Origin of the sequence: Nonomuraea sp. NPDC050328 (genome assembly GCF_044459405.1) — a bacterium.
GTDB lineage: Bacteria > Actinomycetota > Actinomycetes > Streptosporangiales > Streptosporangiaceae > Nonomuraea.
In genome coordinates this window covers 56165-112489 of record NZ_JBITIW010000001.1, presented here as the reverse complement: position 1 = coordinate 112489, position 56325 = coordinate 56165, and the positions used below count along the sequence as shown (strand labels likewise).

The 56325-nt window shown below is 70.4% G+C and carries 56 protein-coding genes (2 of these 56 only partly in view); 41 read left to right on the top strand and 15 right to left on the bottom strand.

The annotated features are described in order from the left end of the window. From ACIBG7_RS00520 to ACIBG7_RS00505, 4 genes are all read left to right on the top strand, one after another. A protein-coding gene (locus tag ACIBG7_RS00520; RefSeq protein ID WP_357918031.1) for a nitrate- and nitrite sensing domain-containing protein crosses the window boundary here: on the top strand, positions 1-749 show its final stretch. It extends 1867 nt beyond the left edge of the window; only the last 749 of its 2616 coding nucleotides appear in the window; the start codon falls outside the window, past its left edge; its stop codon occupies positions 747-749. Continuing rightward, on the top strand, positions 746-1168 hold the full coding sequence (locus ACIBG7_RS00515) for a roadblock/LC7 domain-containing protein (protein WP_357918034.1): 423 nt from the start codon (positions 746-748) through the stop codon (positions 1166-1168). The genes ACIBG7_RS00520 and ACIBG7_RS00515 overlap by 4 nt, the downstream gene beginning before the upstream one ends. 64 nt (positions 1169-1232) lie before the next feature. Beyond that, a complete protein-coding gene (locus ACIBG7_RS00510; RefSeq protein ID WP_397335333.1) occupies positions 1233-1541 on the top strand; it encodes a DUF742 domain-containing protein in 309 nt (102 codons plus the stop codon). 4 nt (positions 1542-1545) lie between these two features. Further along, positions 1546-2097 (top strand): ATP/GTP-binding protein, encoded by a 552-nt coding sequence (locus tag ACIBG7_RS00505; RefSeq protein ID WP_357918040.1) that lies wholly within the window; start codon positions 1546-1548, stop codon positions 2095-2097. Here the strand turns inward: ACIBG7_RS00505 and ACIBG7_RS00500 are convergent. Further along, positions 2091-3017 (bottom strand): SIS domain-containing protein, encoded by a 927-nt coding sequence (locus ACIBG7_RS00500; protein ID WP_357918043.1) that lies wholly within the window; start codon positions 3015-3017, stop codon positions 2091-2093. The two genes, ACIBG7_RS00505 and ACIBG7_RS00500, sit on opposite strands and share 7 nt — an antisense overlap. Beyond that, complete coding sequence (locus ACIBG7_RS00495) at positions 3014-4036, bottom strand: hypothetical protein (RefSeq protein ID WP_397334710.1); 1023 nt, start codon at positions 4034-4036, stop codon at positions 3014-3016. The genes ACIBG7_RS00500 and ACIBG7_RS00495 overlap by 4 nt, the downstream gene beginning before the upstream one ends. Positions 4037-4280: 244 nt before the next feature. On the opposite strand from ACIBG7_RS00495, the gene ACIBG7_RS00490 reads away from it, so the two are divergent. Genes ACIBG7_RS00490 through ACIBG7_RS00475 form a run of 4 tightly spaced genes read left to right on the top strand, consistent with a single transcriptional unit; the run spans position 4281 to position 7923 of the window. Beyond that, the gene (locus tag ACIBG7_RS00490; RefSeq protein WP_357918047.1) at positions 4281-5399 is read left to right on the top strand and encodes a spermidine/putrescine ABC transporter substrate-binding protein; all 1119 of its coding nucleotides are present in this window, start codon (positions 4281-4283) and stop codon (positions 5397-5399) included. Beyond that, positions 5396-6220 carry an ABC transporter permease gene (locus tag ACIBG7_RS00485; RefSeq protein WP_357918050.1) on the top strand — a complete coding sequence of 275 codons (825 nt, stop codon included), beginning with the start codon at positions 5396-5398 and terminating at the stop codon, positions 6218-6220. The genes ACIBG7_RS00490 and ACIBG7_RS00485 overlap by 4 nt, the downstream gene beginning before the upstream one ends. Next, on the top strand, positions 6213-6986 hold the full coding sequence (locus ACIBG7_RS00480; RefSeq protein WP_357918053.1) for an ABC transporter permease: 774 nt from the start codon (positions 6213-6215) through the stop codon (positions 6984-6986). The genes ACIBG7_RS00485 and ACIBG7_RS00480 overlap by 8 nt, the downstream gene beginning before the upstream one ends. Further along, on the top strand, positions 6973-7923 hold the full coding sequence (locus ACIBG7_RS00475) for an ABC transporter ATP-binding protein (RefSeq protein WP_357918055.1): 951 nt from the start codon (positions 6973-6975) through the stop codon (positions 7921-7923). The genes ACIBG7_RS00480 and ACIBG7_RS00475 overlap by 14 nt, the downstream gene beginning before the upstream one ends. On the opposite strand, the gene ACIBG7_RS00470 is transcribed toward ACIBG7_RS00475, so the two are convergent. After that, positions 7913-8518, bottom strand: coding sequence for a TetR family transcriptional regulator (locus ACIBG7_RS00470; RefSeq protein WP_357918058.1), 606 nt, complete (start codon positions 8516-8518; stop codon positions 7913-7915). The genes ACIBG7_RS00475 and ACIBG7_RS00470 overlap by 11 nt on opposite strands. A 98-nt stretch (positions 8519-8616) precedes the next feature. On the opposite strand from ACIBG7_RS00470, the gene ACIBG7_RS00465 reads away from it, so the two are divergent. The 6 genes from ACIBG7_RS00465 (at position 8617) to ACIBG7_RS00440 (ending at position 16134) form a co-directional block, all read left to right on the top strand. Further along, positions 8617-9867, top strand: a complete 1251-nt coding sequence (locus tag ACIBG7_RS00465; protein ID WP_397334708.1) for a nucleotide disphospho-sugar-binding domain-containing protein — start codon at positions 8617-8619, stop codon at positions 9865-9867. A gap of 4 nt (positions 9868-9871) precedes the next feature. Next, positions 9872-11269 carry an aminobutyraldehyde dehydrogenase gene (locus tag ACIBG7_RS00460; RefSeq protein WP_357918063.1) on the top strand — a complete coding sequence of 466 codons (1398 nt, stop codon included), beginning with the start codon at positions 9872-9874 and terminating at the stop codon, positions 11267-11269. Positions 11270-11511: 242 nt separating this feature from the next. Then, a complete protein-coding gene (locus ACIBG7_RS00455; RefSeq protein WP_397334707.1) occupies positions 11512-14733 on the top strand; it encodes a nitrate- and nitrite sensing domain-containing protein in 3222 nt (1073 codons plus the stop codon). Positions 14734-14735: 2 nt separating this feature from the next. Further along, entirely contained in the window at positions 14736-15158 is a 423-nt protein-coding gene (locus ACIBG7_RS00450; RefSeq protein ID WP_397334705.1) for a roadblock/LC7 domain-containing protein, read from the top strand. A gap of 24 nt (positions 15159-15182) precedes the next feature. Then, positions 15183-15578 carry a DUF742 domain-containing protein gene (locus ACIBG7_RS00445; protein WP_357918068.1) on the top strand — a complete coding sequence of 132 codons (396 nt, stop codon included), beginning with the start codon at positions 15183-15185 and terminating at the stop codon, positions 15576-15578. After that, the gene (locus ACIBG7_RS00440) at positions 15559-16134 is read left to right on the top strand and encodes an ATP/GTP-binding protein (RefSeq protein ID WP_357918070.1); all 576 of its coding nucleotides are present in this window, start codon (positions 15559-15561) and stop codon (positions 16132-16134) included. The genes ACIBG7_RS00445 and ACIBG7_RS00440 overlap by 20 nt, the downstream gene beginning before the upstream one ends. An 80-nt stretch (positions 16135-16214) precedes the next feature. Here ACIBG7_RS00440 and ACIBG7_RS00435 read toward each other — a convergent pair whose 3' ends face one another. Genes ACIBG7_RS00435 through ACIBG7_RS00420 form a run of 4 tightly spaced genes read right to left on the bottom strand, consistent with a single transcriptional unit; the run spans position 16215 to position 19406 of the window. Continuing rightward, positions 16215-16970 (bottom strand): ABC transporter permease subunit, encoded by a 756-nt coding sequence (locus ACIBG7_RS00435; RefSeq protein ID WP_357918072.1) that lies wholly within the window; start codon positions 16968-16970, stop codon positions 16215-16217. Then, positions 16952-17686 carry an ABC transporter permease gene (locus tag ACIBG7_RS00430; protein ID WP_397334703.1) on the bottom strand — a complete coding sequence of 245 codons (735 nt, stop codon included), beginning with the start codon at positions 17684-17686 and terminating at the stop codon, positions 16952-16954. Before ACIBG7_RS00430 ends, ACIBG7_RS00435 begins: the two co-directional genes overlap by 19 nt. Further along, positions 17683-18636 (bottom strand): ABC transporter substrate-binding protein, encoded by a 954-nt coding sequence (locus tag ACIBG7_RS00425; protein WP_357918077.1) that lies wholly within the window; start codon positions 18634-18636, stop codon positions 17683-17685. The genes ACIBG7_RS00430 and ACIBG7_RS00425 overlap by 4 nt, the downstream gene beginning before the upstream one ends. Continuing rightward, positions 18633-19406, bottom strand: coding sequence for an ABC transporter ATP-binding protein (locus tag ACIBG7_RS00420; protein WP_357918080.1), 774 nt, complete (start codon positions 19404-19406; stop codon positions 18633-18635). The genes ACIBG7_RS00425 and ACIBG7_RS00420 overlap by 4 nt, the downstream gene beginning before the upstream one ends. Before the next feature lie 305 nt (positions 19407-19711). On the opposite strand from ACIBG7_RS00420, the gene ACIBG7_RS00415 reads away from it, so the two are divergent. Next, positions 19712-20953, top strand: coding sequence for a flavin-dependent oxidoreductase (locus ACIBG7_RS00415; protein ID WP_397334701.1), 1242 nt, complete (start codon positions 19712-19714; stop codon positions 20951-20953). A 51-nt stretch (positions 20954-21004) separates the two neighbouring features. Here ACIBG7_RS00415 and ACIBG7_RS00410 read toward each other — a convergent pair whose 3' ends face one another. The 3 genes from ACIBG7_RS00410 to ACIBG7_RS00400 all read right to left on the bottom strand — a co-directional run bounded on the left by ACIBG7_RS00410 (position 21005) and on the right by ACIBG7_RS00400 (position 23808). Next, positions 21005-21991 (bottom strand): ABC transporter substrate-binding protein, encoded by a 987-nt coding sequence (locus ACIBG7_RS00410; RefSeq protein WP_357918086.1) that lies wholly within the window; start codon positions 21989-21991, stop codon positions 21005-21007. Between the two features lie 237 nt (positions 21992-22228). After that, the gene (locus tag ACIBG7_RS00405) at positions 22229-23020 is read right to left on the bottom strand and encodes an ABC transporter permease (protein WP_397334700.1); all 792 of its coding nucleotides are present in this window, start codon (positions 23018-23020) and stop codon (positions 22229-22231) included. Beyond that, positions 23017-23808 (bottom strand): ABC transporter permease, encoded by a 792-nt coding sequence (locus ACIBG7_RS00400; RefSeq protein ID WP_357918092.1) that lies wholly within the window; start codon positions 23806-23808, stop codon positions 23017-23019. Before ACIBG7_RS00400 ends, ACIBG7_RS00405 begins: the two co-directional genes overlap by 4 nt. A 466-nt stretch (positions 23809-24274) precedes the next feature. Between ACIBG7_RS00400 and ACIBG7_RS00395 the strand changes: the two genes are divergently transcribed. From ACIBG7_RS00395 to ffh, 5 genes are all read left to right on the top strand, one after another. Further along, positions 24275-27154, top strand: coding sequence for a nitrate- and nitrite sensing domain-containing protein (locus ACIBG7_RS00395; protein ID WP_397334699.1), 2880 nt, complete (start codon positions 24275-24277; stop codon positions 27152-27154). Continuing rightward, complete coding sequence (locus tag ACIBG7_RS00390) at positions 27151-27573, top strand: roadblock/LC7 domain-containing protein (RefSeq protein ID WP_357918098.1); 423 nt, start codon at positions 27151-27153, stop codon at positions 27571-27573. The genes ACIBG7_RS00395 and ACIBG7_RS00390 overlap by 4 nt, the downstream gene beginning before the upstream one ends. Before the next feature lie 51 nt (positions 27574-27624). Then, a complete protein-coding gene (locus ACIBG7_RS00385) occupies positions 27625-28026 on the top strand; it encodes a DUF742 domain-containing protein (RefSeq protein ID WP_397334698.1) in 402 nt (133 codons plus the stop codon). Next, positions 28007-28591, top strand: coding sequence for an ATP/GTP-binding protein (locus ACIBG7_RS00380; protein WP_357918101.1), 585 nt, complete (start codon positions 28007-28009; stop codon positions 28589-28591). Before ACIBG7_RS00385 ends, ACIBG7_RS00380 begins: the two co-directional genes overlap by 20 nt. 82 nt (positions 28592-28673) lie before the next feature. Next, a complete protein-coding gene (gene ffh / locus ACIBG7_RS00375; protein ID WP_397334697.1) occupies positions 28674-30221 on the top strand; it encodes a signal recognition particle protein in 1548 nt (515 codons plus the stop codon). A 168-nt stretch (positions 30222-30389) separates the two neighbouring features. On the opposite strand, the gene ACIBG7_RS00370 is transcribed toward ffh, so the two are convergent. After that, on the bottom strand, positions 30390-31523 hold the full coding sequence (locus ACIBG7_RS00370) for a hypothetical protein (RefSeq protein ID WP_397334696.1): 1134 nt from the start codon (positions 31521-31523) through the stop codon (positions 30390-30392). A gap of 257 nt (positions 31524-31780) precedes the next feature. On the opposite strand from ACIBG7_RS00370, the gene rpsP reads away from it, so the two are divergent. The 13 genes from rpsP (at position 31781) to ACIBG7_RS00305 (ending at position 41652) form a co-directional block, all read left to right on the top strand. Further along, positions 31781-32224 (top strand): 30S ribosomal protein S16, encoded by a 444-nt coding sequence (gene rpsP, locus ACIBG7_RS00365; RefSeq protein ID WP_397334695.1) that lies wholly within the window; start codon positions 31781-31783, stop codon positions 32222-32224. A 1-nt stretch (position 32225) separates the two neighbouring features. Further along, positions 32226-32471: an RNA-binding protein gene (locus ACIBG7_RS00360; RefSeq protein ID WP_357918113.1), complete on the top strand. Its 246-nt coding sequence runs from the start codon at positions 32226-32228 to the stop codon at positions 32469-32471. A 76-nt stretch (positions 32472-32547) separates the two neighbouring features. Beyond that, complete coding sequence (gene rimM, locus ACIBG7_RS00355) at positions 32548-33039, top strand: ribosome maturation factor RimM (RefSeq protein ID WP_397334694.1); 492 nt, start codon at positions 32548-32550, stop codon at positions 33037-33039. A 25-nt stretch (positions 33040-33064) separates the two neighbouring features. Next, positions 33065-33826, top strand: a complete 762-nt coding sequence (gene trmD / locus ACIBG7_RS00350) for a tRNA (guanosine(37)-N1)-methyltransferase TrmD (protein ID WP_357918119.1) — start codon at positions 33065-33067, stop codon at positions 33824-33826. Between the two features lie 106 nt (positions 33827-33932). Next, entirely contained in the window at positions 33933-34295 is a 363-nt protein-coding gene (rplS, locus tag ACIBG7_RS00345; RefSeq protein ID WP_357918122.1) for a 50S ribosomal protein L19, read from the top strand. Between the two features lie 127 nt (positions 34296-34422). After that, on the top strand, positions 34423-35259 hold the full coding sequence (gene lepB, locus ACIBG7_RS00340) for a signal peptidase I (protein ID WP_357918125.1): 837 nt from the start codon (positions 34423-34425) through the stop codon (positions 35257-35259). Further along, a complete protein-coding gene (gene lepB / locus ACIBG7_RS00335; protein WP_357918128.1) occupies positions 35256-35855 on the top strand; it encodes a signal peptidase I in 600 nt (199 codons plus the stop codon). Before lepB (ACIBG7_RS00340) ends, lepB (ACIBG7_RS00335) begins: the two co-directional genes overlap by 4 nt. A 51-nt stretch (positions 35856-35906) precedes the next feature. Continuing rightward, positions 35907-36572 carry a ribonuclease HII gene (locus tag ACIBG7_RS00330; RefSeq protein WP_357918131.1) on the top strand — a complete coding sequence of 222 codons (666 nt, stop codon included), beginning with the start codon at positions 35907-35909 and terminating at the stop codon, positions 36570-36572. Positions 36573-36594: 22 nt separating this feature from the next. Continuing rightward, a complete protein-coding gene (locus ACIBG7_RS00325; protein WP_357918134.1) occupies positions 36595-36918 on the top strand; it encodes a DUF2469 domain-containing protein in 324 nt (107 codons plus the stop codon). A gap of 102 nt (positions 36919-37020) precedes the next feature. After that, a complete protein-coding gene (locus ACIBG7_RS00320) occupies positions 37021-37374 on the top strand; it encodes a YraN family protein (protein ID WP_357918136.1) in 354 nt (117 codons plus the stop codon). Continuing rightward, positions 37375-38910, top strand: coding sequence for a YifB family Mg chelatase-like AAA ATPase (locus ACIBG7_RS00315; protein WP_397334693.1), 1536 nt, complete (start codon positions 37375-37377; stop codon positions 38908-38910). Positions 38911-38931: 21 nt separating this feature from the next. Next, on the top strand, positions 38932-40110 hold the full coding sequence (gene dprA / locus ACIBG7_RS00310) for a DNA-processing protein DprA (RefSeq protein ID WP_397334692.1): 1179 nt from the start codon (positions 38932-38934) through the stop codon (positions 40108-40110). 672 nt (positions 40111-40782) lie between these two features. Next, positions 40783-41652, top strand: a complete 870-nt coding sequence (locus ACIBG7_RS00305) for a tyrosine recombinase XerC (RefSeq protein WP_397334691.1) — start codon at positions 40783-40785, stop codon at positions 41650-41652. A gap of 611 nt (positions 41653-42263) precedes the next feature. Here ACIBG7_RS00305 and ACIBG7_RS00300 read toward each other — a convergent pair. Both ACIBG7_RS00300 and ACIBG7_RS00295 read right to left on the bottom strand, forming a co-directional pair. After that, on the bottom strand, positions 42264-43001 hold the full coding sequence (locus ACIBG7_RS00300) for a hemerythrin domain-containing protein (RefSeq protein ID WP_397334689.1): 738 nt from the start codon (positions 42999-43001) through the stop codon (positions 42264-42266). A 96-nt stretch (positions 43002-43097) separates the two neighbouring features. Then, on the bottom strand, positions 43098-43916 hold the full coding sequence (locus ACIBG7_RS00295) for a M23 family metallopeptidase (protein ID WP_397334688.1): 819 nt from the start codon (positions 43914-43916) through the stop codon (positions 43098-43100). Between the two features lie 1007 nt (positions 43917-44923). Here ACIBG7_RS00295 and ACIBG7_RS00290 point away from each other — a divergent pair. Continuing rightward, on the top strand, positions 44924-46471 hold the full coding sequence (locus ACIBG7_RS00290) for a CoA transferase (protein ID WP_397334687.1): 1548 nt from the start codon (positions 44924-44926) through the stop codon (positions 46469-46471). Between the two features lie 564 nt (positions 46472-47035). On the opposite strand, the gene ACIBG7_RS00285 is transcribed toward ACIBG7_RS00290, so the two are convergent. Next, the gene (locus ACIBG7_RS00285; RefSeq protein WP_397334686.1) at positions 47036-48322 is read right to left on the bottom strand and encodes an MFS transporter; all 1287 of its coding nucleotides are present in this window, start codon (positions 48320-48322) and stop codon (positions 47036-47038) included. A 414-nt stretch (positions 48323-48736) separates the two neighbouring features. On the opposite strand from ACIBG7_RS00285, the gene ACIBG7_RS00280 reads away from it, so the two are divergent. The 6 genes from ACIBG7_RS00280 to ACIBG7_RS00255 all read left to right on the top strand — a co-directional run bounded on the left by ACIBG7_RS00280 (position 48737) and on the right by ACIBG7_RS00255 (position 54570). Then, positions 48737-49366 carry an ArsR/SmtB family transcription factor gene (locus ACIBG7_RS00280; protein ID WP_397334685.1) on the top strand — a complete coding sequence of 210 codons (630 nt, stop codon included), beginning with the start codon at positions 48737-48739 and terminating at the stop codon, positions 49364-49366. A 336-nt stretch (positions 49367-49702) separates the two neighbouring features. Beyond that, positions 49703-50638, top strand: coding sequence for a 30S ribosomal protein S2 (rpsB, locus tag ACIBG7_RS00275; RefSeq protein WP_357918159.1), 936 nt, complete (start codon positions 49703-49705; stop codon positions 50636-50638). Between the two features lie 560 nt (positions 50639-51198). Continuing rightward, entirely contained in the window at positions 51199-52032 is an 834-nt protein-coding gene (tsf, locus tag ACIBG7_RS00270) for a translation elongation factor Ts (RefSeq protein ID WP_357918162.1), read from the top strand. Positions 52033-52137: 105 nt separating this feature from the next. Further along, on the top strand, positions 52138-52836 hold the full coding sequence (gene pyrH / locus ACIBG7_RS00265; protein ID WP_357918165.1) for a UMP kinase: 699 nt from the start codon (positions 52138-52140) through the stop codon (positions 52834-52836). Positions 52837-52893: 57 nt separating this feature from the next. Beyond that, entirely contained in the window at positions 52894-53451 is a 558-nt protein-coding gene (gene frr / locus ACIBG7_RS00260) for a ribosome recycling factor (protein WP_357918167.1), read from the top strand. A 279-nt stretch (positions 53452-53730) separates the two neighbouring features. Beyond that, positions 53731-54570: a phosphatidate cytidylyltransferase gene (locus ACIBG7_RS00255; RefSeq protein ID WP_357918170.1), complete on the top strand. Its 840-nt coding sequence runs from the start codon at positions 53731-53733 to the stop codon at positions 54568-54570. 27 nt (positions 54571-54597) lie between these two features. On the opposite strand, the gene ACIBG7_RS00250 is transcribed toward ACIBG7_RS00255, so the two are convergent. Continuing rightward, entirely contained in the window at positions 54598-55626 is a 1029-nt protein-coding gene (locus ACIBG7_RS00250; protein ID WP_357918173.1) for a suppressor of fused domain protein, read from the bottom strand. 200 nt (positions 55627-55826) lie between these two features. Here ACIBG7_RS00250 and rlmN point away from each other — a divergent pair, with 200 nt between their 5' ends. After that, on the top strand, positions 55827-56325 hold the beginning of the coding sequence (gene rlmN / locus ACIBG7_RS00245) for a 23S rRNA (adenine(2503)-C(2))-methyltransferase RlmN (RefSeq protein WP_357918176.1). The gene runs 626 nt beyond the window's last position; the window shows 499 of its 1125 coding nt (coding positions 1-499); the start codon lies at positions 55827-55829; its stop codon lies beyond the right edge, outside the window.

The window sequence follows — 56325 nt, the reverse complement described above, 5'->3', positions numbered from 1 at the left end:
TCCGCGTCCAGCTCCGGCCGCAGGACGTCGGCGGGCTGACCGCGATGGTCCTGCTGCCCGACCGCATGCTCACCGCGGTCGCCGAGCCCGCGCCGCCGCCCCGGCCCGCGCCCGGGTTCGACGGGCCGCCGCCGGCCGAGATCTACCCGAACGGGCACCCGTCCTTCGACTACCCCTCCGCCGACCTGCGCCTGGCCGAGCCGTACCTGCCCGAGACGCGGCGGCCCGACTACGCCGTCTCGGTGGAGACCCTCGACCGGGTCGAGGCGGCCACCGGCTGGTTCACCCGCACGCCCGCGCCGACCGACGGGGTGGGCACCGACACCGGGCCGCTGGAGCGCATCGAGGCGGAGCCGCCGCCCCAGCCCCAGCCGCGCACCGAGTCCGCCTTCCCGCTCGCCCCCGGCTACCCCCTCGGTCCCGAGCCCGACCCGTACCCCGTGCCGGAACCCGGGAGCTGGTTCGTCCGGCCCGCCGAGCCGGGGGACGACCCGCACGCCACCACCGTGCTCCCCGCCCTGCCGCCCCCGGCGAGTCCGGCCGGGCCGCCGGGGCCGAGCCTGCCCGCCGGGACCACGCAGGCCGGGCTGCCTCGCCGTACCCCCAAGGCGAACCTGATGCCCGGCACACCCGCACCGCCGCCGGCGCCGCTGCCGCCGGTCTCACCCGACCACCTGCGCGACCGGCTCTCCACCTTCCAGCAAGGGGTCAGGAAGGGCCGCGCGGAGATCGAGGAGGACCCCCGATGAGAGGCATGAGCCAGGCGGCCCGCGACGTGAACTGGCTGGTCACGGGCTTCGTGGAGGAAGTGCCAGGGGTGGCGCACGCGGTGGTCGTCTCCGCCGACGGCCTGCCGATGGCCTTCTCGCGCGGCTTCCCCAAGGACCGCGCCGACCAGCTCGCCGCCATCGGCGCCGGGCTGATCAGCCTGACGCAGGGCGCGGCCCGCGTCTTCGAGGGCGGCGTGGTCAACCAGACGCTGGTGGAGATGGAACGCGGCCTGCTGCTGGTCATGTCGATCAGCGACGGGTCGTGCCTGGCGGTGCTGGCCGCCCCGGACTGTGACATGGGCCTGGTGGCCTACCAGATGACGGTGCTGGTCGAACGGGCCGGCCAGGTGCTCACCCCGGCGGTCCGGGCTGAGCTCTCGGCCTCGCGCCCATGGTGATGGGAGATCTTCGGTGACATCGTGGGACGACGGGGCGCAGCAGGAGCGCAGCTCGCTGGTGCGCATGTACACGGTCACCGGGGGCCGGACCGCGCCCCGCGGCGGGCTGGCCATCGAGGCGCTGGTCTCCTCGGCGACCTCGGCGGTGCTCGGCACCAGCTACTCGCGCGAGTACCGGGCGATCAGCGAGCTGTGCCGCCAGGTCCGCTCGGTGGCCGAGGTCTCGGCGCTGCTGGCCGTCCCCCTGGGCGTCGCCCGGGTGCTGATCTCCGACATGGAGGCCGAAGGGCTCGTGCGGGTCTACCAGCCGCAGATGGGCACGCCGGAAATGAACCTCCTGGAAAGGGTGCTCAGTGGGCTACGCAGGCTATGAGGCGATGACCTCAAGCAAGATCGTCGTAGCCGGCGGGTTCGGGGTCGGCAAGACCACCTTCGTCGGCGCGGTCTCCGAGATCATGCCGCTGACCACCGAGGCCGTGCTGACCGACGCCTCGGCCGGCGTGGACGACCTGGCGATGACGCCGCTGAAGTCCACGACCACGGTGGCCATGGACTTCGGGCGGGTCTCGCTGGACCGGGACCTGATCCTGTACCTGTTCGGGACGCCCGGTCAGCACCGGTTCTGGTTCATGTGGGACGACCTGGTGCGCGGGGCGATCGGCGCGGTGGTGCTGGTCGACACCCGGCGGCTGGCCGACAGCTTCCCGGCCATCGACTACTTCGAGGAAGCGCGGCTGCCGTTCATCGTCGGCATCAACGGCTGGGACGGCCAGTTCGCCTACGGCGAGCCCGAGGTCAGGGAGGCCCTGGCCCTCGCGCCGTCCATCCCGATCGTGCGCACCGACGCGCGCCGCCGCGACGCGGTGAAGGGCACGCTCATCATGCTGGTCGAGCACTCCATCCGCGTCCGCTCCGCCGCGCCCTACTGATTCCACCAGGTGGCCGCGACCAGCTCGGCGACGAGCGTCTCGGTCAGCAGGGCCACCAGCGGGTCGTCGTCGTGCCGGTACCGGATGTCGCGGCCGACCGTCAGCACCGTGGAGCCGCGCTGCCGTACCCACTCCATGGCCTGCTCGTCGTAGGCCGAACCGGGGAAGAGGATCGCGCGGTAGTCGAGCGTCTTGGTCAGGTAGACGTCCACGTGCGCCCAGTCGCCGGTCTCGCACGCGTCGGCGGGCCGGCGCGGCCCTTCGCGGACCATCAGGGCCGACTGCTGCGCGCTCGACAGCCGTTCGGCCGGGGCGATCGTGTAGACCCCGTGCGGCCCGTCGAGCAGTTCGAGCGCCTTGGGCAGCCACTCCGCCCGCCGGTCGAGCAGGTCGGCGCTCGCCTCGGCGGCCCTGCGGACCAGCTCGGGCAGCCTCAGGTCGGCGCCGGTGAGCCGCTCCTCCAGGGCGAGCAGCAGGATCAGCGTGTGCTGGAAGGTACGGCAGGCGACCCCACCCCGCTCCTCGCCGGCCAGCATCGGCACCAGCAGATCGGCGTGCTTGGCCAGCTCGGAGCCGGGGTTGTTGGTGAGGACCGCGCGGTGGCTGTCGCCGTACCGGGCGACCGCGTCGAGGGTCTCGCGCGAGCCGCCGGTGGCCGAGATCGGCACCACGAGCAGGTCGGGGCTCTGCGGGTAGGACGCCTCGGCCGAGGCGTACTCGGCGTAGGCGTCCACGCCACGCGCCCGCAGTCGGCGGGCGGCGACCCCGGCGGCGTAACGCGAGCTGCCCATGCCGAGGAACAGCACGCGGGAGAAGCCGCCCAGCGCCGCGAAGGGGTTCTCACCGGACAGCGTGGCGGCCAGCTCGGCCAGGGCGGCCGGCTTGGCTTCCAGGTCGGCGAGGAACAGGTCGGGCTTCACGGGGTCTCCTCCACAGGGGCGGGGTCGTCGGGGTCGTCGGGGTACCACGTGCGCAGCACGCCCATCGGGGCGTAGCGCCAGCGGGGCAGGTGCCGGGCGGCGTAGATCAGCTCCCGGCACTCCTGCTCCACCTCGAACGGTCTGATCAGCCGCTCGTCGAGCAGGTCGCCGGCCCGCTCGCGGTAGGCGGCCAGGAACTTCTCCCTGGCCTCGCGCGCCCAGGTGGCGGCGGCCTCGGGCGGGGTGCCCCGGCGCAGCACCGCGACCTGGGCGACGTGCTCCAGGCTGGTGGTGAGCTGGGCGACGTCGCGGGCGGCGGGCTGGCGGGCGGCGCCGGGCTCGCTGACGGTCGGGTTGCCGTCGAAGTCGATCACCGCGTAGCCGCCGTCCCACTGCAGGATCTGGCCGACGTGGAAGTCGCCGTGGATACGGATCCGCCGATCCTCGACCGCATGCTCCAGTTCGGCCAGCTCGCGGCGCATCGTCTCGGCGCGGCCGGCCAGCCAGTCGCCGTCGTCGCCGTCGGTCAGCTCCAGCGCCTCGCGCAGCGCCTCCGCGGCCCGCCGCGCGTCGTCCGGCGGGCGCGGGCGGGCGCCGGGCGGGGTCTCGGGGGCGGGCTCCACGGGCAGGGTCGCCAGGGCCAGGTGCAGGCCGGCGGCCAGATGGCCGAGCACGGGCGCGAAGGCGGTCTCGCCGGACTCGGCGAAGTCGACGCACCACTCCCACCCGTCCCGAGCCCCCGGCAGGAAGCCGGTCACCAGCGCGACGAGGTGATCACCCACCGTGACGGCGGCGTACGGCGGAGCCGTCTCGTTGAAGCCCGCCTCAACAAGGTGCCCCAGAACCTCCGGTGCGGGGTGCGGCAGCGGGGCCGGCGGGATGATCCACTTGACGACGACCCGCTCTCCCGCCACGACTGAGAAATTGGTCTGGTCGACCTCGATCGCCCGCTCGACGGCCTCGCCGTACGAAAGCGCAGGCAGGGGTCGGTAGCGGCGGACGGCGACGGGCGCGGGCACGGGATCGCCGGAGGCGAGCGCGGCGAGTAGCGCGGTGGTGAGGCCTCGATCTCTTGTGGTAATCGGATTCTCACTTACCGCCAGCAACCGCCGCCAAACTGAAGCGAAGTTCAAGAACAGACCAAACTTCCAGGCTGGGCATCGATCGTTAGTGTTGCTCAAGTTTAAAACTTCTGCAAAAGTCCTACCTTGGTCTGCCATGTCAGGACCTATGCGTATCGGCTTGCATCAAGGAGTATCGGTCGTGTTCCGTACCCGATTCACCCGTCGTCTCCCGGCCGCGCTGGCGGTCACCGGGCTCGCCCTGGCAGTGGCGGCCTGTGGTGGTGAGTCGTCGACCACCACCGACGCTGCCCCCCAGGCGACGGCGGCGCAGCTCAACCCCCAGGCGGACCTGTCCAAGCAGACGATCAACGTGACGGTCTGGGACGGCTACACCCCCAAGGAACTCGCCCAGCGAGCCACCGAGAAGCTGAAGATCTCCAAGATCGACATCGGCCTGCACGAGACCAACGAGAAGGCCATGGCCAAGCTCACCGTCCCCGGTGACAGCGGCATCGACGTGGCCTTCGTCTCCGGCCAGTACGCCGAGGCGCTCAACGCGCAGGGCCTGCTGGAGCCGATCCATGCCGAGCTGATCCCGAACCTGGCCAACCTCTACCCCGAGGCCACCCAGCTCTCCTACGACAAGGGCAACAAGTACTCCGTGCCCTACACCTGGGGCACCACGGGCATCTGCTACCGCAAGGACCTGCTCAAGACCACGCCGTCGAGCTGGAACGACCTGCTCAACCCGCCGGCCGAGGCGGTCAAGAAGGTCACCATGATGACCACCGAGCGCTGGCTGGCCCTGCCCGCGCTGAAGTCGCTCGGCCTGTCGGTCAACACCGACAAGGACGAGGACATCGCCAAGGCCAAGGAGCTGCTGCTCAAGGCCAAGCCGAACCTGCTCGGCTACGACGACACCACCTTCGGCGAGAAGCTGAAGTCCGGCGAGGCCGTCATGGCCGAGGCGTGGGACGGCTGGTGCCCGACCACCGAGAAGAACATCGGCTGGGTGGTGCCGAAGGAGGGCTCCGACCTCTGGGTGGACACCATGGTGATCATGAAGTCCTCCAAGAACAAGGAGGCCGCCCACGCCCTGATCAACTACATCCTCGACCCGGAGATCCACAGCTGGGCCGCGGAGAACATCGGCTACAAGGTGCCCAACAAGGCCGCCATGGACCGCGTGAAGATCGCCGAGGGCTCGCTGCTCGGCATCACCCCGGCCGACCTGCTCATGGGTGAGTCGCTGATCGACCTGGGCGAGGCCGCCACCAAGTACACCCGCCTGTCGACCGAGGTCGCGGCGCAGCAATGAGAAGCAGGCCCCGGTTCTGGGCGGCCTCGGCTTTTCTGGGGCCGGGGCTGCTCTACCTGCTCGCCTTCCTCCTGATCCCGCTCGCGCTGATCTTCGGATTCACCGTCTTCAAGCGCGGGCGGTTCGGCGGGATCGTCTACGAGTACACGGCGGAGAACTTCGCCCGCCTGTTCGACCCGCTCTACCTGGGCGTGGTCGTCGACTCGCTCAAGCTCGCGGGGATCACCACGCTGCTGGCGCTGCTGCTCGGCTACCCGACCGCGTACGCCATCGCCCGGCTGCCGCACAAGTGGCGGACGATCGCGCTGGTGGCCGTGGTGCTGCCCTTCCTGACCAGCTTCATCATCCGCATGTACGCGCTGATCATCCTGATGAGCGGGCCCGGCCTGATCAACTCGGCGCTGGGCACGGAGCTGGAGCTGCTCTACCACGAGGGAGCGATCGTCACCGGCCTGCTGTACTGCTACCTGCCGCTGATGGTGCTGCCGCTGTACACCGCCATCGAGCGGCTCGACCCGCAGCTTCGCGAGGCCTCCGGCAACCTGGGCGCGAACGCCTTCACCACCTTCCGGCGCGTCACCTTCCCGCTGACGCTGCCCGGCGTGCTGACCGGCTGCATGTTCGTCTTCGTGCCGAGCTTCGGCAACTTCGCCGTCCCGGAGATCCTCGGCGGCAGCAAGTCGCTCATGGTCGGCAACCTGGTGCAGACCGCCTTCCTCAAGGAGCGCGACTACCCCTTCGGCTCCACCCTGGCCCTGGCGCTGATCGCCGTGCTGCTGGTGCTGCTGCTGATCCAGGCCAAGGTGGCGCGTCGTGGGTAAGCTCCGCCTGGTCCCGCTCTGGATCACCTACGTCTTCCTGTACCTGCCGATCCTCGTGGTCGTGTGGATGTCGTTCAACGCCGGGCGCTCGCCGTACGTCTTCGAGGGCTTCAGCCTGCGCTGGTACGGCGAGCTGGCCGCCAACGACCGGCTGACCGAGGGCCTGGTCAACACGCTGATCGTGGCGGCCGGCACGACGGTGCTGTCGACCGTGCTCGGCACGCTGCTGGCGGTGGGCCTGGCGCGGTACACCCGCTCCAAGCTGCTCGACGCCGTCGCGCTGATGCCGGCGGTCCTGCCCGACCTGGTGATCGCCATCGGGCTGCTGATGGTCTACTCGCTGGTCCAGTTCACCCTGGGCCTGTGGTCGGTGATCATCGCGCACAGCGTCTTCGCGATGGCCTTCGTCACCGCGGTGGTCAGGACCCGGCTCTCGCACGCCGACGCCTCCCTGGAGGAGGCCTCCCGCGACCTGGGCGCGGGGGCGTTCCGCACCTTCGTCCGCATCACCCTGCCGCAGCTCGCGCCGGGCATCGTGGCCGGGGCGCTGCTGGCCTTCACGTTGTCGATCGACGAGTTCGCGATCGCCTTCTTCACCGCGGGCAACACCCAGCAAACGTTGCCCATCGTCATCTACTCCATGCTCAAGGTCGGGGTGAAGCCCGAGGTCAACGCCCTGGCCACGGCGCTCCTGCTGGTCAGCTTCACTGCGGTGATCGCCGGTCAGCGCCTGACGAAACTAGGGGAGAGCCGTGCTCACGATTGACCGCGTCAGCCGCCGCTTCGGTGAGGTCACCGCGCTGGACGAGGTCTCGCTGGAGATCGGCCAGGGTGAGTTCTTCGCGCTGCTCGGACCGAGCGGCTGCGGCAAGACCACGCTGCTGCGCATCCTGGCCGGGTTCGAGACGCCCGACTCCGGCGCCGTCACCCTCGACGGCGAGGACCTGCTGAAGCTGGCGCCCAACCGGCGGCCGATCAACCTGATGTTCCAGTCGTACGCGCTGTTCCCGCACATGAGCGTGGCCAAGAACATCGCCTACGGCCTGGAGCAGGAGAAGCTCGGCCGCCAGGAGATCCGCCGCCGCGTCGGCGAGGTGCTGGAGACCGTCGGCCTCGGCGAGCTGGGCGAGCGCAAGCCGCAGCAGCTCTCCGGCGGCCAGCGCCAGCGCGTCGCCCTCGCCCGCGCCATCGTCAAGCGGCCCCGGCTGCTGCTGCTGGACGAGCCGCTGTCCGCCCTGGACAAGAAGGTCAGGGCCGACATGCAGCTGGAGCTGAAGCGGCTGCAGAACGAGGTCGGCATCACCTTCGTGGTCGTCACGCACGACCAGGAGGAGGCCATGTCGCTGGCCGACCGCATCGCCGTCTTCTCCAAGGGCAGCGTCTGCCAGGTGGACGCGCCGGTGGCCCTGTACGAGCGGCCCAAGACCCGGTTCGTGGCCGACTTCGTCGGGGCCAACAACATCTTCGAGGACGGGCCGGAGCTGCTGGCCGTACGGCCGGAGAAGATCAGGCTGGACGGCGGGAAGCTGGAGGGCAGCGTCGCCGACGTGAGCTTCTACGGCGGCACCTCGCACATCTCGGTGACGGTGGCCGGGCGCGCCAAGCCGGTGCTCGTGGCGGTCCAGGGGGCCAGCACGGTACGGCAGGGCGAGGCCGTGGCCCTCGGCTGGGACCCCGGCGACGCGGTGCCGATCAGTGAGTGAGTTCGCAGCCCGTCGCGGTACGGGCATACGTCATGATCAGCTCGGCCGCCCGGTCGGTGTCGATCGCCGGGTGCCGGGCGGTGATCCGGTAGCCGTAGGCGTCCTCCAGAGCCACCAGGTTGCGCGCGATGGACAGCGAGTCGGCGGCCAGCCGGAAGACGCCCAGCGCCGCCCCGGTGTCCAGGATCGACTGGTACATCGCCACCTGGCGGTCGTACAGGGCGGTCAGGAGCACGCCGTAGACGCGGTTGCGCCCGGCGGCGCCGCCGGCCTCGTTGAGCAGCCGCACGTCCGGGTCCTCCGGCCCGGTGGGCAGCCCGGCGCGGATGGTGGTGACCAGCTTCTCGACCGGGTCGCCGATGCTGCCCACCCGCTCCATCCGCTGCTCGTAGAAGCGTTCGACGCCGGCCTGCTGGGCGTCGATCAGCAGCTCGGACAGCTCGGGGTAGTGGTAGAGCACGGCCCCGGAGCTGAGCCCGGCCTCCTCGGCGACGTGCGCGAGCTGCACCCGGTCGAGCCCGTGGCGGACGATGGCCCGGCGGGCGGCCTCGATCAGGTCGATGCGCCGGTCGGTGCGGCTCTTGCGCTGAGTCACGGGTGCAATAGTGCCCTGAAGTTGACCTTGCTCGCTAGTAATAGACATTCGACCCATATGTCCCCCCGGAGCTAGAAATGTCACTCACCATCCTGTTCATGCCGGAAAGTGCCTACGGGCCGACCAACAACTGCATCGGCATCGGCGACATCCTGCGGCAGCGCGGCCACCGCGTGGTCTTCGCCGCGGAGGCCTCCTGGAAGGGCAAGCTGGAGGCGCTCGGCTTCGAGGAGGACCTGGTCGACCTCGCGCCCCCGGCCGAGGACGCCGAGGAGCAGGACCCGGGCCAGTTCTGGAAGGACTTCATCCGCGACACCGCGCCCGAGTACCGCAAGAGCACGCTGGAGCAGCTCTCCACGGTCACCAAGCCGATCTGGGACTCGCTGATCGACGGCGCCAAGTACTGCGAGCCGCAGCTTCGCGAGATCATCGCCCGTGTGCAGCCGGACGTCATCGTCGAGGACAACGTCATCACCTTCCCGGCGCTGCTCACCGCGGGCAAGCCGTTCGTCCGCATCGTCTCCTGCAACCCGCTGGAGATGCGCGGCGAGAACGTCGCCCCGGTCTTCTCCGGCCTGCCGGCCGCCGACCGCGGCGAGTGGGACGGCTTCCGCGCCGAGTACGAGCGGACCCACCGCGAGATCTGGACCGCCTTCAACGAGTGGTGCGTCGAGCAGGGCACCGAGCCGCTGCCCGACCTGGACTTCATCCACCAGGGCGCGCTCAACCTCTACGTCTACCCCGAGGCCCTCGACTACGTCGCCGACCGGCCGCTGGACGAGTCCTGGCACCGGCTCGACTCCTCGGTGCGCGAGACCGACGAGGCCTTCGAGCTGCCCTTCGAGCGCCGCGAGGACGCCGCGCTCGTCTACTTCTCGCTCGGCTCGCTCGGCTCCTCCGACGTGGAGCTGATGCAGCGGGTGATCGACATCCTCGGCACCACGCGGCACCAGTACATCGTCTCGATGGGCCCGCTGCACGCCGAGATCAAGCTCGCCGCCAACATGTGGGGCGCCGAGTTCGTGCCGCAGACGAAGATCATCCCGCTGGCCGACCTGGTCATCACCCACGGTGGCAACAACACCACCACCGAGGCGATGCACTTCGGCAAGCCGATGATCCTGCTGCCGCTCTTCTGGGACCAGTACGACAACGCCCAGCGCGTGGACGAGCTGGGCTTCGGCGTGCGGCTGTCCACCTACGCCTTCGCCGACGACGAGCTCACCGGAGCCGTCGAGCGCCTGATCGGCGACACGGAGCTCCGTGGTCGCCTGGCGGCGATCGGCGAGGAGATCCGCCGCCGTGACGGCCTGCGCAAGGCCGCCGACCTCATCGAACAGCTCGGATAGGAACATGCGTCAACTGATCAACCCGGCGACCGGCCAGCCCTTCGACGAGGTGCCCGACACCTCGGTGGAGGCGGTGGCCAAGGCCGTCCAGCGGGCCAGGACGGCCTTCGCCACCTGGTCCGAGCTCACCCCGGGTGAGCGCTCCCGCGTCCTGCTGCGCCTGGCCGACCTCGTGGAGGCCGACGCCGAGGAGCTGACCCGCCTGGAGGTCGAGGAGACTGGCAAGCCGGCCGCCGTCTTCCGTGACGGCGAGCTGCCCTTCGCGGTGGACAACCTCCGCTTCTTCGCCGGTGCGGCCCGCTCGCTGGACGGCTCGGGCGCGGGGGTCTTCTCCCAGGGCTACACCTCGGTCATGCTGCGCAGGCCGGTCGGGGTCGTCGGGTCGATCAGCCCGTGGAACTTCCCCTTCATCATGGCGGTCTGGAAGGTCGCGCCCGCGCTCGCCGCGGGCAACGCCGTGGTGATCAAGCCCGCTCCCATGACGCCGCGCAGCACCCTGCGCCTGGCCGAGCTGGTCGCCCGCGCCGGCGCGCCCGAGCACCTGCTCCAGGTCGTCCTGGGCGGCGCGGAGGTCGGCCAGGCCCTGGTCACCGACCCCGGCGTGGACATGGTCAGCGTCACCGGCTCGACCGAGACCGGCCGCGCCGTGATGAGCGGCGCGGCCCAGACGCTCAAGCGGGTCCACCTGGAGCTGGGCGGCAAGGCCCCGGCGCTCGTCTTCGAGGACGCCGACCTGGCCGAGATGGCCCGCGGCGTGGCCATGGGCGCCACCTACAACACCGGCCAGGACTGCACCGCCGCCACGCGGGTGTACGTCGACCGCCGCGTGTACGGCGACGCCGTCGCGGCCATCGAGGCGACTGTTGCCAAAATCACTGTCGGCGATCCGTGGGACCCCTCCACGGACATCGGACCGCTGATTTCCGCCCAGCACCGCGAGCGCGTGCACGGTTTCGTGACGCGTTCGGGCGGGACCGTGGCCCACGGCGGCCGGCCCCTCGACGGGCCCGGGTTCTACTACCCTCCGACCCTGGTCACGGGCGTGGAGCAGGGTAGCGAGATCGTCCAGGGCGAGATCTTCGGCCCGGTGCTGGCCGTCCTGCCCTTCGACGGCGAGGAGGAGGCGATCCGGCTGGCCAACGACACGCGGTACGGCCTGGCCTCCTCGGTGTGGTCGCGCGACGTGGCCCGGGCCATGCGCGTCTCGCACCGCCTCGACGTGGGCGTGACCTGGATCAACGACCACCTGCCCATCGCCAGCGAGGCCCCGCACGGCGGCGTCAAGGGCAGCGGCTTCGGCAAGGACATGAGCCAGGAAGCGGTCCAGGAGTACTCGGTGACCAGGCACCTGATGATCAAGCATGCGGCACCGGCGGAGCGGGACTCCTTCCGGCCAGCCTAAAACGCGCGGTTTGGGCGCATTTGTCAAGAAATGGTCGGTTCGCCGATCTGGTAGGGGTTGTGTTCCAATTACCCCCATCCAAGATTTCTTATGCGCCCAACGCGTCTCGGATTTTCCAGAGCACGTCGGACGGCGAGAGGTTGCGAAACACAGTGAGGAAGGAAATCCCCAGGCACGCCACGTCGGGGGAGCAGACCGGCGGACGGTTCCAGCTCGGGAACCTGCGCGTACGGTCCAGGCTCGTGGCGCTGATCCTCATTCCCACCGTCGTCGGCGTGCTCCTCGCCGCCATCCAGCTCACCGACGCCATCTCGACCAGCTCGGAGTACCGGCGCCTGACGCAGGTCGCCGAGCTGGTGCGACGGCTGGGCGGGCTCTCCCACGAGCTCGGCAAGGAACGCACGCTCACCGCGTGGTTCGTCGCCGACAAGCGGCCCACCGGCCACCTGACCCGGCTGAAGGAACAGCGCGTCAAGGTCGACACGCTCCGCGGCCAGGTGCTCAAGGCCACCGAGGTGATCGACGGCGGCCACCAGCCGCGTGTGCGGCACGCGGTGGAGGAGATGCGCCGCTGGCTGAACGGCCTGCCCGCGCTCCGTGACTCCATCGTGGGCGAGAGCGCGCCGCCCCGCGCGGCCATCCGGACCTACACCAGCCTGATCGAGGTCCTGCGCGCCCTGCAGGGCGAGATGGTGACCGTGGGCGACGACCGCCTCGTCGCGGACGGCAGCGCCTTCGCCGCGCTGCACCGCGCCAAGGAGGAGGTCGCGCGCCAGCAGGTCATCCTCACCGTCGCGCTGGCCGAGAACCGCCTCGACTACGACGACCTGTCGGACTTCCTCGGCTCCTGGGACCGCCAGCAGGCCGAGCTCGACCGGTTCACCGCCGAGGCCGCGCCCGCCGAGGCCCTGCTCTACCGCAAGACCGTGCGCGGGCAGACGGTCGACCGCGCCGACGCCATGCGGCAGCGCGCCCTGGCCCAGCTCCGCGAGTACCGCACCATCCGCGACCTGGACATCAGCACCCGGCGCGACCTGAACGTCTGGTACGCCTCCACCGGCGTCACCGTCGACCTGACCCGCAAGGTCGAGGACGCGCTGGCCGCCAAGCTGGTCAGCCGCAGCCAGGAGCTCCAGGACGCCGAGCAGCGCAACGCGATCATCTCCGGCGCGGTCATCCTCGTCCTGCTCATCCTGGTCCTCGTGATCACCACCTGGGTGGCCGGCTCGCTCGTCCGCCCGCTGCGCCGGCTGCGAGCCGAGGCGCTGGAGATCGCCGGATTCCGCCTGCCCGAAACCGTCCGCGCTCTGCGCGAGTCGGGGGAGAGCACGCTGCCCCAGGTCGCCTCGGTTGGTGTCACCACCCGCGACGAGATCGGTGAAGTCGCCCGGGCCTTCGACGAGGTCCACCGCGAGGCGATCCGGCTGGCCGGTGACGAGGCCAAGCTGCGTGCGAACGTCAACTCGATGTTCGTCAACCTGGCCCGCCGCAGCCAGACCCTCGTCGAGCGCCAGCTCGACCTCATCGAGGAGCTGGAGCACGGCGAGGAGGACGAGAGCCGGCTGTCCAGCCTGTTCCGCCTCGACCACATGGCCACCCGCATGCGGCGCAACTCCGAGAACCTCCTGGTCCTCGCCGGCCAGGAGACCGCCCGCAAGTGGAGCGAGCCCGTCCCGCTCGTGGACGTGGCCCGCGCCTCGCTGTCGGAGGTCGAGAACTACGAGCGCGTCGCCATCCAGATCCCCTCGGACCTGGAGATCGTCGGCCCGGCCGTCACCGACACCGTCCACCTGCTCGCCGAGCTGATCGAGAACGCCATCTCCTTCTCCCCGCGCGAGACCAAGGTCGTCGTGACCAGCGCCCCCGTCGCCGGCGGCGGCGTGCTGCTGTCGGTGACCGACCTCGGCATCGGCATGTCGGCCGAGGAGATGGGCGAGGCCAACTGGCGGCTGACCAACCCGCCGATCGTGGACGTCGCGGTCGCGCGCCGCATGGGCCTGTTCGTGGTCGGCCGGCTGGCCCTGCGCCACGGCATCCAGGTCCAGCTCCGCCCGCGCGAGGGCGGCCCCGGCCTCACCGCCATGGTGCTGCTGCCCGCCGTCCTCATCGTCCCGGCCTCCGCGCCGACCCAGCAGATCCCGGCCTACGCCGGGGCCGGCCAGGGTTCCACCGGGGGCGCCACGCCCGCCGGGCCCAACCCGTACGGCCAGCCCCAGGCCCTCGTGCCGTACGGCGAGCAGCCCCCCGCGGGCTTCGACAGCGCGCGCTACGAGCAGCAGGCCCCGGCGACCGGCTTCGACGGCCCCATGTTCGGCGACCGCGGCGCCTTCGGCGACGACCGCTCGGCCGGCTCCGGCAGCGCCGGGCTCGGCGTCATGGACACGCCGTGGCCGACGCACCTGCCCCCGCCCGGGGGCGGCGACTCCTGGCCGTCGGCGGCCGAGGAGCCGCAGGAGGTCTACGAGCAGCCCGACTTCCAGCGCGAGCGGCCCAGCCGGCTGGCCGACGAGCCCGCCGCGTCGTGGCCGTCGTTCGCCGAGACCGCGCGCGAGCCGTACGCCGAGCCCTATGCCGATCAGGCGGGGCGCGAGCCGTACGCGGAGTCGTTCGCTGAGTCGTTCGCGGAGGCCGACGGCACCGGCCCGCTCCCGGTGATCCGGGAGTCGGTGCTGGACGACCGGGGCGAGGAGGCGCACCTGCCGATCTTCTCGGCGGTCAGCACCTCCGACTGGTTCACCAAGCCCGAGATCCTGACCCGCCCGGCCGAGCAGCGCGCCGAGCAGCGGCAGGACGGTCCCGGACTGCCGCAGCGCGGCGCCGACTCCTTCGGCTCCACCGGCGACTTCGGTTCCCTCGGCGCTTCCGCCGGTGACTTCGGCGCCCCGGCCGGTGACGGCGGTCTTCCGCAGCGCCGTCCGGGCGCCACCGAGCCGCCGGTCGACAGCTCCCTGCCGCAGCGCTCGCCCTTCGGGGAGTCCGCGTACGGCGAGCCCGCCTCCGGCGCCTTCGCCGGCGGTGGCTCGGCGGCCGGTGGCTCCATGTTCGGCGACGCGGGCCAGGGTGGCGGCCTGCCCCGCCGCCAGCCCGCGGGCGGCGGCTTCGGCGACGCCGACCCGTTCGGCTACGGCGACCAGAGCCAGGGCCAGAGCGGCCAGGGCCACTTCGGCCAGAGCCAGAGCCAGAGCCAGAGCCAGAGCGGTCAGGGCGGCCTGCCGCAGCGGCAGCCGTCCTCGGGCAACTCGCTGCTGCGCGGCGGCCCGTCCGAGCCCAGCACCGGCGGAACCACCAGCACCGGCCTGCCGCGCCGGGTGCCCAAGGCGAACCTGGTGTCGGGCTCGGTGCAGAGCTCGGGGTCGTTGTTCGGCGAGCCGGCGGAACCGGTCTCCCCGGACCGGCTCCGCAGCCGGCTGTCGAGCTTCCAGCAAGGCGTACGGCAGGGCCGTGAAGAAATCGGAGAGGAATGAGCATGAGAGAACTGAGTCAGGGCGCGCGCGGCGTCAGCTGGTTGATCACTGACTTCGTGAACAACGTGCCCGGGGTGGCGCACACCGTGGTGGTCTCCGCCGACGGGTTGCCGCTGGCTTTCTCCGAGGGCTTCCCCAAGGACCGGGCCGACCAGCTCGCCGCGGTGGCCTCCGGTGTGGTCAGCCTCACCGCGGGCGCGGCCCGGGTGTTCGAGGGCGGCGCGGTCAGCCAGACCGTCATCGAGATGCAGCGCGGACTGCTGATGATCATGTCCATCAGCGACGGGTCGAGCCTGGCCGTGCTGGCCTCGGCCGACTGCGACATGGGCTTGGTGGCCTACCAGATGACCCTGCTCGTCGAGCGGGCGGGCCAGGTGCTCACCCCCGCCGTGCGGGCCGAGCTGCAGGCGGCCCGCCCCCGCTAAGGGCGGTTGCGACGGGAGAGGTTTGTGTCAGAGCAGGGTTGGACGGGTGATACCTCGCCGAACAAGCCACGCAAGGCCAACTCTCTGGTCCGGCCGTATGCCGTGACCGGAGGGCGGACCGCGCCGCGGATCAAGTTCGCTATGGAGGCGTTGGTATCGGTCCCCGCGGAATTGACAGCCGCGCACCAAGACATTTCACTTATCAGTCCGGAGTATCAAACGATCATCAACCTGGCTCGCCAGGTACGCTCGATCGCCGAGATCTCCGCTCTTTTACGACAGCCGCTCGGGGTCGTCCGAGTGCTGATCGCCGACATGGCGGCGGAGGGGCTCATCCGCGTCCACCAGCCTGCGCTGGAGTCGGGTAAGCCGGACCTCAACCTGCTCGAAAGGGTGCTCAGTGGACTTCGCAGGCTCTAGAGGCCTCTCCTCGACGAAGATCGTCGTGGCAGGCGGCTTCGGTGTCGGCAAGACGACATTCGTGGGTGCGGTTTCGGAGATCCTGCCGCTGACCACGGAAGCCGTCATGACCGACGCCTCGGCGGGGGTGGACGACCTGTCGCTCACGCCGACCAAGACCACCACCACCGTGGCGATGGACTTCGGCCGGGTCTCCCTCGACCAGGACCTGATCCTCTACCTGTTCGGCACGCCCGGGCAGCACCGGTTCTGGTTCATGTGGGACGACCTGGTGCGCGGCGCCATCGGCGCGGTGGTGCTCGTCGACACCCGGCGGCTGGCCGACAGCTTCCCGGCGATCGACTACTTCGAAGAGGCGCAGCTGCCCTTCGTGATCGGCATCAACGGCTGGGACGGGAGCTTCCCGCACCAGGCCGAGGAGGTGCGCGAGGCGCTGTCGCTGCCGCCGTACGTGCCGATCGTCTCGCTCGACGCGCGGGCCCGCGAGTCGGTCAAGCAGACGCTGATCACGCTGGTGGAGCACGCGCTCACCCGGCACATGGCCACCCCGGCCTAGTCCTTCCGGACCGGGCGGCGACCCTCAGGCTCGCCGCCCGGACCGACAGCGCCCCCTGGCCGGCGCCGCTCCCGGCAACGTCAACGCTCCGCGTGCGCGCCCCGGTGCCAGGCCAGCAGCCGGGCCTCGACGAGCAGGAAGCCGCTGTTCAGCACGATGCCGAGCAGCCCGAGCAACACGATCGCCGCCCACAGGGCCGGGATGTCGATGCCTTCCGCCTCCCGCATCCGGTGGCCGATCCCCTCCGTGCTGGCGTAGAGCTCGGAGATGACCATCATGATCAGCGCCAGCGAGACGCTCAGCCGCAGCCCGGCGAAGATCTTGGGCGCCGCCGCCGGCAGGATGATCCGCCAGAGCTGCTGAGCCCGGCCCATCCGGAAGACGCGGGCGGTCTCCAGGTACTGCCGGTCCACGAACCGGGCTCCGTCCGCCGTGTTGATCAGCACCGGCCACAGCACGCCGTACACGATGGCCGCGATCTGCACCGGCGACCCGATCGGGAAGAAGAGCAGGAAGAGCGGCAGCAGCGCGGCGGGCGGCACCGAGCGCCCGAAGTGCACCAGCGGCCCGGTCAGGTCGGCCAGCGTCCGCGACCGGCCGATCGCCAGGCCGAGCGCCACCCCGGCCGCGGCGGCCACCGCCCAGCCGGCGCCCAGCCGGGCGAGGCTGGGCAGCACGTCGGCGGCGCCTTCCGGGCTCACCCACAGCGTCACGGTCTTGGCCGCGATCACCGAGGGCGGCGGGAAGTAGACCGCCTCGGCCAGCCGCGAGCCCGCCTCCCACGCGGCCAGCGCCACGACCACCAGCGCCAGCCGGATCAGCGTGTGAAGTGCCACCGGAACAGCCTCCGCTCGGCCAGGGTGAACAGCAGGTTGGCCGCCAGCCCGAGCGCACCGGCCCAGAGCGTCCCGGCGAAGACCAGGTCGGGCCGGTTGGCGGTGCCCGCCTCCAGCAGGAAGACGCCGATCCCGCCGCCGCCGGCCAGCAGTTCGACGCTGACCGCGACGATGAGCGTGACCGAGGCGGCGATGCGGACCGCGGTGGCGATGAAGGGCGCGGTGCTCGGCAACGACACCCGCGCCAGCACCGCCAGCGGCCCGAAGCCGAAGGCGCGCAACGTCTCCTTGGCCAGCGGGTCCACGTCGCCCAGGCCGTACATGGTGTTGATGAGCAGCGGCCACGAGCAGGTGTAGACGATCAGCGCCGTCTTGGCGTCGTGGCTGTCGGTCCAGACGAACATGGCCAGCGGGATCAGCGCCAGCGACGGGATCGGCCGCAGGAACTCCACCAGCGGCCGCACCGACCGCTCGATCAGCGGCACGCTCCCCAGCAGCAACCCCAGAGGTACGGCCAGCATGATCGCGATGGCCAGGCCGGCTCCGCACGCCAGCAGGGTGGCGCCGGCGTGCGCCAGGAAGGCCGGATCGACCGCCAGCCCGGCCGCCGCCGCCAGGACGGCCGAGGCCCGCGGCAGGAAGGACGGTCCGAAGAGCTCGGCGGCGAGCAGGACCGCCGCCACGCCCGCCGCACCCAGCGCGACCTTCCTGATCATCCGATCTTGGCGGGGACGAGCTCCGCCACGTCCACCTTCCTGCCGATGTAGCCGTAGCCCTGCAGCAGGTCGGCCAGCTTCTGGAAGGCGGCCTTGTCGACCTCCATCGAGAAGGTCCCGAGCTTCATCTTGGCCGCCACGTCCGCCGGGATCTTGGTGTAGGTCGGGATGACCTCGTTGATCGCCGCCCGGTCGTCGCTCGCCAGCTTCTGGGCCTTGGCGAGCGCGCGGTGGAAGGCGGCGGCGGTCTTGGGGTTGTCGCTCAGCCACTTCTCCGACACACCCCAGGCGTCGATCGGGATGCCCGCGGTCGGCCCGCTGGTGGTGTCGATGAGCTCGACCGCGCCCTGCGCCTTGGCCGCCGACAGGAACGGCTCGACCAGCCACGCGGCGTCGACGCTCTTGCTCGCCAGCGCGGGGAGCTGCTGGTCGAAGGGGACGGCGGTGAACTTCACGTCGGCCGGGGTGAGCCCGGCCTGCTGCAGATGGGCGTTGGTGACCGTCTGGCCGAGCGCCTGGAGCACGTTGACCGCGACGGTCTTGCCCTTCAGGTCGGCGACCGCCTTGACCGGGGAGTCCGCGGGCACGACCACGCTGGCGATGCCCGGCGCGCCCGCCTGGACGTGCTGGAAGAGCTTGAGCTTGGCCGTGCCCTTCTCGTGGATGGCCAGCAGGGAGACGTAGCTGGTCAGGAAGGCGTCCATGCTGCCGTTGAGGATCTTCGGCAGGACCGCCTGCGGAGCCTGGATGATCTCCGTCTTGACGGTCAGGCCCTCCTCCTTGAAGAAGCCCTTCTTCTCGGCGATGAAGAGCGAGGCCGAGGAGGGGACCGGCACCACGCCGACGGTCAGGGTGGTCTTCTCCAGCCCGCCGGTCGAACCCGAGTCGCCCCCGCCGCCACAGGCGGCGAGGGCGAGGGCTAAGGCGGCTACGGCGGCCAGACGTCTCATGCGGGGGTCCTTTCGACGCCGCGCACCAGCCGGCCCACCTCCGCGCGCAGGTGGACGAAGTCGGGGTGCTCGCGGGTGCTGATCTGGTCACGAGGTCCGGGCAGGTCGACCTTGAGGTCGCCGACCACGTGCGCGGGAGCCTTGGACAGGATGACGACGCGGTCGCCGACGTAGACGCTCTCGTCGATGTCGTGGGTGATCAGCACGATCGTCATCCGGTGGTGCCCGCGCACCTGCAGGACCAGGTCCTCCAGATCCTCGCGGGTCTGGGCGTCCACCGAGCCGAAGGGCTCGTCCATGAGCATCAGCGACGGACGGTAGGCCAGGGCGCGGGCGATGGCCACGCGCTGCTGCATGCCGCCGGACAACTGGAACGGGTACTTCTTGCCCGCCCCGGACAGGCCCACCGACTCCAGCGCCTCCTGGGCGGCCTCCTTGCGCTTGGCCTTGTCCAGGCCGCGCCGGCGCAGCGGGAGCGCGACGTTGTCGGCGACCGACATCCAGGGGAAGAGCGAGCGGCTGTAGTCCTGGAAGACCACGGCCAGGTTGTCGGGGGTCTGGCGGACGAGCTCCCCGCTCACGCGGATCTCACCGCCGGTCGGGGTGATGAGGCCGGCGATGGAGCGCAGGAGGGTGGACTTCCCGCAGCCCGACGGGCCGACGATGGACAGCAGTTCGCCCTCGGCGACGTGGAGCGACAGGCCGTCGATCGCGTGGTGCGCGGTGGGGCCGCTGCCGTAGGTGTGCGTGAGGTTCGATATCTCGAGCAAAACCGGGATCCTTGCGGGGGGAGGAGCGGCGGAACATCGGGACTCTATCCGAGTGCGTCTTGGCCGGTCACTCATCGAGTCAAGATAATTGACCATTAAGCGGCGTTTATGTCTATTTCTCCGGTTTTATGGCTTTAAGAGAAGCGGGTGTGCCTGAAGCCCGGCTTCCCCGCGGAGCCTTCTGAGATGATCGGCGCGGCTCCCCGCGCGGTGCGCATGAAGGCTGACATTTGCGGCCTCGGCGCTATTTGCCGGGGTTCGGACGACTATGATCATTTGGTGGTTACGGCGGGGAAGGAGCACTCGTGCGGGCTTTGATCATCGGTGGCGGGATCGGCGGGCTCACCACCGCGCTCAGCCTCCACGCGGCGGGCATCGACTGCCGGATCGTGGAGTCGGCCGCCCAGCTCAAGCCCCTGGGCGTCGGCATCAACCTGCAGCCGCACGCGGTGCGGGAGCTGACCGAGCTCGGCCTGGGCGACGCGCTGGAGCGCACCGGCGTGCGGACCAGCTTCATGACCTTCACCGACCGCTTCGGCGGGGTGATCATCGCGTTGCCGCGCGGCCTGTCGGCCGGCTACCGCTGGCCGCAGTACTCCATCCACCGCGGCGAGCTCCAGATGCTCCTGCTGGAGGCGGTGCGCGAGCGGCTCGGCGCCGACGCGGTCGTCACCGGCACCACGTTCGAGGACTTCGTCCAGGACGAGGACGGCGTCACCGCGCGGCTGTCCACCGGCGAGGAGCGCGCCGACGTGCTCGTCGGCGCCGACGGCATCCACTCCGCGGTGCGCGCCCGGCTCCACCCGCACGGCGACCACCTGCAGTGGTGCGGCGTGCAGATGTGGCGCGGCGTGGCCGAGGGCGAGCCGTTCATGGACGACGCGACCGTGCTGGTCGCCGGCTCCAACGCGGTCGCCAAGTTCGTGGCCTACCCGGTCTCGGCGCGGGCCCGCGAGCGCGGCCGGGCGCTGATCAACTGGGTGGCCGAGGTCAAGGTGGCCGAGCCTGGCGTGGTGGAGCTGGCCGACTGGACCGGCCAGGGCCGCCTGGAGGAGGTGCTCACGCACTTCGCCGACTGGAAGCACGCCCTGCTCGACATCCCGGGCGTCATCGCCGCGACCGAGCGCATCCTGGCCTACCCGATGGTCGACCGCGACCCGCTGGACGGCTGGGGGAGCGGGCGGGTCACGCTGCTGGGCGACGCCGCGCACCCGGTCTACCCGATCGGGTCCAACGGCGGCTCGCAGGCGGTGCTCGACGCGCGGGTGCTGGCTCGCTGCCTGGCCACCGCCGGCCGCCCGGAGGACGGGCTGGCCGCCTACGAGCTGGAGCGCCGCGAGGCGACCAACGCGCTGGTCCGCGCGCACCGCGAACTGCCGATGGAGAGCACCTTGCGGCTGGTCGCCGAGCGCGCGCCGCAGGGGTTCGGCGACATCGCCGACGTGCTGACCGCCGCGGAACTGGCCGAGACGGCGGAGGCCCAGCGGAGGCTCACCGACATGGATGTCGAGGAGCTCAACCGCCGGGCCTCGTGGAGCGTGGCCTGACCCTCACCGGGGGCCGGGCCCGCTCGGGAGCGGGCTCGATTCCGGTGCGGGTCAGGAAGCAGCCGGGGAGTGCACCAGGGGCGCCACGTCGAACTTCGCCTTGAGGTAGCCGAACTTCAGCATCAGGTCCGCCACCCGCTGGAGCCGGGTCGGGTTCACCGAGGTGGAGTAGCCGCCGAGCTGCATCAGGTCGGCCGTGGCCTGGTCGATCTTGGTGTACTTCGGCAGCGCCGCGTCCACCTCGTCGGAGTTGCTGATCGCCAGCTCGATGGCCTTGGTGAGGCCGCGCTGGAAGGCCGCGACGGTCTTCGGGTTCTTGCTCGCGAACTCCTCGGTCACCAGGTAGCCGGCGATCGGGAAGTCGGCGGTCGGGCCCTGCATCAGGTCGGTGATGGTCTTGGCGCCGTTCTTGCTGGCGGCCAGCTCGTGGAAGGGCTCGGGGAGGAAGGCCGCGTCGATCTGGCCCTGCTCCAGCATGCCGGGCATCTCGGGGAAGGGGTGCTCCACGAACTGCACGTCCTCCGGCTTGAGGCCGGCGACCTCGAGCTGGGCGCTCACGGTCAGCGTCGCCACGTTGTTCAGCGTGTTGACGGCGATCTTCTTGCCCTTGAGGTCGGCCATCGAGGTGACCGGGGAGTCCTTCTTGGCCATCAGCAGGAAGTTGTTCGGCTTGGCCACGTAGGCCTCGGCGATCACCTTCAGCTTGGCGACGTTCTCGGCGGAGGCCTTCAGCGCGGAGACGTAGTTGGAGTGCAGCACGTCGAGCTTGCCGGAGGCCAGCTCGCCCATGGCCGCCGCGCCACCCTGGATGGTCTGGACCTTGACGTTCAGGCCCTCGGCCTTGAAGAAGCCCTTGTCGATGGCGATCTGGACCGGCGCGACCTCGGGCAGCGGCAGCATGCCGACGGTGAGGTCGGTCTTCTCCAGACCGCCCGTCCCCGAGCTGGTGGTGCTGCCGCCGCCACCGCAGGCGGTGGCGGCGAGGGCGAGTGAGACGACTAGTGCGGAAATGCTTATGCGACGCCGGAGACCGGACATGGACTCTCCCGGGGGGAAGCGCGTGCCGAAATACACGCCCAAGCTGTGATCTTGCGGTCGATGAGCTTAGCGCAAGGCGATGGATTGACCTATATTGCCGGATTCCTCCTGTTACCCCTTGGCCTTGCTTGTAAGGAAATGTCCGGATTCTTGGGCCCCCAGAAAAGCGCCCATGAATCCGGACATTCGGTAATAAAAACTGTGTATTTGGAATATGTCGTCTGATTGTGGGATGGATCAGACGGTCTGCCGCGCGAACCGGTGCCAGGCCAGCAAACGCCTCTCCACCAGCAAGAACAGCCCGTTCAGCAGCAGTCCGAGGACGCCGAGGAGGATGACCAGCCCCCACACGCTCGCGAGGTCGAAGTTGCGCTGAGCCGTCAGCAACTGGAAGCCGATCCCGTCGGTGGCGCCCACCAGCTCCGAGATGACCATGAGGATCAGCGCCAGCGACAGGCTCACCCGCAGCCCGGCGAAGATCTTCGGCGCCGCGGCCGGGAGGATCACCTTGGTCAGCCGCTGCCGCCCGCTCAGCCCGAAGGCCCGGGCCGACTCCAGGTAGAGCGCGTCCACGTTGCGCGCCCCGTCGATGGTGTTGAACAGCACCGGCCAGACGATGCCGAAGGCGATCACCGCGATCTGCATCCGCGGCCCGCTGCCGAACAGGGCGAGGAAGACCATCAGCAGCGCGGGCGGCGGCAGCGCCCGGCCGAACTGGATGACCGGGTCGAGGAAGCGCAACGCCACGGCGGTACGGCCGAGCAGCAGCCCGAGCCCGATGCCGATGACGCCGGCCAGCACCCAGCCGACCAGCAGCCGCCCGATGCTGGGCGGGAAGTGGCCCAGCGCCGCCTCCGACAGCCAGAGCTGCCCGGCCGGGCCGGAGAACCACATCTCCACGGCCTTCGCCGCGATGGCCGACGGCGGCGGGTAGAAGGTGCTCTCGCCCGCCCGGGCGAGCAGCTCCCAGCCGCCCAGGATGGCCGCGAACACCGCGATCCGCGTCAGCGTGAGGGTGAACCGGTTCATCGGGCGCCTCCGGTCTTGGCCGTGTGCCAGCGGAACATCCGCCGTTCCGCGCCCACGAACGCGGCGTTGGTCAGCAGGCCCAGCACGCCCGCCCACAGCACCGCGGCGACGGTGAGCAGCACGCCCTCGGGGCTGCTGCCGGCCTCCAGGATGAAGGTGCCGATCCCGGATTCCTGGCTGCTGATCAGCTCCGCGCTGATCGCGACGATGAGGCCGAAGCCGGCGGCGATGCGGATCCCGGTGGCGATGAACGGCGCGGCGCTGGGCAGCGAGACCCGGGCGAGCACGGCCGACCGGCCGAAGCCGAAGGTGCGCAGCGTCTCCTTGGCCAGCGGGTCCACGTCCTTCACCCCGTAGATCGTGTTGATCAGGATCGGCCAGGTGGACGCGTAGGCGATGACCCCGATCTTCATCTGCAGGTTGTCCGGGAACAGGAAGACGGCCAGCGGGATGATCGCGATCGACGGGATCGGCCGCAGGAACTCGATCACCGGCCGCGCCACCGCCTCCAGTGCCGGCACGCTGCCCAGGACCAGCCCGGCCGGTACGGCCAGCAGTACGGTCAGCGCCAGCCCGGCGGCCCAGGCGCCGAAGGTGCCCGCGATGTCGCCCAGGAACGCCGGGTCGGCGATGAGCGTGATCGCCTCGGCGATGATCGTCGAGGCCAGCGGGAACAGATCCGTGGAGATCAGACCGGTGCGCCCGGCCAGTTCGGCGAGGAGCGTGACGCCCACGACGCCGAGCACGCCGCACACCACTTTGTTTTCGGTCCAGCTCGGTGCCCTCATGGGAACTGTCCTATCCGCATGGGTCTCCTCGTGTTTAGCGCCCAAGGCCGAGGGCAATAATGTGTGTCCTCAAATTCGCGCAGCCGAGGGCTGAAGCGGTGACTCGCGCCAGAGTAGCGGAGCAGAACGGACTAATCACCCGGAACTATGGCCACTCCTGCGGTCAAAAACCATCATCTGTCCGCTTATGTCCGAATCGCTCCTTGACCCTGTGTCATATGTCCGAAATGGGTAGGGTCTGGCGGGGTATGGGGTGAATGCTCTGTCTGGGCCATTGGCCGAAGTAATCCGGATGTGCTCAAATAATCATTCGCCACGTGGATACTCATGAGTCACAGCGAGAACTGCGCTGCGAGATCACGTGCTTCAGTCCATCCGAGAGAGGTTGCGGACGTCATTGAGGACTGCATCTTCACGCGGCAGTCGGGATGTCGGGCCCGACGCCGCCGTCGACCCTGAGGCCCCAGTGGCGAACTCGGCCCCTTCGCCGGCCCCCGCCCGCGCCGCCGCCCGGTCCAAGGGCGGCATCTTCGCGCTGCGCAACTGGCGCGTCCGCTCCAAGCTCGTCGTCCTGGTCGTCCTGCCGACGGCCGCCGCCCTCATCCTCGGCGGCGTCAGCGTCGCCTCCTCGGTGAGCAGCGCGATCCAGTACCAGCGCGTCAGCGACACCGCGGAACTGGCCGGGAAGCTGGCCACCTTCGCCGACCAGCTCCAGCTCGAACGCGACCTCACCGCCTGGTGGGTGGCCGAGGGGCGCCAGCAGGGCGCGGTCGAGAAGATGCAGACGCAGCAAGGCGTGGTGGACAAGACCAAGAGCGAGCTCGGACCGATCGTCCAGCGGGCCTCCGACTCCGACTACGTGGACGCCGCCGACATCCGCCAGGTGCGCAACCGCATGGACGAGCTCGCCGTCGCCCGCAAGGCGGCCGCCGAGTCGCTCTTCGACACCGGCACCGTCATCAACCTGTACGAGCAGATCATCCGCGACCTGCTCGCCATCCACGAGCAGGTCTCCCAGGGTGCGGTCGACACCGAGCTGTCGCACAGCGTGGCCACCTTCGGCGCCCTGTCCCGGGCCAAGGCGCAGATGTCGCGCGAGCGCGCCCTCCTGCTGGCGGGCCTGGCGGCCGGCCGCTTCACCGAGGCGCAGCGCTCCGACTTCGTCACCGCCCGCTCCCAGCGCGACTCCGAGCTGAACACCTTCCGCAGCGAGGCGCCCCTGGCGCTCCGCAACACCTACGACGACACGGTCAGCGGCCAGAAGATCGACCAGGCGGAGTTCATGCGCGCCCGCGCGCTGTTCCTGACCGGGCGCAACCGCCTCCTGGCCGACCGCCTGCTCGGCGGGCAGCAGGCCGAGGAGCAGTGGTTCGAGGCCGCCTCCACCACCGTCGACCGGATGCGCAAGGTCGAGATCCAGATCGCCGACTCGATCATGTTGCGCAGCCGTACGCTGAAGGAGTCGGAGCAGCGCAGCGCCATCGTGGTCGCCGCGCTCATCCTGGCCCTGCTGGTCGCGGTCCTGATCGTCACCGCGGTGATGGCCCGCTCGCTGGTCCGCCCGCTGCGCACGCTGCGCGGCGAGGCCCTGGAGATCGCCGGTCAGCGGCTTCCGGAGACCGTCCGCCGGCTGCGCGAGTCCGGTGACCTGGCCGCCGCCCAGGTCGACCCGATCGGCGTCGTCTCCGAGGACGAGGTCGGTGAAGTCGCCCGGGCCTTCGACGAGGTCCACCGCGAGGCGGTACGGCTGGCCGGCGAGGAAGCCCGCCTGCGCGCCAACGTCAACGCGATGTTCGTCAACCTCTCGCGCCGCTCCCAGACCCTGGTCGAGCGGCAGATCACCCTGATCGACAGCCTGGAGCAGGGCGAGCAGGACGAGCAGCGGCTCGGCAACCTGTTCAAGCTCGACCACCTGGCCACCCGCATGCGGCGCAACTCCGAGAACCTCCTGGTCCTCGCCGGCCAGGACCCGCCGCGCCGCTGGAGCCAGCCGGTCAAGCTGGTCGACGTGGCCCGCGCCTCGCTGTCGGAGGTCGAGAACTACGAGCGGGTCGCGCTGCAGGTGCCGGACGGCGCCTCCGTCGCCGGCCAGGCCGTCAACGACATCATCCACCTGCTGGCCGAGCTGGTGGAGAACGCGCTGTCGTTCTCCCCGCGCGAGACCCGGGTGGTCGTCTCCGCCAGCCGCATCGACGGTGGCGCGATCATGCTGTCGATCACCGACAACGGCATCGGCATGACGCAGGAGGAACTGGCCCACGCCAACGAGCGCCTGGAGAACAGCCCGACGGTCGACGTCTCCGTCTCCCGCCGCATGGGCCTGTTCGTGGTCGCGAGGCTGGCCCACCGGCACGGCGTCCGCGTCCAGCTCCGTCCGCACGGCGCCGGCGGCCTGACCGCCATGGTGCTGCTGCCCGAGTCCCTGCTCGGCGCGCAGCCCGGCCTGACCGGTGCGGCCCCCGGCATGCCCGGCTCCGTCCCCGGCCCGGCGCACAGCTCCGACCCGTTCGCCTCGGCCTCCCCGGCCCTGGCCGCGCCGTCGATGCACGCCCCGATCATCCCCGAGCAGATGCCCGGCTCCTGGCCCGCGACGCCGCAGTACGGCGAGCCGCCGGCACGGGAACCGCAGTTCGGCGGCCCGGGCTTCGGCGGCGAGCAGCGCTGGCCCTCCGACCCCGGCCCCTCGTGGCCGGCCGACTCGCCCGCCTCGGCCTTCCCCTCCGCGGGATCCGGCTTCGGCACCGGCGGCTTCACCAGCGACAGCGCCTTCTCCACCGGCGGCACCTTCGACACCGCCGACCCGTGGCTGGCCTCGCGTGGCTGGAACGCCCCGCCCGCGCCGCCGGAGGAGCCGCCGAGCTGGACCTTCCCGCCCGAGCGGACCCCGGAGCGCAAGTCCTTCGACTTCCCGGAGACCGAGTCGGCGGCCACCGGCCCGATCCCGGTGGTCAAGCCGCCGAGCGCCGGCGACGAGTTCCTGCCGATCTTCGCCTCGGTGGAGTCGGCCTGGTTCGAGCAGGGCGGCACCAGCTCCTGGGGCACCACCAAGGCCGACGCCGGCTGGAACGCCGCGGCCGCCGCCCGTGAGCCGGTGAACGACGGCTCGACCTCGGCGGGCCTGCCCAAGCGGGTCCCCAAGGCCAACCTGGTGCCCGGCTCGGCCGATGCCGCCGCGAAGGCCGCCGCACCGGCGCCCCCGCCGGCCCCGGCGCTGCCGCCCGAGCGGGTCCGCAGCCGGTTGTCGAGCTTCCAGCAGGGCTTCCGCGCCGCGCGCGCGGATCTCAGCGAGGGCCGGGCGCAACCCCCCGGCTCCCGGAACGTTGATAGCAGGGAGGAGGACGAATGAACGATCTGAGCCGCGGGGCTCGCGGAGTCGACTGGTTGATCACCGACTTCGTCTCGACAGTGCCTGGCGTCGCGCACGCCGTGGTCGTCTCGTCCGACGGCCTGCCCCTCGCGGCCTCGTCCGGCTTCCCGCCGGACCGGGCCGACCAGCTCGCCGCCATCGCCTCCGGACTGATCAGCCTGACACAGGGGGCGGCGCGGGTCTTCGAGGGCGGCGCGGTCAACCAGACGATCGTCGAGATGCAGCGCGGGCTCATGCTGATCATGGCGATCAGCGACGGGTCCTGCCTGGCGGTGCTGGCCGCGCCCGACTGCGACATGGGCCTGGTGGCCTACCAGATGACCGTCCTCGTCGAGCGGGCCGGCCAGGTGCTGACGCCTGCCGTACGCGCTGAACTGCGCGCCAGCCAGACCAGGTGATGACGTGAGACAGACGCGTGGTGCCTTCCAGGCGGAACGGGGTTTAGTCCGGTGAGCGATCCACGATGGAACAGCGGCGGGTGGGAACCGGTTCCCCAGCCCCCGCCTCCCTCCGATCCGGCCTCCCCGGTGCGCCCGTACGCGGTGACCGGCGGCCGGACGGCTCCGCGCATGAAGCTGGCCATGGAGGCCCTGGTCTCCTCGGCGACCGCGGAACAGCGCGAGCTGAGTTACATGACGCCGGAGTACCAGGCGATCAGCCAGTTGTGCCGGCAGATCAGATCGGTCGCCGAGGTCTCCGCGCTGATGCGGATGCCGCTCGGGGTGGTCAGGGTGCTGATCGCCGACATGGCGGCCGAGGGTCTGGTCCGCGTCCACCAGCCGCAGCTGGACGAGGGAAGGCCAGACGTCAACCTGCTCGAAAGGGTGCTCAGTGGACTTCGCAGGCTCTAGCACCGGCCTCACCTCCACGAAGATCGTGGTGGCCGGTGGGTTCGGCGTGGGGAAGACGACCTTCGTCGGAGCGGTGTCGGAGATCATGCCGCTGACGACCGAGGCGGTCATGACCGACGCCTCGGTCGGGGTGGACGACCTGGGCATGACGCCGCTGAAGTCCACGACCACGGTGGCCATGGACTTCGGGCGGGTCTCGCTGGACCGGGATCTGATCCTGTACCTGTTCGGGACGCCTGGTCAGCACCGGTTCTGGTTCATGTGGGACGACCTGGTGCGGGGGGCGATCGGCGCGGTGGTGCTGGTCGACACCCGGCGGCTGGCCGACAGCTTCCCGGCCATCGACTACTTCGAAGAGGCCAAACTGCCTTTCGTGGTGGGAGTCAACGGCTGGGACGGCTCGTTCTCGCACGGCGAGGCCGAGGTGCGCGAGGCGCTCACCCTCTCACCTGGGATCCCTATCGTCCGGCTGGACGCCAGGTCCAAGGACTCGGTCAAATCGGCATTGATCACGCTCGTGGAGCATGCGCTCAGCCAGCGCATGGCGGTGCCCGGTTGGGGATAGGCTGGGAAACCACGCCTGAACGCGGGCGCGCGCCCCGGGTGCGCGCCCGTGCCGTAAAGATCTCCGAGGACTGGTCAACCACGTGTTCGAGACGCTTTCCGACCGCCTGACATCGGTCTTCTCCTCCCTCCGTGCCAAGGGACGCCTCTCCGAGGCCGACATCGACGCGACCACCCGCGAGATCCGCATCGCCCTGCTCGAGGCCGATGTGGCGCTTCCCGTGGTCAGGGCCTTCGTCGCGCAGGTCAAGGAGCGCGCCCGCGGCGCCGAGGTCTCCCAGGCGCTCAACCCCGCCCAGCAGGTCGTGAAGATCGTCAATGACGAGCTCATCGCGATCCTCGGCGGCGAGACCCGCCGGCTGCGCTACGCCAAGACCCCGCCCACGGTCATCATGCTCGCCGGCCTCCAGGGCGCGGGCAAGACGACCCTGGCCGGCAAGCTGGCCAAGTGGCTGCGCGACCAGGGCCACGTGCCCATGCTGGTCGCCGCCGACCTCCAGCGCCCCAACGCGGTCCAGCAGCTCCAGGTCATGGGCGAGCGGGCCGGCGTCCCGGTCTACGCCCCCTTCGCCGGCAACGGCGTCGGCGACCCGGTCCAGGCCGCCCGCGACTCCATCGAGCACGCCCGGCGCCAGCAGCACGACGTGGTCGTCATCGACACCGCCGGCCGCCTCGGCATCGACTCCGAGCTGATGAAGCAGGCCGCCGACATCCGCGACGCGGTCCAGCCCGACGAGGTGCTCTTCGTCGTCGACGCCATGATCGGCCAGGACGCGGTCACCACCGCCCAGGCGTTCATGGAGGGCGTCGGCTTCGACGGCGTCGTCCTCACCAAGCTCGACGGCGACGCCCGCGGCGGCGCGGCCCTGTCGGTCCGGCACATCACCGGCAAGCCGATCATGTTCGCCTCCACCGGCGAGAAGCTGGAAGACTTCGACGCCTTCCACCCCGACCGGATGGCCTCCCGCATCCTCGACATGGGTGACATCCTCACCCTGATCGAGCAGGCCCAGAAGACCTTCGACGAGGAGCAGACCGCCAAGATGGCGGGCAAGCTCACCTCGGGCGAGGACTTCACGCTCGACGACTTCCTCGAGCAGATGATGATGGTCCGCAAGATGGGGCCGATCAAGAACCTGCTCGGCATGATGCCCGGCATGGGGCAGATGCGCGACCAGCTCAACTCCATCGACGAGCGCGACCTCGACCGCATCCAGGCGATCATCCGCTCGATGACGCCGGCCGAGCGCGGCGACCCCAAGATGATCAACGGCTCCCGCCGGGCGCGCATCGCTAAGGGCTCGGGCGTCGAGGTCTCGGCGGTCAACAACCTCGTCACGCGCTTCTTCGAGGCCCAGAAGATGATGAAGCGCATGGCCAGCGGCGTCGGCATCCCGGGCATGCCCGGCGGCCGGGGCAAGGCGGCCAAGCAGGCCAAGAAGAGCAAGGGCCGGCGGGTCAGCGGTGACCCGCGCAAGGCCGCGCTCGGCAAGGCCAAGGACGCCGAGACGCCGCCCGCGGCCGACAAGCCCAAGGGCGGGGCGCTGGGCAACCTGCGGCTGCCGCCGGGCATGCAGTTGCCGCCCGGCTTCGACCCGTCCAAGCTCAACCTGCCGCCGGAGCAGAAGTGAAGAACCCGCGCCGGGCACAGTTGATCATCGCCGTTCTCGTGCTGGCGATCGCGGTGCTCTACGCGTTGCAGGCGCTGGGGGTCATCCCGCGCGCCTGACCTTGATGACGATGAAAGCCGGTGCTCCTTCGGGAGCACCGGCTTTCATCGTTTCTCAGTTGTCGGTTCTTTATTCGGTACGGCGGCGCCGGCTCACGTAGCGGATGGCGAGTCCCGCGCCGATGGCGGCGACGGCGAGCGCCGGGTAGACCAGCGGCAGGCCGGTCATGGGCAGGTCGTCCGAGCCCGGGCCGCGTCCGCCGCCCCCGTGGTCATGCGGGCGGTGGGGGCGCGGCCGGTCCGAGGTCGGAGTCGTGGCCGTCGGGGTCGTGGGCGTCGGCCCGGGCGTGGTGGGCGTCGGTCCGGGTGTCGTGGGCGTCGGTCCGGGTGTCGTGGGCGTCGGGCCCGGAGTGGTGTAGGTCGGGGTCGGGGTGGTGGGTGTCGGCCCCGGAGTGGTGGGCGTCGGGCCCGGAGTGGTGTAGGTCGGGGTCGGCGTGGTCGGCGTCGGCTTCGGCTTCGGCTTGCAGAAGGCGCAGGTCCTGGCGAGGACGACGGAGGCCAGCGGCCCCGAGTACTTCCGGCCGCCCTCGTCCTTGATCACGCCGGTGAAGGTGATCTCGATCCAGGCCTCGGCAGGAAGCGCGCCCGGCGGGGTCTCGTGGTCGGTCCTCCGGGCGGTGATCTTCGCGCTGTCGATGTTCGGGAACCCGAGCTGCGCGCCGGTCACGGTTCCGGACACCGTCTGGCCGTTCTCGATGGCGGTGCCCCCGGCGGGCGCGTCGCCCAGGATCCTGATCGTGCCCGGCGCGGACTGCACCGCCGCGAAGCCCTTGGCCTGCTCGGTGCACCGCGCGTAGTTGTTGACGTTGCCGGTGGACAGCAGCGGCACGGTGGCCGACGGGCTGAGCGCGAAGCGGTTGACGACCAGGTCGGCGCGGCCTTCCCAGGCGTCGGGCGCGTCCACGCCGCTGGCGTACAGGGTGCCGTTGGCCAGCGACATGAACCGGCTCATGCCGTCCGGGTCCGGCCAGGTGGGATGGACGGCGGTGTCGGTGCCGGGCGTGTTCTCGACGGCGACCGTACCCCAGATGCCGGAGTAGGCCGGCTGGCCGAGCAGGTCTACGGGCGGCAGGTAGAGCTGCACGCCCGAGGCTTTGCCGTATTCGCCGGTGGAGGCGCCGGCCGCGGACAGCAGCAGTGCGCCGGCCGTGAGCGTGGCCGCTGCCGCGGTCAGCAGCGCGCGAGTCTTCGTGGTGGTCGTCACGCGTGCTATTGCCCCGCAACCTCCCCCCGGTGCGGGCGGGGGACACGCACGGCTTACCGAGGTTTTGCGGCTCGCCTGCCGTACCTGGTCGAAGGCAGTGCCCGCGGTCTGGCACAATGACATGTTGGAACATCGTGGCCAGGTGGGTGCCCTCTCATCTCCTGCCGGTCGCGCCTGTCCCTTCGAGCGGCTTCCCATCGTGCCCCACTCGGTGCGACGTCGTTCACCCACGCTCTGAAGCAGGAGAGACCACACCCGTGGCAGTCAAGATCAAGCTCAAGCGGCTCGGCATGATCCGCAACCCGCAGTACCGCATCATCGTCGCCGACAGCCGCACCAAGCGTGACGGCCGGGCGATCGAGGAGATCGGCCTGTACCACCCGAAGGAGAACCCCTCCTTCATCCAGATCGACGCTGAGCGCGCCGCTTACTGGCTGGGTGTCGGCGCGCAGCCGACCGAGCCCGTGCTGAAGCTGCTCAAGCTCACCGGCGACTGGCAGAAGTTCAAGGGCGAGGCGGCTCCGGCGCCGCTGCTGGTCGCCGAGCCGAAGGCCGACCGGCACGCCGTGTACGAGGCCGCGGCCAAGGAGGCCATGTCCGGTGGCGACACCGGCACCGCCGCCACCACGCCGAAGAAGGCCAAGAAGAAGGAGGAGGCCCCCGCCGAGGAGGCCGCCACCGAGACTCTGGCCGAGGCCTGACATGCTCGAGGAGGCACTCGAGCACCTCGTGAAGGGCATCGTCGAACATCCTGACGATGTCCGGGTCCGCGCCCGCCGCATCCGCAGCGGGAGCGTGCTCGAGGTCCGGGTGCATCCCGACGACCTCGGCAAGGTCATCGGCCGCAACGGTCGCACCGCCAAGGCGCTGCGCACCGTGGTCAACGCCCTGGCCGGCGGGAAGCGAGTGCAGGTCGACTTGCGCGATCTGTACGAAGTGGCCCGCTAGCGAAAGTTCGTAGCGAACGCGCCCTCATCGGTTCACCGGTGGGGGTGTGGTCGTTTCTGGAAGGGAAGTCCCCAAGGTGAAGCTGGCCGTCGGCCGCATCGGCCGTCCGCACGGAGTGCGCGGCGAGGTGACCGTCGAGGTGCGCACCGACGATCCCGAGGAGCGGTTCCGCCCCGGCACCGTCTTCGCCACCGACGCCGGACCGGTCGTGGTCGAGGCCGCCCGGTGGCACAAGGGCGTGCTCCTGCTCTCGGTGGAGGGCGTGCGCAGCCGCGAGGCCGCCGAGGAGCTGCGCGACACGATGCTGCTCATCGACTCCGAGGACGTGGCGCCCACCGGCGACCCCGACGAGTTCCACGACCACCAGCTCATCGGCCTGGCCGTGGTCACGGTCTCCGGCGAGCCGGTCGGCGAGGTCACCGACGTGCTGCACCACGGCCAGGACCTCCTGGTCGTCCGGCGCGGCGGCGGCGAGGACGCCTACATCCCCTTCGTCAAGGCACTGGTCCCCGAGGTGGACGTCGAGGGCGGCCGGCTCGTGGTGGACCCGCCCGAGGGCCTGCTGTGAGCGGCTCCGCCGGAAGGTCCGCGCGATGAGGGTCGACATCGTCTCGATCTTCCCGGAGTACTTCGCGCCGCTGGACGTCTCGCTCATCGGCAAGGCCCGCGAGCGCGGCGACCTCGACGTGCGCCTGCACCAGCTCCGCGACTGGACGCACGACGTGCACAAGACCGTCGACGACAGCCCGTACGGCGGCGGCCCCGGCATGGTCATGAAGCCCGAGCCGTGGGGCGAGGCGCTCGACTCGATCATCGACGGCGGCACGCCGAAGCTGGTCGTGCCCACGCCCAGCGGCCGTCCCTTCACCCAGGCCAAGGCCCAGGAGCTGGCCCGCGAACCGTGGCTGATCTTCGCCTGCGGGCGCTACGAGGGCATCGACTCACGGGTGATGGCCGAGTACGACGCCGACGAGGTCAGCATCGGCGACTACGTGCTCGCCGGGGGCGAGGTGGCCGTGCTGGTGATGATGGAGGCCATCGGCCGACTGCTGCCCGGCGTGCTGGGCAACGCGCACTCCGCGGTGGACGACTCCTTCGCGCCGGGCGCGATGGAGAACCTCCTGGAGGGCCCGGTCTACACCAAACCGCCGGTCTGGCGCGATCGGGCCGTACCCGACGTGCTGCTGTCCGGCCACCACGGGAAGGTGGCGCGGTGGCGGCGCGACGAGGCGCTGAAGAAGACCGTGCGCAACCGGCCCGATCTCGCCGCGCGGCTCACCGACCTCGACAAGCATGATCGCCGGGTGCTGGACGAGCTGTCGTTTCGCGCCGGGCCGGAAGATATGGCACACTGAATCGCTGGCCCGCTTTCCGGGTCTGCTTAGTCATGTACGCGTGTCCCCCTCGAGCCCAGGCCGGGTGGACCTCCGCGTGCTCGTCGAAACGTTGAGGATAGTTCTCATGCACACGAAGATCCAGGAGCTCGACAAGGCGAGCCTGCGCAGCGACGTCCCGGACTTCCGTCCCGGTGACACGCTCGAGGTTCACGTGCGAGTCGTCGAAGGCAACCGCTCGCGTATCCAGGTCTTCAAGGGCTTCGTGCTCCGCCGCCAGGGTGCCGGCGCTCGCGAGACCTTCACGGTCCGCAAGGTCAGCTACAGCGTCGGCGTCGAGCGGACCTTCCCGGTCCACAGCCCGGTCATCGAGAAGATCGTCCTCGTGACCCGCGGTGACGTGCGTCGCGCCAAGCTCTACTACATGCGTGACCTGCGCGGCAAGGCCGCCCGCATCCGCGAGAAGCGCGACAACTCGACCGCCAAGTAAACGGCGTCCGGAATGGCCCGGTACGGCACTGCCGTACCGGGCCATTTCCTTTATCTTTTCCGACGCGTGGCCGGTGTACCGTCGGTCGTGGCTTGTCGCGCACGCGCATCATCTAGGCTCGTGGGCGATGACTAGCGAGAGCCAGGACAACGAGGTGGACGTGGTCGCGGAAGACACCCAGAAGCCGGCCAAAGGCAAGAAGGACAAGAAGGGGTCGTTCTGGAAGGAACTCCCCGTCCTCGTGGTCGTGGCGCTGGTGCTGGCTCTGATCATCAAGTCCTTCGTGGTGCAGGCGTTCTACATCCCCTCCGAGTCGATGGAGAACACCCTCCTGGTCAACGACCGGGTCCTGGTGAACAAGCTCGTCTACCACACGCGTGACATCGAGCGCGGCGACGTCGTGGTCTTCTCCGGCGTCGACTCCTGGGACAGCGAGGTCGTCTACGAGGAGCCGGCCAACCCGATCGCGGCCTTCTTCCGCTGGGTCGGCACCGCCTTCGGCGTGATCCCCGGCGAGAAGGACTACATCAAGCGGGTCATCGGCGTCGCCGGCGACCGGGTGAAGTGCTGCGACGACAAGCAGCGGGTGACGGTCAACGGCGTCCCGCTGGACGAGAAGAGCTACCTGTACCCGGGCGACGTGCCCTCCAAGGAGCACTTCGACGTCACCGTGCCGCAGGACGCGCTGTGGGTGATGGGCGACCACCGCGTGGTCTCCCAGGACTCGCGCGCCCACCAGGGCGACGTCGGCGGCGGCACCATCCCGGTCGAGCACGTCGTGGGGCGGGCGTTCGTGATCGTCTGGCCGTTCTCGCGGGCCACCACCCTGCCCATCCCCGAGACCTTCGCCCAGCCGGCCCTGCAGGCCCTGGGCGGAGCCACCCCGTTGCTCGCGGGCTTCGCGGGCGCGATCCCCCTAGTGCTGCTGCGCCGGAGGCTGTTGTTGAGGCGGAAGAAGAAGTGAGCGAGCCCATTGCCGAGAGCCCGAAGGCGGAGAAGAAGAAGGGCGGGGGGTTCCGCGAGACGGTCGTGCTGCTCGCGGTCGGCGTCGGCCTCGCCCTGCTGCTCCAGCACTTCGTGATCGGCTCCAACTTCATCCCGTCGGAGTCGATGGAGAACACCCTGCTCATCGACGACCGGGTGTTCGTGAACAAGCTCGACGGCTCGGTCGACCGCGGCGAGATCGTGGTGTTCAAGGGTTGGAACGGCGAGGCGACGATCAAGCGGGTCATCGGCATCGGCGGCGACCAGGTGAAGTGCTGCGACGCCAAGGACCGGATCACGGTCAACGGGGTGCCGCTGGAGGAGTCGTCCTACCTCTACCCGGGTGACAAGCCGTCCGAGCACGAGTTCTCGGTCAAGGTGCCGCCGGGCAAGCTGTGGCTGATGGGCGACCACCGCTCGGCCTCGGCCGACTCGCGCGCGCACTACGAGGACCCGGGCGGCTGGATCTCCGTGGACGACGTCGAGGGCAGCGCCTTCTTCCGCTACTGGCCGCTCAACCGCATCGCGGTGATCAGCACGCCGGAGAGCTTCGCCAAGCTCAACTCCGCACAGTAACCGGACAATCGGTCGCGGGTTGCGGCGTATGGGGCGTACGCTGCCACTGTCATGACACATTCGTTTCGTCCCCGGCCTAGCGTCGTGCGCCGCGACTCCGGGCTCTACGCCTACGAGCGAGCGCTCGCGCGGCGCGGGCTCACTCCCGTCGCCGGGGTCGACGAGGCGGGCCGTGGCGCCTGCGCGGGCCCTCTGGTGGTGTCCGCGGTGGTCCTGCGGCGCGAGATCCCCGGGCTGGGCGACTCCAAGCTGCTGACGCCTGCCGTACGGGAGCGGTTGTACGGGGTGATCACGAAGTCCGCCTACGTCGAGACCGTCGTCATCCCGCCCGAGGTGATCGACGCGCGCGGGCTGCACCGCTGCAACGTCGAGGGAATGCGCCGGGCCGTCGCGCGGTTGTCGCTGGTTCCCGAGTACATCCTCACCGACGGGTTCCCGGTCCCGGGCCTGCCGGCGCCGTCCCTGGCGGTGTGGAAGGGTGACCAGGTCGCCGCGTGTGTCGCGGCGGCGTCGATCGTGGCGAAGGTGACCCGTGACCGGATCATGACCGAGCTTGACGGGAGTTTTCCCGCGTACGGCTTCGCGGAGCACAAGGGATATGTCACGCTTCGGCACCGGCTGGCGTTGAAGGAGCACGGGCCGTGCGCGCATCATCGCTTCTCGTTCGTCACGGTCGGTAGGGAAGTGCGCGAGAATGGAGATGTGGGAGCCGCATGACGGGCGCGACAGGAGGGACGGGATGAGCGCAGAGGATCTCGAGAAGTACGAGACCGAGATGGAGCTGCAGCTCTACCGCGAGTACCGAGATGTCGTCGGCCTGTTCACCTATGTGGTGGAGACGGAGCGGCGCTTCTATCTCACCAACTCGGTGGACCTCGAGGTACGCACGGCGGAGAACGGCGACGTCTTCTTCGACGTGCGCATGCAGGACGCGTGGGTGTGGGACATGTACCGCCCCGCGCGGTTCGTGAAGAACGTCCGCGTGGTGACGTTCAAGGACGTGAACGTGGAGGAGCTCGCCAAGAGTGACCTGGAGATGCCCAAGGAGGGCTTCTCCAGCTAGCCCGCGGTTGTCCACAGGCTGACTCCCCGTCCACAGAACGCGGTTCGGGGGACGGCGTCCCGGTCCCGGCTCGGCCAGAGTCAGGGGCCGGAGGTGGTCCCCATGGCCGCGAAAGACGAACTCGGAAAACACGGCGAGCAGGTCGCCGTCGACTACCTGCGCTCCGGAGGCATGACCATCCTGGAGCGCAACTGGCGTTGCGCCCTGGGCGAGATCGACGTCCTGGCCCGTGACGGGCGCAACCTGGTCGTCGTCGAGGTGAAGACTCGCTCGGGCCGCTCCCACGGCACCGCTCTGGAGTCGGTACGGCAGGCGAAGCTGGCCAGGCTGCGCACGTTGGCCGCCCGCTGGCTCAGCACGCAGGACGCGCGCTTCGACGCGGTCCGGATCGACGTCATCGCCCTGGAGCGGTTCGCCGGCGACTTCGCCCTCCGCCACGTGCGCGGGGTGAGCTAGATGGCCGTCTCCCGCACCCGCAGCGTCGCCCTGGTCGGGGTCAGCGGCCGCATCGTCGAGATCGAGGCCGACGTCGGCAACGGCCTGGCCGGCATCCACCTGATCGGCCTGCCCGACACCGCGCTCAGCGAGGCTCGCGAGCGCGTCAGGTCCGCGATGGTCAACAGCCACTACCCGTGGCCCGACGCGCGCATCACGGTCAGCCTCTTCCCGGCCAGCCTGCCCAAACGCGGCAGCCAGTTCGACCTGGCCATCGCCATCGCCATCCTGGGGGCCGCCGGGGTCGTCCCGGCCGACCGCATCGCCGAGCCGTTCTTCCTCGGCGAGCTGGGTCTCGACGGCCGCCTCCGTCCGGTGCGCGGCATCCTGCCCGCGGTCCTGGGCGCGGCCAAGACCGGGCGGGCGACCGTGGCCGTGCCCGCCGCCAACGCCCGCGAGGCCGCCCTGGTGCCCGACGTCCAGGTGATCCCGGTCAAAGATCTGCGCCAGCTCGTCGAATGGCTCCGCACCGGCGAGGCCCCGCCCCAGCTCGACCTCTCGCCGGGCGAAGCCGCCCTCCCGACCACCGAGAAGCCCTCGGTCGACCTGTCGGACGTCGTCGGCCAGCCCATCGGCCGCCGCGCCCTGGAGGTGTGCGCGGCCGGCGGCCACAACCTCTGGATGCTCGGCCCGCCCGGCACCGGCAAGACCCTCCTGGCCGAGCGCCTGCCGACGCTGCTGCCCGATCTCCCGCTCGAGCACGCCCTGGAGGTCACGGCCATCCAGTCGGTCGCCGGCGTCCTGCCCACCAGCAGCCCCCTCGTCGTGCGGCCGCCCTTCGTCAGCCCCCACCACACCGCGACCGCCGCGGCCATGGTCGGCGGTGGCAGCACCGTGCTCCGCCCCGGCGCCGTCTCCCTGGCGCACCGGGGGACGCTCTTCCTTGACGAGGCTCCCGAGTTCCCGCGCCAGGTGCTCGACTCCCTCCGCCAGCCGCTGGAGTCCGGGAGCGTCACGGTCGCCCGCGCGGTCGGCACCCTCACCTTTCCCGCCCGGTTCACCCTGATCCTCGCCGCCAACCCGTGCCCCTGCTCGCAGCCGGCCGGGCCCGGTCAGGCGTGCGCCTGCTCGCCCACCGTCCGCCGCCGCTACATCGGCCGGCTGTCCGGGCCGCTGCTCGACCGTATCGACGTCAAGGTCACCGTCTCGCAGGCCAACAAGCGGGAGCTCATGGCCGACCGCCGCTTCGTCGAGAGCAGCGCCGTCGTCGCGGCCCGGGTGCTCGCCGCCCGCGAACGCACCGCCAAGCGGCTCGACGGCACCCCGTGGCGGACCAACGCCGAGGTGTCCTCCGCGGAGCTGCACGCCCGCTTCTGGCCTTCGGAGGAGGCGATGAAGCCGGTCAGTGCGGGTCTCGACACCGGTTCCCTCAGTGCCCGTGGCCTTGACCGCATCGTCCGCGTCGCCTGGACCCTCGCCGACCTGGCCGACAAGGACCGTCCCGGCGAGGACGAGACCACCGGCGCCCTGGCGCTGTGGCTCGGCGTCGGCGGCTAGACCCCCCTCAAGGACCTCTCCATGAACCACGACCTGCTGACCCGGGCCACCCTCATGCGCACCGCCGAGGTGGGTGACGCCGTGATGGGCCAACTGATCCGGCACCACGGCCCCGACGAGGCCGTCGCCCTCATCCGCTCGGGCACCCTGCCGGAGCCCTTCATCGCCCGCGTCATCGCCGCCGCCGACCACCCCGACCTGGCCAGGGCCAAGCTCCTCCGCCGCCTGACCACCTGGCACGCCCGCCTGTCCGCCAGTGACCCCGCCGCCGACCTGCGGGCGGGCGAGCACCTCGGCGCCCGCCTCGTCACCCCCGGCACCCCCGAGTGGCCCACCCAGTTGGAGGCCCTCGGCCATGGCGTTCCGTTGGGGCTGTGGGTCTCCGGCAGTGCCGACCTCCGCTTCGCCTGCCTTCGCTCCGTGGCCGTCGTCGGTGCCCGGGCCTCCACCGCCTATGGCGTGCACGTGGCCGCCGACCTTTCCGCCGAACTCGCCGACGGCGGCTGGACCGTCGTCTCCGGCGGGGCCTATGGCATCGACGGCGCGGCCCATCGGGGTGCGCTCACCGCCGACTCACCCACCGTCGCCGTCCTGGCCTGTGGGGTGGACGTCGCCTACCCGAGCGGGCATGCCGACCTCTTCGCCGCCATCCGCCGTCAAGGCGTGCTGGTCAGCGAGTGCCCACCCGGCGTCCACCCCACCCGTGCTCGCTTCCTCATCCGTAACCGGGTCATTGCCGCCCTGGCCCGGGGCACCGTCGTCGTCGAGGCCGCCCTTCGTAGCGGCGCCCTCAACACCGCCGGCCACACCACCGCCCTTGGCCGCCCCCTTGCCGCCGTCCCCGGCCCCATCACCTCGGAGGTCTCCGCCGGCTGCCACCGCCTGCTGCGTGAGGCCAGTGCCGTCTGTGTCACCTCCGCCCAGGAGGTCATCGACCTTGTCGGCGACCTCGGCACCGACCTGGCCCCGCCCTCTCGGGGGCCTGTCCTCCCTCTCGACGCCCTCAACGACCAGACCCGTCGTGTGCTGGACGCCGTCCCCTCCCGTACCGCCGCCGGCCCGGCCACCATCGCCGTCTCGGCCGGCGTCGACCTTCCCACCGCCCTCAGCTGCCTGGGCGGCTTGGCCGCCGCGGGCTATATCGACCGCACCCCCAAGGGCTGGCGCCTCCGCCCCACCCGCACCCCCACCGCTCACTAACCTCCGCCACCCCGTAACCCCAGCCACCCCATAACCCAGCCATCCCGTAACCCCGTAACCCCGCTTCTTGCCACCCGTAACCCCGGCCACCCGTAACCCCGGCCACCTGTAACCCCGGCCACCCGTGACGCTGGCCACCCGTGACGGTGGCCACCCGTGACGCTCGCTTCCCTGCCGCCCCTCACCTTCAACCTGCTGGCCAGCCCCGCCGCACCCCGGCCCACTTCCCACCCCGTCACTTCCAGCGGCCGGCCCAAGCTCGACACCTCACCCCGACTCCTCAGCCAGCCGTCTCATCCCGCCATCCCGCCACGCGCCAGCCGCCCGCTGTGTCACGTGCCCGTAGTTCTACGGGCGCACCGCTGGCGGCCCTCAGCCTGCCCGCCGCCACCCGCCCACGGCCCTTCTCCCAAAACACGCGGCACACCGATCCATCCCACAGTCGCGATGCGATCCCAACACGCCCCCAGCGGGCAAAGTAGAAGGGTGCCCACCAATCCACCACCCCGTCTGCCCGAACCGGACCCCGCCCGGTCCGTACATGCCGCCCACCCAAACGGCAGGGCAGCCGACACCCCCACCCAGAGCCTCCCGGCGGATGAACGGAGCACCCCCGCAGCCCGCCCTCAGCAGCAGCCCACACCCGACAGACAGCACCCCAAGTCCGCAGCGGTGTCCGAGTTCGAGCGACACCTCCGCTTCGAACGAGACCTGTCCCCGCACACCGTCCGCGCCTACCTCTCCGACCTGGCCACCCTCCTCACCCACCTAGGGGAACGAGACCTGGACCACCTCACCATCACCCTCCTCCGGGAATGGCTGGCCACCCAACACGCCACCGGCCTGTCCCGCGCAACCCTGGCCCGCAGAACCGCCTGCGCCCGAACCTTCACCGCCTTCTGCCACCGCCGAGGCTGGCTGAACGACGACCCCGGTCTCCTCCTCGGCACCGCCAAGGCTCCCAAGTCACTCCCCGCAGTCTTGGACCAATCCCAAGCCCGAGCCGCCCTGGAACCCCCGACAGACGACACCACCCCCAAGACCCTCCGAGACCAAGCCATCCTGGAACTCCTCTACGCCACCGGCATCCGAGTGAGCGAGCTGTGCCAACTCGACGTCGACGACGTAGACCGCGACCGCCGCGTCATCCGGGTCCTGGGCAAGGGCCGCAAGGAGCGCTCCGTCCCCTTCGGCGCCCCCGCGATGCACGCTATAGACCGCTGGTGCGTCTACGGCCGCCCTCTCTGGATCAAGCCCAAATCCGGCCCCGCCCTCTTCCTCGGCACCCGCGGCGCCCGCATCGACTCAGGCACCATCCGCCGTATCGTCCACGCCCGCCTCCAACAGGTCGACGGCGCCCCCGACCTCAGCCCCCACGGCCTCCGCCACAGCGCCGCCACCCACCTCCTCGAAGGCGGCGCCGACCTCCGCAGCGTCCAGGAGCTGCTCGGCCACGCCTCCCTCAACACCACGCAGATCTACACCCACGTCTCCATCGACCGCCTCCGCACGGCCTACCGCCAAGCCCACCCCCGAGCCTGACAACCGCCTCTCATCGCGGCCCCCGGACGACGGACTCCCGGCTGACCAGCTTCCGGTTACCCGCTTCGGTTCCCTGTCTCCGGCAGCCCCGTTTCCGCCAGTGCCGGTTCCGGCAGGTGCGTCTCGGGCCCGGCCCACCTCAGGCTGGTCCGGCTCCGGTGGTCTGCCTCGGGTGGCCCGCCTCCGAGCAATCAGTCGCGGCCGCTGTGGGACCCCTGTGGGGTGGGGATGTGAGCACAGGCAGAGGATGCTCTCGTAGCCAACCGGAGCGCGCCGGTGCGTGGGCAAACACGAGCCGCGGATCCGCGGTCAGGACGATGGAGCGGACGGGCGGCCAAGCCACACACGCCGGAGGAGCCACCTAGAGCGCGACGGCGGCCGAGCAACCCAAGATGGTCGAACCAGCAAGCAACGAACGCGCTCCCAGACCCGGGCGGCTCCTTGCCCGGCCAACCTTCCCGAGTCGAACGAGCAAGCAATGCACGCGTTCCACAGCCCCGGGCGGCTCCTTGCCCGGCCAACGTCCCTGACTGGCCAACGTCCCTGACCGGCCTACTGCACCACTTGGGCAGGCCCTCCCCAACTGGCACGACCACCCGCCTGCGGAGCGGCTACGTCGAAGTCTGCAAGAAGTCGGGCGTCGACTCATCCCAGTCCGGCGCGACCAGCTCGTTCAGAGCTGAGACGATCCGGCGCTCCTCGTACGTGAAGTGCGACTCGACCAACGCCGCCAACCCGTCAAGCTCGGCACGGACGCGTCGGGAGTCGGCCGACTGAGGGTCGCGGTCGAGGTCATCGACCACGGCCTGCAACTGCCTGAGCAGTCCAGACACAAGATGGTGATCGCGACCAAGCTCCTCCAGCACCTCGCGCAACTCAGGGAACTGTCGCGCGAGCAACGGGAAGACAGCAGCGTCCTCGCCGGTGTGGTGGCGCTCCAAGGCCAAGCAGAAGGCCAAGCAGTGGGAACGGAGGTCGCGAGGCCGAGCGCCACCCCGTTCGAGGTAGGCATCGACCTCCTCCCGTAGTCGAGCCAGTTCATCCCGGAGCCACTGGTGCACTTCGATCAGTTCGGTGCCAAAGGCCGCCAGACGTCTCTCAGCGGGCTGGGAGCGGTCAGCGTGCTGGTTCGCAGAAAGATCGGCGGCTTGCGGAGGGGGCGAGGCGCTGAGCCCTGGCTGGGCGTCGCTGTTCTGAGGGGGTGGCGCGCTCGCCTGCGCATCGGCGGGGCTGGTTGCTGGCGCTGCAGTGCGGAGCTGAGGTTCCGCCCCAGGGGGCTGGGCGGATGGGCTGATTGACCCCGTAGAAGTCGTGCTGTGGTGTGAGTTCCTGCCGTTGGGCGAAGTCATTGCCGTCCCGGGTTACCGCGCCTCCATGTCCACGACGTCCACTTGCCGGGTACACCGCGACGCTGCGGGGGATTTCACCAGATGAGATCGACATCGTCAACCGGTCGATCCGGAAGGAAAGACCCAGAACGGGAGCAGTCTTACCTGTCCGCGGCCCACGAGAAGGAGTGGATCCAGGTAGCGGTGATCCTGGATGAGGCCCCAGTGCAGGCAGGACTCGCGGCAGTGGCTGACCAAGCCCTCGATCACACCGACCTGAGTGCCGGTGGTCACAATGTCGCCTCGCCGTACCGAGGCTTTGACCGGTAGGTAGGTCGTCCGCATGCCTTTGGTGTGGACGATGCTCACGACGCCTCGGCTTGCCAAGGGCCCGGCGTAAGCCACTGTGCCTGGGCCGGCGGCGTACACGGGGGTGCCTTGAGGGGCGGCCAGGTCTACGCCTCGGTGGCCGGACAGCCACGGCACGGGCGGTGGGTTGAACGGGCGCAGGATCCGGGGATTGCCGGTCAGAGGCCATCCCCAGGCTGGCGCCCGAGGGGCGGGAGCTTGGGCGGCTGGCTTGCGAAGGGCAAGGGCTTGTACGACGGACGACTGAGTTGCGGGTGCCGGAGTCGCGGGCGTCTGAATGGCAGGGGCGCGAGCAGGTGCGCGAGCAGCGAGTGCGCGAGGGCCAAGCGCGCGAGCGCCAAGCGCGTGAGGGCCGAGGGCGTGAGGGTCTGGGGTCTGTACGGCAAGCGAGCGAGCGCTAAGGGCTTGTATGGCAGCCGGGTGAGGGCCCAGCGCCTGCACTACAGGAGGTGCACGGCGGGTTGCTGCCGGGCTGGCTCCTGGGCGAGTCGCGAGGGCCGGCAGGGGAGTGGGTGTACGGAGATGGAGTCGCTCCTGGATGGTTGGCGGGCTGGATTCACGGGACATTCGGGTGGCTGGCGGCTGCGGTTGATGGGGCGGCGTCTGTGCTGACGGGCGGGCGCCTGGGGTCGTAGGCGCGGAGGGCTGATGGGGCGGCTGGAGTGCTTGAGAGTCAGGCGCGTGGCTCAGAGGCATGGCTGGCACGGGTGGCGGTTGTCCCATGGAGCGGGTGGGTGGTTCAGCTAGGGGTGGTTCGACAAGGAGTGGCTGGAACGGCGTCGGAAGTGACCCCTGCGGCGGTGAAGAGGGTGGTTTCCCCGTGCGACCGTGTGGGTCGAGTTGGGGCGCTTGCTGGGGCGAGCGTGAGGGGTCAGTGGCCCGGAGATGTGGCGTGTGGAAGGGCTGCGGCGAGGGTCGTGCGGGGGTTGAGCCGGACCTGAGGGCTGGGGGGCTGCTTTGGGGCATACCGAACCAGATGGCCAGGAGGAAGGTGGCGATCAGGAGTAGCGGAACCAGGAGTGTTCGATGCTGGAAAGGGGTGGGCTCGTACTGGCGATCTCGCTGGTTGGTCCGTAGCGGGTGATGGGGGCGGTCGGGCGTGGAGGTGCTTCCGAGCCGGGGAGGCGGGTTGGACGGAAAGGTGCTTCCGGGGTGGAGGGTCGGTCCAGACGGGAGGAGGTGTTGGCGCTGGGAGGGCCGTTGGGGGTGACGGGCGGGGCTGGGCATGGGGAGAGCATGCTGAAGCGACGGGGAGCGCGGGCGGCCGAGCGGGGTTCTGTGGACGAAGAGCGGGGCGCGGTCGGTCCTGTGGACGGGGAGTTGCTGCAGGCGGTCCAGTGGGCGGGGGGCTACTGCAGGCGGTCCTGTGGGCGCAGGCGGTCCTGTGGGCCGATCGACCCGAGGTGCGCTGGAAACGGGTTGGTTGTGGCCTTGGTGGTCGATGGGCATGGACTGAGCCGGGGGAGGGTGCTCCGGCGGACGAGGGACTGGGCTGGGGGCGCCTGTGGATAACGGTACGAACAAGCTTTCGGGAAGTGGCATGATGCTGCTCGGTCGGCGGTGGAGGAGGGCCGGTGGAGAGGCTGGTTGAGGCACTGGCGGCTGAGGTAGGGGTGCGGCTGCCGGCCGTACGGATCACGGATGATGGGGCGCGGCTGACCTCGGCGTTGCCGGTGGAGGTGCTGGCCGCGGTGTCGGTCGGGGTGGCGACGGGGGCTGCGGCGGCTATCGCGGGGGAGAGTGCGGAAGTCGATGTGCGGGAGGCGCTGGCGGCGTTCCTGGATGAGCGGTATTTCCTGATCGACGGGGTTGCGCCTGAGTTGTGGGCGCCTTTGTCGGGTGACTATCGGACTGTTGATGGGTGGGTGCGGCTGCACTGCAACTTCGATCATCACCGGGAGGCGGTGGTGGAGGCCCTTGGCCTTATGGGCGGTGTGGAGCGGGCCGAGGTTGAGGTGGCTTGCGGGAGCCGTACGGCGATCGAGGTTGAGGAGGCGGTCACGGCGGCGGGTGGGTGTGCGGCGGCTCAGCGGAGCAGGGCTGAGTGGGCGGCGCATCCGCAGGCGGTGGCGGCCATGCCGTTGGTGGGCTTGGAGCGGGTGGCGGCGGCTGGTGGGGCGGCTTCCGGTGGCCCGGCTTCGCGCCGGTCGGCTTCGCGCGGATCGGTCTCGCGCGCGTCGGCTTCGGATGGCTCGGCTTCGGGTGGCTCGGCCTCCATGGGCTCGGCCTCCATGGGCTCGCCCTCCACGGACTCGCCCTCCACGGATTCGGCCTTCGGTGGCACGGCCTTCAGTGGCTTGAGCTCGGGTGGGTGGCGCGCGGGGTGTGGGGGTGGGCGGCCGTTGGAGGGGGTGCGGGTTCTCGATCTCACGCGGGTGATTGCTGGGCCGGTGGCTTCCCGGACGTTGGCCGCTTATGGGGCGAAGGTGTTGCGGGTGGGGGCGGCGCATTTGCCTGAGGTGCCTGGGCTGGTGGTCAGTACGGCGTTTGGGAAGCGGTCGACGGAGTTGGATCTGCGGACAGGGGAGGGGGCTGAGGCGTTCCGGAGGCTTGTGAGCTCGGCGGACATCGTCGTGCGGGGGTATCGGCCGGGTGGGCTGGAGTGGCTTGGGTTCGGGTTTGAGGAGCTGGCGCGGATCAGGCCTGGGGTGGTTTGTGTGGACATCTCGGCGTACGGCAGGCATGGGCCTTGGGGTGGGCGGCGGGGGTTCGACAGCCTTGTGCAGATGGTGACCGGGATTGCGGGTGGCTCGCCGCCTCGGCCGTTGCCTACGCAGGCGCTTGATCATGCGACGGGGTATTTGGCGGCCTTCGGGGCTATGGCGGCTTTGCTGCGGCGGGCTGAGGAAGGGGGGTCTTGGCGGGTTGAGGTGGCTTTGGCTCGGGTGGCGCAGTGGCTGGTTGAGCTTGGTGACGCGCACGACGAGGGTGACCGCGGGGGTGAGGGTGGTCGCCGGGGTGAGGGTGGCGGGCGGTTCGACGTGGTGGGGTTGCTGGGGGAGATGGACAGTTCGTTTGGTCGGCTGACGTATGTGCTGGCGCCGGGGCGGATCGGGGGGCGGAGGCCGGGGTGGGAGACGCCGCCGCCGGCTCGTGGGGAGCATCCGCCTGAGTGGTGGTGAGGGCGGAGGCGGGTTCTTCGGGTTCGAGAGGGTCCAGGACGGCGGGCTTCAGGCGAGGTGTGAGTTGGGGAAGGAGGAAGGAGGTCGGCCTGGGCGCTGCCGGTGGTGCGGCGGTGGGGTGGGTGTCGGACAGGGCTGGCGGTGGGGTGGGTGTCGGGGTCGGGTAGGGCTGGCGGTGGCGTGGGGCATTGGGCAGTGCTGGCGGCGGCGGTGGGTGGCGTGGCGTCGAGGGGGGTCGGCGGTGGCAGGCGTGACGGTGGCGTTGGGTGGCGGTGGGTGGTGTGGGCGTCGAGCGGGACTGATGGCGGGGTGGCCCGGCTGAGGTGAAGCTCGCCCGGCTGAGGTGAGGCTTGCCCGACTGAGGTGAGGCTTGCCCGACTGAGGTGAGGCTCGTCCGACCGAGGGGGCCTGGCGCGACCGAGGTGGGCTGGCCTGGGCGAGGTGAGGCTCGCTCACCGAGATGGGGCTGGCCTGGCCAAGGTGGGGGTGGCCTGGGCGTGGTGGGGCCGACCTGAGCGTGGTGGGGGCGGCGGGGCGGGTGGTTGGAGGCGGTGGGCGGAAGGGTCAGGGGCGGCGGAGGGGGGAGGCCCAGATCCAGATGATGCTCAGGGCGATGCCGGCGGCGCAGACCCAGATGACGGGGCGGAGGCCGATGAGCTCGGCGAGGAGGCCGCCGGCGACGCCGCCGATGGCCATGACGCCCTGGGTGGCGAAGGAGATGGTGGAGTTGACGCGGCCACGGGCGGCCTCGGGGGCCTCACGGAGGAGGACGGCGCCCAGGCAGGTGGAGAAGGCGACGACGATGGCTCCGGTGATGGCGCCGGTGACGAGCAGGGCGGAGAACTTCCACCAGAGCGGGCCGTCGAGGGCGGCGACGGCGACGATGTCGAGCGGGAAGAAGAGGATCGAGCCGAGCAGGACACGGTTCTCGCCGAAGCGCTTGACCAGGCGGGTGGTGGCCCAGGCGCCGAGGAGGCCGCCAAGGCCGCCGACGGCGATGAGGAAGCCGATGAGGGCCTGCGGGATGTCCAGGACGTTGACCATGTAGAGCATGTAGACCGCGATGTACGCCATGGCGAAGAGGTTGATCGTGGTGCCGGCGCCGAGGAGGGCGCGGAGCGTGGGGTGCATGACGGTGAGGCGAAGGCCTTCGAGGACGTCACGGGTGAGGCCGCGGGAGACGGCCGGCTCGTGGGCCTCGGGGGTGCGGATGGAGCGCAGGAGCAGAGCGGAGACGAGGAACGAGCAGCCCTCGACGAAGACCGCGATGGGCGCCGTCAGCGCCTGGACCAGGAGGCCGGCGAGGCTGGGGCCGGCCACCGAGGCGAGGGAGTAGGAGGCGTGGAAGCCGGCGAGTGCCTCGGTGCGCTGCTCGGCGGGGACGACGGCGGCGAGGTGGGGGAAGTTCGCGGCCTTGAAGACGGTGGCGGCCGAGCCGATGACGAGGGCGACGACGATCAGCCAGGTGACCGAGAGGTGGCCGAGCAGCCAGGCGACGGGGACGGAGAAGGCGGCGACGGCGGCGACCAGTTCGCAGGCGATCATCACCGGGCGGTGACGGCGCAGGCGGTCGGCGATGGCGCCGGAGTGCAGGCCGAGGAGCAGGGCGGGGAGGAAGGCGGCGGAGGTCAGCAGGCCCATCTGGGCGGGGGAGGCGGAGAGGAGGAGCACCGCGGTGAGGGGGATGGCGAGCTTGGAGACCTCGGAGCCGGTGATGGAGGTGGTTCGGGCCAGCCAGAGGAGGCGGTAGTCGCGCTGCTTGCGGAGGGGGGTGTGGTGGAACATCTCGGGCTCCGTGGTGTGGGGGTGGGGGCGGGTGTTGGACATCGGGCGGGTCCTCTGGTCGGGCATCGGGCGGGTCCTCTGGTCGGACACTGGGCGGGTCCTCTGGAGCGGGCGGGGATCTGGGGGTCGGGGTCTTGGCCGGGAGAGCGGGTCCTCTGGGGGCGGGTCTCCCGGTCTCAGGGGGGCAGGTCCTCTGGGGGTCTCCTCGTGTCAGGGGGGCAGGTCCTCTGGGGGCGGTCACCTCGTGTCAGAAGGCAGGTCCTCTGGGGGCGGTCACCTCGTGTCAGGGGAGCAGGTCCTCTGGGGGACGGGTCTTCCCGTGTCAGGGGCGGCGCAGGTCCTCTGTGGGGGGACCCCGTGGTGCGGGTCTGGGGTCAGGCGGGGTAGGGGTTTGCGGAGTCGTGAAGGGTTTGCTTCACGACTATGAAGGTAATCCTTCACAACTGTGAAAGCAACCCTTCAGATTGGTAGTCTTCACGTATGAGCGAGAGCCGACCTGTCCTGAGCGATCCCAAGGCCATGCGGGCGCTGGCGCATCCGGCACGGCTGGCGATGATCAATCGGTTGTCGGCGGTGGGGAGTGCCACGGCTACCGAGCTGGCCGAGGTGACCGGGGTGACGCCGAGTGCGGCCAGCTATCACCTGCGGATGCTGGCGAAGTACGGGTTCGTCGAGGACGCGCCCGGGCGGGCCGACGGGCGGGAGCGGGTGTGGCAGAACGTCGAGGGCGGGTTCTCGGTCGGGTATGAGCCGGACGAGCCGATGGAGGTGCGGGCGGCCAAGGAGTTCCTGGTCGACGCGATCTGGCGGGACGCCGACGAGATGGCGCGGCGGGCGATCGAGCAGGCGGATCGGTTGCCGGCGGAGTGGCGGGACGCGGCGACTATGACGCATGCGACGTTGCTGGTCACGGCTGAGGAGATGCGGGTGCTGGGGGAGCGGATGAACGAGCTGCTTCAGCCGTACGGGGCCAATGTGCGGCGGCAGGAGGGGGTGCCGGAGGGGGCTCGGATCGTGCAGTCGCAGGTACGGATCTTCCTGCGGCCGGAGATGCGGACGCCTGGGTTGCCCACCGAGGACCACGGAGCCGCTGACGGGCTGACGGACTGACGGGCCCAGGTGGCCGGCGCGGGCGGCTGGGCGCGGGGTGGCTGGGTTCAGGTAGCTGCCCCAGGTGGCTGTCCCGGGTGGCTGGCGCGGGGGTTTGGGGTGGTTGGCGGGTGGGGGTGTGGGTGACGCGGGTCGAGTGCGCGCGGTCAGGAGGTACACTTTCCGATGGCCTGTAACTACGGGCCAACTTCGCATGCCCCGCAGCGAACCGGTCCTTCGGTCCTGGTGAGAGCCAGGCTGGAGCGGTTCAGGGGCATCAGGGGCGGGAGCCGTCAAAAGCCCCCGCGTGACAACCGAGAACCGCGCACCATGCGCGCCGACCTGGAGGACCAGCACATGGCCCCCGTCGTAACCATGCGACAGCTGCTCGAGAGCGGCGTTCACTTCGGTCACCAGACCCGCCGCTGGAACCCGAAGATGAAGCGCTTCATCTTCACCGAGCGCAACGGCATCTACATCATCGACCTGCAGAAGTCGCTGTCGTTCATCGACCGCGCCTTCGACTTCGTCAAGGAGACCGTCGCCCACGGCGGCACGATCCTGTTCATCGGCACCAAGAAGCAGGCCCAGGAGGCCATCGCCGAGCAGGCCACCCGCGTCGGCATGCCGTACGTGAACCAGCGCTGGCTGGGCGGCATGCTCACCAACTTCTCCACCGTGCACAAGCGCCTGCAGCGTCTGAAGGAGCTCGAGGAGCTCGACTTCGACAATGTCGCCGGCTCGGGGCTCACCAAGAAGGAGCTCCTCATGCGCCGCCGCGAGAAGGAGAAGCTGGAGCGCACCCTCGGCGGTATCCGTGACATGGGCCGCGTGCCCAGCGCGGTGTGGGTCGTGGACACGAAGAAGGAGCACATCGCGATCAGCGAGGCCCGCAAGCTGGGCATCCCGGTCGTCGCGATCCTCGACACCAACTGCGACCCCGACGAGGTCGACTACCCGATCCCGGGTAACGACGACGCCATCCGCGCCGTCGGCCTGCTGACCCGCGTGGTCGCCGACGGTGTGGCCGCCGGTCTGATGGCCCGCTCCGGCGCCGCCCGCGGTGACGAGAAGCCGGCCGCCGCCGAGCCGCTGGCCGAGTGGGAGCGCGAGCTCATCGAGCAGGGCGGCACCGAGCAGCCCGGCACCGAGCAGCCCGCCGCCGAGAGCGCGGTCGAGGACACCGACGTCGCGGCTGAGGCCGTGGCCGAGGACACCGCTGAGGTCACCGCCGAGACCGAGGCCGCTCCGGCCGAGGCTGAGGCCGGCGCCGACGACCAGACCACGGTCTGACTCGCGAACCACGTGACCGGTCGGCCGTCTGGTCCGATCCTGGTTCTGTCCGATCCGGTCCGGGATCTTTCCCGGGCCGGACGGCGCGGTGATCGGGGCAGGCAGCCGGCCTGATCGGCGGTGACTCCGCCCGAGTAGGCGGTGGCCGGCGGCCTGGTTGTCAGGGTGCCGGAGGGACACGCCGTCCGGAACGGCCGATGGGCGCGGGTAGGCGGTCGTCCGCGGGTAGCCGCGGGAGCGACGATCAGCGATATGCCGGTCGCCAGCGGGTAGTGGCCGGCCGTCCGCGATGAGCCGGTCACCGGGTACGGCAGGCCGTACCTGATCGAGAGGAATGCCGGGTCGGGCAGCACGTGTTACGGAGTCGGCGCCGAGGGGAACCTGGGCACCGGAGCCGCAGCAGCACGAGGCAGCCGCACCAGGCAGGCCGGTCGCAGCAAACGCAGGGTCCCACGAGGGCCCACGCCGGGTGGCGAGAGCCGTACCGGCACTGAGGCTTCAAGGGCGGGCGTCCCAGGACGTCCTCCCGATCCACGACGACATCCCACGAGGAAAAGCACATGGCTTCCGTGAACATGGCCGACGTCAAGCGGCTCCGTGAGCTGACCGCCGCCGGCATGATGGACTGCAAGAAGGCGCTGGAGGAGTCCGAGGGCGACTTCGACCGCGCTGTCGAGCTCCTGCGCCTCAAGGGCGCCAAGGACGTCGGCAAGCGCGAGGCCCGCACCGCCTCCAACGGCCTGGTCGCGCTCAAGCAGGACGGCGACGCCGCCGCGGCGCTGCTCGAGCTCAACTGCGAGACCGACTTCGTCGCCAAGGGCGAGCGGTTCCAGGAGCTGGCGGCCGAGGTCGTCGCGCACGTCCTGGAGAGCAAGCCGGCCGACGTCGCGTCGCTACTGGAGTCCTCCTACAACGGCAAGACCGTCAAGGAGCACCTGGACGAGGCGAACGCCGCGCTGGGCGAGAAGATCGAGATCCGCCGCTTCGCGGTGCTCGAGGGCGGCTACATCGGCGCCTACATGCACAAGACCGACCCGCAGCTCCCGCCGGCGGTCGGCGTGCTCGTGCAGCTCGACAAGCCGAACGCCGACGTCGCCAAGGACATCGCGCAGCACGCTGCCGCGATGGCGCCGAAGTTCCTCAACGCCGAGGCCGTTCCCGCCGACGTCATCGAGAAGGAGCGCGCGCTCTTCGAGGAGATGACCCGCGAGGAGGGCAAGCCCGAGGCCGCGATCGCCAAGATCGTCGAGGGTCGCGTCAACGGCTGGTACAAGGACTTCACCCTGCTCCAGCAGGCGTTCGTCAAGGACAACAAGAAGTCGATCGCCAAGTACGCGGAAGAGAACGGCGTCGAGGTGCTCGCCTTCGTTCGCTTCAAGGTCGGTCAGGCTTAGTCTCTGTTCTAGACACCAACAATCGAGGAGGCCGCCGTCGTGCCGGAGAACCAGGAGCCAGCTTCGTCGGCGGCTTCCCCGCATCCACTGACGTGGAAGCGGGTCATGTTGAAGCTGTCCGGCGAGGCCTTCGCCGGCGGTGAGCCGCTTGGCATCGACGCCCACGTGGTCGGCCAGCTCGCCGACTCCATCGCGGACGCGGTGCAGGAGGGCGTGCAGGTCGCCGTCGTGGTCGGCGGCGGGAACATGTTCCGTGGCGCCCAGCTTTCCAAGCAGGGCCTGGACCGTGCTCGCGCCGACTACATGGGCATGCTGGGCACGGTGATCAACTGCCTGGCGCTCCAGGACTTCCTGGAGAAGCGGGGCATCGACACCCGGGTCCAGACCGCGATCACGATGCAGCAGGTCGCCGAGCCGTTCCTGCCGCGCCGCGCGATCCGGCACCTTGAGAAGGGCCGCGTCGTCATCTTCGGCGCCGGGCTCGGCTCGCCGTACTTCTCCACCGACACCTGCGCCGCGCAGCGCGCCCTGGAGATCGGTGCGGAGGCGCTGCTCAAGGGCACGCAGGTGGACGGGGTCTACGACTCCGACCCGCGCAAGAACCCCGACGCGGTCAGGTTCGACCACCTCGACTATGCCGAGGTGCTCGTGCGCGACCTCGCCGTCATGGACCAGACCGCGATCTCCCTGTGCAGGGAGAACGACCTGCCCATCGTGGTCTTCGACCTGATGGGTGAGGGCAACATCCTGCGCGCCGTGCGCGGTGAGAAGATCGGCACGCTGGTCAGTCCGGCAGGGAAGTAGGGGAGCGGGCCGGCCGCCGCGAGGTGTCCGGCACGCGACCAAGAGACAGGAGCCGCTGTGATCGACGAAACTCTCCTCGAAGCCGAGGAAAAGATGGACAAGGCCGTCGCGGTCGCGAAGGACGACTTCGCGGGCATCCGCACGGGCCGGGTCACCCCGTCGATGTTCAACAAGATCAACGCCGAGTACTACGGCACGCCCACCCCGATCCAGCAGCTGGCCTCGTTCCACGTTCCCGAGGCCCGCATGGTCATCATCCAGCCCTACGACAAGGGTTCGATGGCCGCGATCGAGAAGGCGATCCGTGACTCCGACCTCGGCGTCAACCCCGGCAACGACGGCCAGGTGATCCGCGTGGCGTTCCCCGAGCTTTCGGAGGAGCGGCGCAAGGAGTACATCAAGGTCGCCCGGAACAAGGCCGAGCACGGCCGCGTCTCCGTCCGCAACATCCGGCGCTCCGCCAAGGAGACGCTGGACAAGATGGTCAAGGACGGCGAGGCCGGCGAGGACGAGGTGCGTCGCGCCGAGAAGGAGCTCGACGACCTCACCCACAAGCACGTCGCCAAGATCGACGAGCTGCTCAAGCACAAGGAAGCCGAACTGCTCGAGGTGTGATCACCGGCTTCGGGGGAGGGCCTCGCGCCCTCGCCGCCCTGCACGGGGCCGGCCGCTCGTCGGCCGGCCCTGTGCCATAGGGGGCCCGGTTCGTGCGGGCGGGCAGGTCTCACGACCTGCCCGCCCGTGGTTCCCGCCACCCAGCCGGTACGGCAGGCACGGCAAGGCCCAGTCGCCGTACGTGGCCGGGGGCCTCCAGGGATACGGCCTCTGACCCCGCACGTGGCCGGGCGCCGTAACGACGTATCGTTGGGCCGAAGAAGTGGCCTGGGAGTGTTTGTGGAAGAACGTACGGCTGGCACCAGCCCGAGCGGCGGCAGCCGTACCGGAAGAAACCTGCCTGCCGCCATCGCGGTGGGCGTGGGGCTCGGCGCGCTCGTCATCATCTCGCTCTTCACCGTCAAGGAGATCTTCCTCGCGGTGCTCGTCGGCGCGGTAGGCGTCGGCGCGGTCGAGCTCGTGCAGGCGTTCGGCACGCGGGGGATCAAGGTCCCGGTCGTGCCGGTCCTCGGCGGGCTGGTCGCGATGATCGCGGGCGCCTACTGGGGTGGCCCGGCGTGGTTGCTGGGCACTTTCGTGGTCTCCGTCTTCGTGATGCTGATCTGGCGGATGTTCGCCGGCGGCTCCGAGGGTTATGTCCGGGACGGTACGGCTTCCGTCTTCGCGCTGGTGTATCCGCCGCTGCTGGCCGGGTTCGCGGCGTTGTTGCTGCGGCCGGAGGACGGGCACCTGCGGGTGCTGCTGTTCATCGCGGTGACCGTGGCGAGCGACATCGGGGGTTATGCCTTCGGGGTGCTGTTCGGCAAGCACAAGATGTCGATCATCAGCCCGAAGAAGACCTGGGAGGGGTTCGCCGGGTCCGTGCTCGCCTGCGTGGGGGTCGGGGCCTGGCTGGTCGTCTGGCTGCTGGACGGGGAGATCTGGCAGGGCGCGCTGATCGGGGCGCTCGCGGCGGCGCTGGCCACGATCGGGGACCTGATCGAGTCGATGATCAAGCGGGATCTCGGGATTAAGGACATGGGGTCGATCCTGCCGGGGCACGGCGGATTGATGGACCGGCTCGACTCGCTGGTGGCGACGTTGATTCCGGTGTACCTGCTGCTCAGCTTGTTCTTCTAGCCTCTTTGCCTTCTGGCCTCGTCCCGGTCAGCGCCAGGGCTCGAGCCAGAGCCAGCGGACCGCTTCGCCGCCGAAGGTGAAGCCGGACATGTCGGGCAGGTCGGCGGGCTCGGCGTTGAGCACGACGCCGGAGTACTCCGGGCCGAACGGGAATGTCGCAGGCTCGTGATACCACTTGGCGGTGTGACCGTGCCCCAGCCAGGTGACCGAGTGCCATGGGTACTGCGCGAGCCAGACCAGCAGCAGCGCGGCCTCGCGCGGGTCGTCACGGGTGGCGACGGCGAGCTCGATGCGGGCGTAGGCGTCGGGCTGGTCGATCCACTGCTCGACGGTCGGCATGCGCTGGCAGCTCATCCCCACCGTGGACAGCACGGTCACGTCGCGGTCGCCGTGCGGCGGGCGTTCGCTGATGCCGACGGTGGGCAGGCGCTCGCCGCTGGCGTCCCAGTAGCGGCCGGGTGGACCGAGCGCCCGGTCGAGGTGCCCCATGACGAACTGCTGGAACGAGGCCCAGCTCCCCCCGGCGTGCCGCCACTGCCAGTAGGAGCGCGCCTTGGCCAGGCGCGGGGCCAGCCCTTCGAGCGCCTCCGACAGCGCCCACGCGAAGGGCGTCTCGTCGATCGCGTCACGCGCGTAACCGGGCATTCCGCGGCTCATGTCCGCCCAGCCCGGAATGACGGCGAGAAGATCCTCGTTCTCATACAGGGCGACGCCGTCGCCCTCCTCGAACCAGAGGGGGGTCAGCTCGCCGAGCGGGCGCCGCCCGCCGGGGTGGCGGGTGTTCGCGCGGGGCATCAGCGGCGGCAGTCCGGCGTTGACGCGGCTCAGGTCGACGACGACCGGGGCGGCCCGGTGGTTGGCCAGCCAGACGGCGCCATGGACGGTGCCGTCGGGTGAGCACAGGTAAGCTACCGAGGACTCCTCGTCACGCTCGACCAGCAGCGTGCGGCTTCCATACGGATTGCCGGTTGTGAGGACGACCTCGGTGGTGTGCCCCTCGCCTGTGTCTCCGCGTTCCGGATCTCCGGAACCGAAGGCCGACCGGAAAATCGCCATACATCTCGATACTTTAGATCGTCCTGGAGACTCGCGTGAGCCAGAACAGCGGACCTGACCTCGTCGGGCCCGGCACCACCCAGGACGATCCCCCAGCAACCCGGACGAACCCAGCAACCCGGATGAACCCGGTAACGCAGACCGACCCGGTAACGCAGACTGACCCGGCAACGCGGACGAACAGCAGGAAGGGCGCGACGATGACGACGCAGGCGAAGGCGGACCAGCCCAAGGAGCGGCCGCTGCTGCAGTTCGCCGCGCCGCGCCGGGCCAAGCCCGCCCGGCACCTGGCCGACCTCACCCTGACCGAGCGCAAGGCCGCCGTCGCCGAGCTCGGCGAGAAGCCCTTCCGCGCCGACCAGCTCTCGCGGCACTACTTCACGCACCTCACCACCGACGTCTCGGCGATGACCGACCTGCCTGCCGCGGCGCGGGAGAAGCTGGGCGTGCTCTTCCCGAAGCTGCTCACCTCCGTGCGGGAGATGGCGACCGACGCGGGCACCACGCGCAAGACCTTGTGGCGGCTCTTCGACGGGGCGCTGGTCGAGTCGGTGCTCATGCGGTATCCCGACCGCGCCACCATGTGCGTGTCGTCCCAGGCCGGGTGTGGCATGAACTGCCCGTTCTGCGCGACCGGCCAGGCCGGGCTGACCCGGAACATGTCGACCGCCGAGATCGTCGAGCAGGTCGTGGCCGGTG

What these genes read in the sequence shown, in the direction of transcription:
- rpsB (WP_357918159.1), top strand. Translation starts at nt 49,703, where the DNA reads ATGGCCCCCGTCGTAACCATGCGACAGCTGCTCGAGAGCGGCGTTCAC.
- ACIBG7_RS00300 (WP_397334689.1), bottom strand. Translation starts at nt 43,001, where the DNA reads ATGACTTCGCCCAACGGCAGGAACTCACACCACAGCACGACTTCTACG.
- ACIBG7_RS00485 (WP_357918050.1), top strand. Translation starts at nt 5,396, where the DNA reads ATGAGAAGCAGGCCCCGGTTCTGGGCGGCCTCGGCTTTTCTGGGGCCG.
- ACIBG7_RS00400 (WP_357918092.1), bottom strand. Translation starts at nt 23,808, where the DNA reads ATGAGGGCACCGAGCTGGACCGAAAACAAAGTGGTGTGCGGCGTGCTC.
- ACIBG7_RS00505 (WP_357918040.1), top strand. Translation starts at nt 1,546, where the DNA reads ATGACCTCAAGCAAGATCGTCGTAGCCGGCGGGTTCGGGGTCGGCAAG.
- ACIBG7_RS00320 (WP_357918136.1), top strand. Translation starts at nt 37,021, where the DNA reads ATGGCCGCGAAAGACGAACTCGGAAAACACGGCGAGCAGGTCGCCGTC.
- ACIBG7_RS00510 (WP_397335333.1), top strand. Translation starts at nt 1,233, where the DNA reads ATGTACACGGTCACCGGGGGCCGGACCGCGCCCCGCGGCGGGCTGGCC.
- ACIBG7_RS00430 (WP_397334703.1), bottom strand. Translation starts at nt 17,686, where the DNA reads ATGATCAGGAAGGTCGCGCTGGGTGCGGCGGGCGTGGCGGCGGTCCTG.
- dprA (WP_397334692.1), top strand. Translation starts at nt 38,932, where the DNA reads ATGAACCACGACCTGCTGACCCGGGCCACCCTCATGCGCACCGCCGAG.
- ACIBG7_RS00330 (WP_357918131.1), top strand. Translation starts at nt 35,907, where the DNA reads ATGACACATTCGTTTCGTCCCCGGCCTAGCGTCGTGCGCCGCGACTCC.
- pyrH (WP_357918165.1), top strand. Translation starts at nt 52,138, where the DNA reads ATGTTGAAGCTGTCCGGCGAGGCCTTCGCCGGCGGTGAGCCGCTTGGC.
- ACIBG7_RS00405 (WP_397334700.1), bottom strand. Translation starts at nt 23,020, where the DNA reads ATGAACCGGTTCACCCTCACGCTGACGCGGATCGCGGTGTTCGCGGCC.
- ACIBG7_RS00250 (WP_357918173.1), bottom strand. Translation starts at nt 55,626, where the DNA reads ATGGCGATTTTCCGGTCGGCCTTCGGTTCCGGAGATCCGGAACGCGGA.
- tsf (WP_357918162.1), top strand. Translation starts at nt 51,199, where the DNA reads ATGGCTTCCGTGAACATGGCCGACGTCAAGCGGCTCCGTGAGCTGACC.
- ACIBG7_RS00390 (WP_357918098.1), top strand. Translation starts at nt 27,151, where the DNA reads ATGAACGATCTGAGCCGCGGGGCTCGCGGAGTCGACTGGTTGATCACC.
- ACIBG7_RS00465 (WP_397334708.1), top strand. Translation starts at nt 8,617, where the DNA reads ATGCCGGAAAGTGCCTACGGGCCGACCAACAACTGCATCGGCATCGGC.
- ACIBG7_RS00425 (WP_357918077.1), bottom strand. Translation starts at nt 18,636, where the DNA reads ATGAGACGTCTGGCCGCCGTAGCCGCCTTAGCCCTCGCCCTCGCCGCC.
- ACIBG7_RS00450 (WP_397334705.1), top strand. Translation starts at nt 14,736, where the DNA reads ATGAGAGAACTGAGTCAGGGCGCGCGCGGCGTCAGCTGGTTGATCACT.
- ACIBG7_RS00325 (WP_357918134.1), top strand. Translation starts at nt 36,595, where the DNA reads ATGAGCGCAGAGGATCTCGAGAAGTACGAGACCGAGATGGAGCTGCAG.
- ACIBG7_RS00410 (WP_357918086.1), bottom strand. Translation starts at nt 21,991, where the DNA reads ATGTCCGGTCTCCGGCGTCGCATAAGCATTTCCGCACTAGTCGTCTCA.
- ACIBG7_RS00360 (WP_357918113.1), top strand. Translation starts at nt 32,226, where the DNA reads ATGCTCGAGGAGGCACTCGAGCACCTCGTGAAGGGCATCGTCGAACAT.
- lepB (WP_357918125.1), top strand. Translation starts at nt 34,423, where the DNA reads ATGACTAGCGAGAGCCAGGACAACGAGGTGGACGTGGTCGCGGAAGAC.
- ACIBG7_RS00315 (WP_397334693.1), top strand. Translation starts at nt 37,375, where the DNA reads ATGGCCGTCTCCCGCACCCGCAGCGTCGCCCTGGTCGGGGTCAGCGGC.
- ACIBG7_RS00295 (WP_397334688.1), bottom strand. Translation starts at nt 43,916, where the DNA reads ATGTCCCGTGAATCCAGCCCGCCAACCATCCAGGAGCGACTCCATCTC.
- ACIBG7_RS00285 (WP_397334686.1), bottom strand. Translation starts at nt 48,322, where the DNA reads ATGCCCGACCAGAGGACCCGCCCGATGTCCAACACCCGCCCCCACCCC.
- ACIBG7_RS00460 (WP_357918063.1), top strand. Translation starts at nt 9,872, where the DNA reads ATGCGTCAACTGATCAACCCGGCGACCGGCCAGCCCTTCGACGAGGTG.
- ACIBG7_RS00280 (WP_397334685.1), top strand. Translation starts at nt 48,737, where the DNA reads ATGAGCGAGAGCCGACCTGTCCTGAGCGATCCCAAGGCCATGCGGGCG.
- ACIBG7_RS00515 (WP_357918034.1), top strand. Translation starts at nt 746, where the DNA reads ATGAGAGGCATGAGCCAGGCGGCCCGCGACGTGAACTGGCTGGTCACG.
- trmD (WP_357918119.1), top strand. Translation starts at nt 33,065, where the DNA reads ATGAGGGTCGACATCGTCTCGATCTTCCCGGAGTACTTCGCGCCGCTG.
- rplS (WP_357918122.1), top strand. Translation starts at nt 33,933, where the DNA reads ATGCACACGAAGATCCAGGAGCTCGACAAGGCGAGCCTGCGCAGCGAC.